A 42,796-nucleotide genomic window follows, 5' to 3' on the forward strand; every position below is an offset into this window, starting at 1 on the left:
CTATGGTGTGGTCGACGAGATTGCCAGCCGGGCGTTCGCCAGCGGTGCCAAGGTACTAGGCGTGCGGCGCGCCGACATCCCCGGCAAAAAGGAACTTGCGGCGATTTTGCGCTATCCGCTTTGATACGGCCGGCAGGAGACCTGCCTCCCGCCAATACCGGAGGCAGGCCATCGGCACGACGGGACATGGCCATCCGTTTCGCACCCAGGGGAGGACAGCTTGTCGATCAACACCATCGTCGCAGCGCTTGCGCTCGAAACAGACAACGATCCGGTCGCGGGCCGCGCCTTGCAGCTTGCCCGCCAGCACGCAGCACGCCTTGTTTTCGTCCATGCGGTCGAAGATACGTCCCCCGGCGGTGACTTGCCGGTTTCGCTCGATGTTTCCGCACTGCACGCAATAGTGGAACGGAATGCAGTCGACCGGATCAGGCAATTGACCGGCAATCCCGGGTCCGAAGCGGTGGTGGACATCGTCGTTGAGACCGGAAAGCCATATCAGGTCATCGACGAGATCGTGCAGCGCGAAGGCGCCGACCTCATTGTCATCGGCCCGGGCAAGGCCAGGAGCATGCGTGAAAAGGTGTTTGGCTCCACGGCCGACCGCGTCGTGAGAACCGCGCGACAGCCGATCCTGGTGGTCCGGACATCGGTGGCCAACCCCTATCGGCACACCACCGTTGCCGTGGATTTTTCCACAGCGTCACGGGCGGCGGTGAAAGCTGCCTTGCGGCTTGCGCCGGATGCGGTCATCGAGCTTATCCATGCCATCGAAACTCCGCTAGCGTTCGAGCAGGCGATGCTGAGAGCGGGAACCCCGCAAAAGGAAATCGACCGCTACCGCCGAGCGAGAGCCAGCGAGGCCCGCCGGCAGATCAGCGCATCACTGGAGGAGCACGATCTTCCTCTCATCCAGGCCAAGTTGCGGATCGTCCATGGAGATGCCGCCCAGGCATTGGTGCGTTTCACCCGCCGCGGCCGAACCGATCTGATGGCGCTCGGCACCCATGGCGGCAATGCGCTTTCGCAGTTGTTGCTGGGCAGCGTCGCCCGCCATGTGTTGCACGCCGCCGGCTGCGATGTGCTTGTTTCGGCCTGATCCTGACTATACCCGAGCGGTGTAGCAATCACGTCCGCAGCACCCGGTAGATCGCCGGGATGACGAGAACGGTAAGCAGCGTCGACGAGGCGAGCCCGAACAGCAGTGAGATTGCCAGCCCCTGGAAGATCGGGTCGGCGAGGATGACGGCGGCGCCGATCATCGCCGCCAGCGCGGTGAGCAGGATCGGCTTGAAGCGGATGGAGCCTGCCTCGATCAGGATTTCCGTCAGGTTGCGGCCGGCGGGATCGACATGGCGGATGAAGTCGACCAGAAGGATCGAGTTTCGCACGATGATGCCGGCAAGCGCGATGAAGCCGATCATCGAGGTGGCCGAAAAGGGGGCGCCAAACAGCCAGTGGCCGCCGAGGATGCCGATGAAGGTCAGCGGGATCGGCGTTAATATGACCAACGGCACCTTGAACGAGCCGAATTGGGCGACGACAAGGATATAGATGCCGAGCAGCGCCACCATGAAGGCCGCGCCCATGTCGCGGAAGGTCACCCAGGTTACCTCCCACTCGCCGTCCCACAGCAGTGTCGGCGCGCGCTCGTCCTGCGGCTGACCATGCAACGAGATGACAGGCTTTTCCAGGCCGGTCCAATCTTGTACATCGAACGCTTGCTGCACGGCAATCATGCCGTAGAGCGGGGCTTCGAAATCACCGGCAAGCTCCGCCGTCACCATTTCGGCGGCGCGGCCGTTGCGTCGGAAGACCGGCAGTGAGGCACGCTCTTCGGCGACCTGCACCACGTCGCCCAGTTCCACCACACCACGATCGCCCGGCAGCACATTGGCCGGGATCGGCGTGGTCAGGAAGCGCTCGTCCAGCCGGCGCTCATCCTTCGGCCGTTCGATACGGATCGGGATCGGCTGGCGGCCCTCGCCGCGATGCGAATAGCCCACCGTTGTGCCGCCGCCGAGTATCGCGAGGGTGTCAAGCACATCGCTTTCCTCAACCCGGAAGAATTCGAGGTCATCGGTGGAGATGGTGGCACGCAGCCGTCGGGGGGCCGTGCCATAGGAATTGTCGACATCGACGATGAAGGGCACGGAACGGAAGGCCGCCTCCACCTTTCCGGCGACCTTGCGCCGCGTCTCGGCGTCGGGACCATAGATCTCGGCCAGCAGCGTCGCCATCACCGGCGGACCGGGCGGCGGCTCGACCACCTTGAGCGTCGTGCCATCCGGCATCCGCACCGTCGCAATGCGCTGGCGGATGTCGAGGGCGATGTCGTGGCTGGCGCGGCTGCGTTCGCTTTTCGGCTTTAGATTGACCGCGACCTCACCCATCTGCGGTTCGGCACGGTGGAAATAGTGGCGCACCAGGCCGTTGAAGTCGAAAGGTGCGGCAGCACCCGCATGGGTCTGGACCGAAACCACCTCGTCCATCGCCAGAACGATGCGCGCTACCTCCTGCGTCACCGCATCGGTCGCCTCGACTGACGACCCCTCGGGCAAGTCGATGATAACGGAGAGTTCTGACTTGTTGTCGAAGGGCAAAAGCTTCACCGTCACCGCCTGCGTATAAAACAACATCAGCGAGCCCAGCGTGAGTGCGCCGACAGCTAGCAGGAAGATCCAGCTTCGCCCCTTCGATGCCAGCACCGGCCGCGCGGCGGCAGCATAGAGCCGTCCTAGCGGCCCACCATGGGCGTGGCCGGAGCCATGCTCATGGAGCGGCGCCTTGCCGGCTACCTTCAGCATCAGCCAGGGCGTGACCATCACCGCAACAAAAAAAGAAAAGATCATCGCCGCCGAAGCGTTGGCCGGGATCGGGCTCATATAGGGGCCCATCATGCCCGACACGAATAGCATTGGCAGCAGGGCGGCCACTACCGTTAGCGTCGCCACGATGGTGGGGTTTCCGACCTCGGCCACCGCCTCGATGGCCGCCTGCCGTCGTCCGCGCCCGTCGCCCATCGCCCAATGGCGGGCGATGTTCTCGATCACGACGATGGCATCGTCGACCAGAATGCCGATGGAGAAGATCAGCGCGAACAGCGAGACACGGTTCAGCGTGTAGCCCATCACCCAGGAGGCGAACAGGGTGAGCAGAATTGTCACCGGGATGACGACAGCGACCACCACCGCCTCGCGCCAGCCAATGGCGAACCAGACCAGCAGGATGATGGAGAGGGTGGCAAGGCCGAGATGGAACAGGAGTTCATTGGCCTTCTCATTGGCAGTCTCGCCATAGTCGCGCGTCACTTCGACGGCGATCTCGTCGGGGATCAGCGAGCCCTTCAGCGTCTCGACGCGATGAAGGATGGCATCGGCCACGGTGACGGCGTTGGCGCCCGCGCGCTTGGCCACAGCCAGCGTCACCGCGGGAACACGCAGCACGGTTGCGCCCTCGCCTCGCGTCACGGTGGAGACCAGCGCCTCGTCCGGTTTCGTGACAAAACCGACCGTGGCGACGTCGCGCACATAGACCGGGCGACCATCGCGCGACGTGAGCAAAAGATTGCCGATGGCGGCGGGGGTGGCCAGCGTCTCGCCGGCGGCCAGCACGATCTGCTCGCCCAGGTCACGAACACTACCGGCCGGAAAAGCGCGGTTGGCGCCCTGAACCTTGCCGGCAAGCTGCTGCAAGGTGACGCCATAAAGCGCCAGTCGGGCGGGATCGGGCGCGATGCGGATCGCCTCGTCGGCGCCGCCAACCAGATAGGTGAGGCCGACATCTTCGATCTTGGCGATCTCGGTCTTCAATTCGCGGGCAATGCGGGTCAGGTCGTTGGGCGTGATATGGCTGGCCGCCTCGGCAACCGGGGCCAATGTCAGCGACACGATGGCGACATCGTCCACCCCGCGTCCGACAATCTGCGGCTCCGGCACGCCGACGGGAATGCGGTCCATATTGGCGCGGATCTTGTCGTGAACACGCAACACTGCCGTATCCGCCGACGTGCCGACGAAGAAACGGGCGGTGACCAGCACGCGGTCGTCGCTTGTCTGGGAATAGACATGCTCGACACCGTCGATGCCCTTGACGATGGTCTCCAGCGGCTCGGTGATCAGCTTGACGGCATCAGGCGCCTTCAATCCGTCGGCCCGTACGGCGATGTCGACCATCGGCACGGAAATCTGCGGCTCTTCCTCGCGCGGCAGAACCATCAGCGCGATCAGGCCGAAGACCAGCGCGGCAATGAGGATCAGCGGCGTCAGCGCCGAGGTGATGAAGCTGCGCGTCAGCGCACCAGCAATGCCGAGCGACGGGCCGGTGCCATGTTCACTGGGATTAAGCATATCAGGGAACGACAATCGTTTCGCCGGCGGCAAGGCCGGTCAGGATTTCAACATAAGCGATGCCGTCGCGCCGCATGACCTCGCCGGGCACCACGGCACGCTCGACGTCCTGGCCATCTTGCCGCACGCGCACGAAGTCGAGCCCTGAGCGGGTAGCGAGCGCTGAACGGGGCACCAGAAGCGCGTCGCGCGTACCAACCGGCACTTCGACCAGGACACGGGAATCGACGAAAGTGGTGTCGAGCCGCTCGAATTCGACATCGGCGATAACACGGCCGTTCTGAATACGTGGATAGACCTTGGCGAGCCGACCCATTGCTTCCGCGCCACTGGCCGAAACGCGGATTTCAGCGCCTTCCTTCAAGGCATCGGCATGGCGTTCGGGGATCGCCAACCTCAGGAAAAAGCCGCCTCCGCCGACAGTAGCTACAGCTTCACCGGCCATGATGACCGTATCGCGCGTGATTGGCACGCCGAGCACTACGCCGGATACCGGCGCGAGTACGGCGCCCTCCTCGCCCTGCTGGACAACGACCGAGCGTTGCGCCTGCGTGGCGACGATCTGATTGCGCGTCACTTCCACATCGGTCTGCAATTGCTCCAGCCGCTGTGCGGTGCTGACCCCGCGCTCGACCAGCGAGCGCCCGCGGGACAGTTCGGCTTCGGCTCGCGAAAGCTGGGCGTCCAGCACGCGCAGTTGCGCATCGACGGCTGCGACCTGGAAGGCAAGCTTGTCGTCCTGCACCATGGCGATGCGCTGACCGGCCGCAACCGTGTCGCCTTCCGAGACGAGAAGCTCGATGACGGTGCCACCGATGCGCGCGCGCGCCGGCACGAGATCGCGTGCCTCCACCCTTCCGTAGACCGCTTTCCATTCCGGCACGGTTTGCGTGCTGAGCGTTGAGGTGTCGATGGCAAGCACCGGGGACGTCGCCACGAGCCCGGCGGCAAGCGTCAATGCAGCCGCAGCGCGTGCAGCGGTGGGGATAGCGATACGCATGGCAGCTTTCTAGCGGTTCAGATCGAGCAGGCGGGCTTGAAGCCGAGGCGCTTCAGTACGCTTGCTGCCGGGCAGAGGCCGGTGAAGGCCGATTGGAACATGTTAAAACCGACGAAGACGGTCAGCCAAACGAAATAGGGTGACACCCACACGGTCAGCGCCACGGAAACGAGCACCATGAAGCCGGCGAATGCCAGGACGGAACGTTCGAGGGTCATGCAAATTCTCCCTGATTAATGTAACATCCTATATACGAACATATGAATGTACGCAATACGCGTTTGCCTTTGCTTGTCTGCAAGGGGCCGCTCAGGCAAATCGCGCGCAGGTAGCGCCTGTTCGCCCCGGTCAGTCACGCCATGCTTTTGGCGCAGACTGCTGTGGTGCGGCGTGCGCAGCGCCATGACGCCATCGAAAAAACCATCGCCGCGATACCGCCACCCGGAATGAATGCAATGAGGATAGCAGCAAGATAGTCGACAGGCCCGTTGAGCGCGGCATGGGTGGCCATGGTCCAGCCCGGCACCAGCATGAAGAAGATTGCTGTTGCAACGCCCCCAGCGAGGGCCGCCACGATGATCGGGTGCTTCGGCGATCTTCGTGCGGATCGCAGCTTCATGGCAGCCGACACCACACCGACAACCAGAACCAGTGCGATCAGAAGAAGGCCCCACAGCCATGGTCCCAGGCTTTCCCGCAATATGGCGAACATTGTGACGGGGTTGAAATCTTCCATGATGCCTCTCCTATGCCAGACCGCGCAGCATTGCCCTGTAGGCGCCCTTCAGGCCCTTTTCCTCGATCAGCCATGAGATCCAGAGCTCTTCGAGGGGTGAAATAAACGGGAAGGACGGCGTGAGATTGCCGTCATAGTCGAACTCGATCAGCATCGCCTTTCCGTAGGCCGTGACCATCGGGCAAGACGTGTAGCCGTTGTAGGTGGCGAGAGGCTCCTTGCCAGAGGTTTCAGCAACCAGGTTGTCCACGACGACGGGGACCTGCCATTTGACGCTTGCCGCCGTCTTTCCGCGTGGCACTCCGGCAATGTCACCGACCGCAAAGACATTCGCATAGCGTGGGTGGCGCAATGTCGCCTTCTCCGCTTCCACCCAGCCATCGGTGGCAAGCGGACCGTGCTGCCAGGGCAACGGGCTGTTCATGACCGCATCCGGCGCGCGCATGGGTGGTACGACATGAATAAAGTCGTAATCAAATGTGACCACGCCCTCTGGCGTCTCATAGGTTGCTCGTTTTGCGCCCGGATCGATGGCCTTGAGGACATGGCTGAAATTGACGGCAATGTCGCGCGCGGCAAACATTTGCGTGACGCGGTCATGTACGGGCGGAACGGAAAAGACCGTTGGGTTGTGGGCGTTATAAACAAGCTTGACCGCGCTGCGCCGTCCTTTCCGGCGCGCCAGATCGTCGGTGATGAAAGTGACCTTTAAAGGGGCGCCGGCACATTTCATCTCAGTCGTGGGCCGGCCGAACAGGCCGACGCCGCCCTGATCGACAAACGCATCGATCGCACGAAACGAGGCTGCCGCTGCAGGAGGGTTGGCATAAATGGATGCAATACCGTTCGTGCCGATCAGGGAACGATCCATACCCTCGATCCGCTCATAATCGAGTGCCAGCCCTGTCGCCACGAACAGGAAGTCGTAGGGCACACGCCGGCCAAAGCTCGTGGCGACGGTGTTCGAATCAGGGTCGAATTCCGCAACCGCCTCGGTGATCCAATCGGCCCCCGATGGCATGAAGTCCGCATTTCGGAACGTAACGTCGTCAGGGGACCACAAGCCTGCGCCGACAAGGGTGAAGCCGGGCTGAAAGTGATGCGCTGTCTTCTCATCAATGACGGTGACGTCCGCCTTCGGCATCTGTCGCCGCAGCCGCGAAGCGAGCGCCAGTCCCGCAGCGCCAGCGCCCGCAATCACGATGCGCGCCTTCGCGGAAGATGTTGCGGCCCTGACACTGGAAAGCGCGATACCGTTTGCCGCGGTAAACGCCGCTCCTGCCAAAAGGAATTGTCTTCTGTTCACCACCCGCCTCCTCTTACTTGATGATGGTTCACGAGCCTGGGGGAAGCTTGCTTCGCACCCAATCGACGATCTGTTGCGTGGTCATCGCCCCGGCGGTACGGGCCAGCTCGTAGCCATGCGCAAAAAGAATGAGTGTCGGGATGCCGCGAATGCCAAGCCGGGCAGCGATTTCCTGATGCTCGTCCGAGTTCAGCTTGATGAGCCGCAGATCAGGCTCCAGCAGCCGGGCGGCTTCTTCAAACGCGGGCGTCATCATTCGGCACGGGCCGCACCACGGCGCCCATACATCCACCAGCACCGGCACGGAGCTGCGGCCGGTCTGCTTGTCGAACATGGCCGTATCGACTTCAACGGGATGGCCGTCAAACAGAGATGCCTTGCACGAACCGCACCGGGCCTTACGGGCGTCACGCTCTGCCACCACCCGGTTTACCGTGGTGCATTGCGGGCAAACGATGGTGCGAACGGTTTCCATTGCGTCTGGCGCCTCACAAGATTTTGTCCGCTGTGTTATTCACGGGGCGATGATCCGCATTGACAAATATACGAACAAGCGTAGATATGCAACTATGAAACTTGATGTTGAAGCCATGCAACTGGCCGCCGATGAGGCTTGCGAGCTTCTCAAGGCCATGTCGAATCGTCACCGGTTGCTGATCCTGTGCCAACTGGTGGACGGCGAGAAGTCAGTTGGCCAGCTTGCCGAATTCCTGGGCATTCGGGATTCGACGGTATCGCAACATCTGGCGCTTCTGAGAAAAGACCGGCTCATCGCGGGGCGTCGTGACGGCCAGACGATCTGGTACCGGATCGAAAGCGGATCGGCGCGCAACGTCGTGGAAGTGCTCTACGCAACCTTTTGTGTGCGCACCCATACGAAGCCAGCGGGAACCTAAGGACTTGAGGTGCCCGGCGCGTTGATATCGAAACAAACCCCGCAGAAGTAGCGGGGTTTGTCGATGGTCTGGCCTCAGCTTGTGGAGCTTCGGTAGGTACGGCGCATCCGACTTCAGTCTTCCTCGGCCGTCATGCCATCTCCGTTCCCGTTCACCGATGCATTGTTGCCATCGCCGAAGCGCTTGACCTTGCCATCGACGACGTCCAGCGTTGCCGGATCGATCTTCACTTTGAGAACGTTCCCGCTGCCATCCGTAACGTGAAGCTCGTAGCAGCCATCGTCGATCTTCATCTTGTCGATGGTCCACCCGAAATCGCCGGCAAGCTTCCCCAAGGCTTCGAAGGATTGCCTCTGTTCGGGCTGGACGTCGCATTTCTCCCCGGCGAAAGCAGCGGTTACCGGTAACGCGACGAGGAACGCAAGCATTGCCAATGTCTTCTTCATGATTCCAACTCCTGAGTTGTGGTTGCTCATGAAGGAAACTATGCGGTGCAGAACTGACGTACTCCTGAGGCATAATAACAATTACCGTCAGCTTTCGGTCAGGAAGGGAAGGGAAACGAGCGGAGATGGAGACCATGAACCGTGCGGTGGTGAGCGCGTTCAAAATGCGCGTGGCATCATGAGGCTTGGCTATCAGTCTTTCTGGAATGCTTTCCTGTGCGGGAACGCACCCTTGGCGATGTAAAGCTCCTCGGCCGGGGTCGATGCGCGGCCAAGCACGGCGTTGCGATGCGGATGCCGCCCAAAGGAAGCAATGACTTCGCGGACGTCCCGTGCCTGCTTGACCAGCGGTCCATAGATCGGCCGCAGCGGGACCGGCGCGTCCGCCGCGATTTTTTCGCGCAGGCTGATCAGACGGTCGAGGCGCTGCAAATGGTCAAAACCTTCGCAATGGCCCAGCGGCAAGCCGAACACCACCTGGAACCACGGCGTTTCAAGCGCGGAATAATGCCCGTTGGAAAAGCCTTCGGTCGCCAGCGCCAATGCGCGAGGATCTTGAGCAAAGGCGCGCGCATCGTCTCGCCAGACAGAGCGCGAAAACTGGTCGAGGATGATAATCAGCGCCAGCCGGCCATGCGGGTCGTGCGCCCAGTGGTCGAGCGCGCCGGCGGTGGCCTGTTCGGTGAGGTCAGAAAAGCGCGCCACGATCTCGTCATCAGCACCGCCCTGCATGCGCCAGAACCAATGCGCACGATGCGTCTGCGCATCGAGTGTCAGAGAGTGCCCTTCAGGAAACCAGAAATCGAGGATATCGTCCCACTCCTGACGATCTTTGACGGGCTTCATATCAAATTCCGCTTCCAAAATTCCGGGTACGTCTCTTAACATAAAACCCGCGCCGGGGCGGCGCGGGTTTTGCTGCGATGCCGCTCGCTCAGGTGGAGGCCCGCACCACTGTCTGCTCGGGTGCCGGTTCGATGGCCGCCCCGGCAGTGGCCTTTGCGGCAGCCGGAACGCGCAACAGGCGCATGCCGTTGAGAATGACGACCAGCACCGACAGCTGGTGAACCAGCATGCCGCCCGCCATATGGATGGAGCCGGTATAGACGCCGGCCAGCAAGCCCAGCACCGTCAGCACAGCGATGACCAGGTTCTGGCGCATATTGGTCAGCGTGGCACGCGAGATCTCCATCGCTTCGGCGATCTTGCCGAGTTCGTCGGTCATCAGCGCGATGTCCGCCGTCTCGATGGCGATGTCACTGCCGCTGGCGCCCATGGCGATGCTGATATCGGCGGCCGCCAGTGCCGGGGCGTCGTTGATGCCGTCGCCGACCATCGCCACGCGAAAGCCTTCTGTGCGCATGGCCCGGATTTGCTCGAGCTTGTGGTCGGGCATCATGGCGGCATGGACCTCGCCTACGCCGACGGCGGCGGCGATCGCCTCGGCCGCCGGGCGCTGGTCGCCGGTCAGCATCACCACCCGGCGCACGCCGAGCGCATGCAGCCGATCGATCATCGGCTTGGCGCTGGCGCGCGGCATGTCGGCCAGTCCCAGCAAGCCGACGACCGTGCCATCATGCGCCACAATAACCACGGTGTGGCCAAGCCCGTACAGGCGGGCAATGCCGGCCTTGGTCTCGGCGTCGAAGGCAATGCCGAGATGATCGAACAGGCGGTGGCTCCCGACGGCGATCTGCGCGCCATCGTGGCGGGCGATCAGGCCCATGCCGGCGATTTCCTCCAGCGCCTCAGCGGTGGGCAGATGCCCTTGCGCCCGCGCGGCCTCGATGATCGGCCGGCCAAGCGGATGGTTCGAGCCGGTTTCGGCAATCGCAGCCCACAGCAGAACGTCTTCCTTGCTCTTGCCCGCCAGCGCTACGATTTCTGCAAGGCGCGGCTGGCCTTCGGTCAGCGTGCCGGTCTTGTCGAGCGCAAGTGCCGTAATGCGCCCGGCATTTTCCAGATGCTCACCACCCTTGATCAGGATGCCGGCGCGGGCCGCCCGCCCGATCCCGGCCACCACGGAGACGGGTGTCGAGATGACGAGTGCACCAGGGCAACTGACGACGAGCAGTGTCAACGCCAGCTCAATGTCGCGCGTCACGACATAGCTGACGACCGCCATCACGAACACGCCCGGCGTATACCAGCGCCCGAAGCTTTCGATCATCCGCTGGGCCGGGGCCTTGGCTTCCTGCGCTTCCTCGACACGGCTGATGATGCGGGCCAGCGTGGTATCGGCGCCGACGCCGGTGGCGCGCAGGTGCAGCAAGCCGTTTTCGGCCAGGGTTCCCGCAAAGACGCGCGAGCCGGGTGCCTTTTCCGCCGGGATCGGCTCGCCGGTGATGGCGGCCTCGTTGACAGCGGCGGTGCCTTCGATCACCTCGCCGTCGACCGGCAGACGCTGGCCGGCCTTGACCAGAACCGTTTCGCCCAGAACCACCTCATGGGCGGCGATCTCGACCGGCTGGCCATCGCGCAGTACGGTCGCCGTGATGGGGGCGGCGTCAAGCAGCGCTTTCAGCGCACCACGGGTGCGGCTCATGGTGCGCGTTTCCAACCATGCTCCCAGCATGAACAGGAAAGTGACGGCGGCCGATTCCCAGTGATTATCGATGAACAGTGCACCGATGGCGGCGACGATGACCAGCAATTCGATGCTGAGATGGCGCAGCCGCAGCGATGCCCAGGCCCTGAGCGCAATGTCATAGCCGGCAAGGACCGCGGCAATCGTCATCAGCGGTGCCCACGGGGCCGCCAGCCCGAAGCCATAGTAGGCGACCAGCGCGACGGTGATGAACAGGCCACTGGCAATGGTCAGCCATTTGCGCCGGTCGGCTGGGTTTCGGTAAACGGCGGTCAACCGGGATAACATGGAACGTCTCCTTCACAGGTAAGCCCTGCCGCAGGAAACGACAGGGCTCGGAGCATCGGGCGAGAAGTGGAGTTCGGCTTTCGCGCCGCTGCTGGCTCAGAAAGTCTGATCAGAATGCCGACGGCTTGGCGGCATAGCCCACCTTGGCGACCGAATTGACCAGAGCGGCCACGTCGCTGAGCGCCGGATCATGCTCGATCTCGATGCGGCCGCTGGAGAATTTTACCTCGGCCTTCGTTACGCCGGGCAACGCCAGCAGCGACTTCTCGATCTTTGGCACGCAGCTTGGGCAAGACAGCTCATCGCTGCGCAGCAGGGTCCGAATGGGGGTTGCGGTCATGGTCTGATCCTTTCGATTGATCGGCGTTGTTTCTGAGGTAGAGATAGCTATGCAATCCGCGCACAAGGATTGGCAAAAGCCGAAAGGTAGCTTTGCATGAATGCACAGGTCGCGAATTGGGACGATTTGCGGGTGTTTCTAGCGGTCGCACGAACCGGAAGCCTGTCGGGTGCGGCGCGCAGTCTCGGTGTCAATCATTCGACGGTGTTTCGCCGGATTTCCGGCTTCGAGACGACATTGGGAGTGCGGCTGTTTGAACGGCTGCCGACCGGCTATGCGCTGACGCTCGCGGGCGAAGAAACACTGGCCGCCGCCGAGCGGATCGAAGCCGATATTGCCACGCTCGACCGCACTGTCACCGGGCAGGACCAGCGACCGAGCGGGATGATCCGCATCACCGCGACCGACCTGCTGGCCGTGGCGGTGCTTCCCCGCCATATTGCCGCGTTCCGGGCCGAATGGCCTGGAATCGAAATCGAGGTGGTGGTGGCGGACACGATGCTGGACCTGGCGCGGCGCGAGGCGGACGTGGCGCTGAGGATCGGCAATCCGGTGCAGGAAACGCTGGTCGGGCGACGAGTTGGCCGACTGGCCTTTGCCGTCTACGCAGCTGTGCACACTGGCGTACGGGGGCCGGGCGATCCAGCCCACGGTGACTGGATCGGCTATGGCTCAGCCCACGGCCCACTGAGCCGCAGCCTGGCGCGCTGGTGGCCGCAGATGCGGCAGGTCTATCGGACGAATTCGATCATCGCCGCCCATGCCGCGGCGCGAGCCGGGATCGGCCTTGCCGCTTTACCCTGCGTGCTTGCCGATTGCGATCCCGAACTGGTTCGCGCCACCTCGCTTCCCGAAGACTTCATGCTGGATCTGTGGCTTCTGACCCATGAAGATCTGCGCAATACCGCGCGTATCCGCATCTTTCTGGATTTCATGGCCGCGGCGCTCGCCGCCAATGCCGATCTGCTGGAAGGGCGCTGCCCCTGCAAGACGAAACCGGCGGAGGCATGACGCCCCCGCCGGACCCATCCTTCGGGCTGACACCCGACCTGTATCAGTTGAACGCCTGCCAGCCGGGATGCTCGAAATGCTCGCCATAGGCGTTGAGCGCCTGGACGATCGTCACCGCGCCTGTTTCCACCTCGCCTTCCTCCAGCGCCGAGACGCCGTTCATGACTTCACCCAGGACGACGTGGAACTGTTCGTCGACCTTGGGTTCGAGCACGCAGTTCTCGACCATGAAATCGAGCTGCTTTTGAATGTCGGCGGCAATCACCTTGCCGGCATCGGCCGGCAGCGTGCCGGCATGGATCGCCTCCAGATTGGCGGCCATCGTGCCGTGGATCGCGGTCATACCGGTGATCATGTTCTGATCGCCCTGCCATTTGGCGCCATTGTTCAGCGTGATCTCGATTGCCGCCTCGCCGGCGCCGTCATGGGCATGGGTTTGCGCGGCGGCGATCCCCGGCGCGCCCAGCGCCAGGGCAAGCGCCAGGGCGAAAGCGGTAAAAGGTCTTGCAGTCTGCATGGTCGTCTCCTGTGGTTGATGCGTTGCTTCCGGCCGCGACGGGCGGTCAAGGCAATGCCGTTGGGGTTGAGATGAAGTTAGACTGTCCGTTTTCGATTAGGTATTGGCGAAGCCTGCAAGAAGTCCTTGCATCAATGGACAGGCTTCAGATGACGACAGAACGCTCCCGGCCTGACCTCGACGCCACTCCGCCGTCGAACAGCGGGCCGACGGTGCGGGCTTGGACACCATCGGCCCTGCGCTCGAGGAAGAGCGCATCGAGGCCACGGCGCACTGCCAGGTCACTGCCTGCCTCAGCACCCAGCACCATCAGCGCGGTTGCCCAGGCATCGGCTTCGGCGCAGCTGCGGGCAACGACCGTCACCGAAGCGGGCGACGACCGGAGCGGAGCGCCGGTCATTGGGTCCATCGTGTGTGACAGGCGCCGGCCCTGAACCGTCACACCATGCCGGTAGTCGCCCGAGGTGGCGACGGCGGCGTCCTGCAAGGCCAGCAGCGACTGCGGCGCGCGGCGGTCGGGATCGGGCGCTTCGATGGCGATGGCCCAGGGCTGGCCATCGGGGCGCAGGCCCAGCGCTCGCATCTCGCCGTCGATGCCCACCAGCCCGGATGAAATGCCAAAGCCATGCAGTGTCTCGGCCAGCCGGTCCACGCCGTAACCCTTGGCGATGCCGTTGAGGTCGAGAGTGATCGGCGCAGCCTTGCGCACCGTTGTGCTTGTCGAATCCAGTTCCAGCACCGAGTGGGCAGGCCGGCGCGGCGCATCGCGGGCGTTGCGGATAAGGTGCTGGTCGGCCGTCGCCGGGCCGAAGCCCCAGGTGGCCACCGCATCGCCCATGCCGATGTCGAACGCGCCGCCCGAGGCGCGGCCGATGTCGAGCGCGAGGGCGAGCACCTCCATCAAACGCTTCGGCACCTCCACCCAAGCACCGGACGGCGCCGCGTTGAGGCGCATCAGGTCGCTGCCGGGCTTCCAGGTGGACATCTGCGCATCCACCTCGTCCACCGCCGCCTGCAGTGCGTCGCGGACCGGCCCGGGATCGAACGCTTCCGCCGCATAAAACAGCGCCGTCCAGCGCGTGCCCATGGTGGGGCCGTTCAGCGCCTGGCGCTTCGCTTCAATAGACATCTTCGACATAGCGTCCCTGAGCCTTGAGCAGGGCCGGCGTCAGGCCCGCAGGTGCGAGAATATCAGTGAGCGCGGCGGAGACGCCGGCCGCCATGTCGCGTCCGCCGCAGACCATGACCCGCGCCCCCCTGGCGACCAGGCGCGTGATCTCGGCAGCTTCCTCGCGCAACGCATCTTGCACGTAGCGGGGCATGCGCCCGCGCGAGCAGGCGGTGGCGAGATGGCGCAGACGGCCCTCTCTTTGCCAGCCCGTCAGTTCCGCATCGTAGAGGAAGTCGCTGCCGGGGTGACGCATGCCGAAGAACAGGTGGATCGGGCGCTGCCGCCTATTGGCGCGCACGAAGCCGGCCAGCGGCCCGATCCCCGTGCCGGCGCCGATCAGGATCAGCGGTGCGCGGCCACGGCCGGGATGGAAGCCGGGGTTGCGGCGCAGGAAAGCGCTGACCGTGTCCCCGGGCTCCAGCCCGAAAAGCTGGCTGGAGCACAGGCCGCCTGGATGCTTCTTCACGACGATTTCGATGAAGCCGTCGCGACGCCCGGAGGCGAGCGAATAGAACCGGGGAACGGACGCGCCTTGCGGCAGGATGCCGAGGAGGTCGCCCGCGCGGAAGCGGCCAAAGCCATGACCGGCCAGCCGCCGCCACAGCGCAATTTCAGGCAGGGCGAAGCGCAGGATGGCCGTCGGGGCCTGAACATCGGCGCCATAGTCGCGGCGCGAAAGCAGCATCAGCGGCAGGGCAGCCGGCGGAACCGGCTGGTGGGCAAGGACAAGGTCGATGCCTATCGCCACGCCAAGCGAGCGGCCCCAGCGGGCAAAATCCTGCGGCGACTGGCGGTCCACCGTGTCGAACGGGATGAGTTGGCGCCATCCCCTGGCTGCCGCCGTCTCCGTCACCGCCTGCGCGAAGGCGCAATAGGCGGCAAATCCGCGATCGCCGAAGCCGAGCACCGCCAGCGGCGCGGAAGGGGCCACGGACAAAGTTTGCAGCCGATCGAGGAAGCCCCCGGCCGAGGCCGGTGCGTCGCCGTCGCCATAGGTGGCGGCGAGGATCAGGACGCGCCGCGCCTGCCGGTAGCGCGCCGGGTCGAAGGCCGACATCGGCGCGGCATGCACCGTCTGGCCTGCACCTGACAGCGCGGCATGCAAGGTCGCGGCGAAGCCCCAGCTGCTGCCGCCTTCGCTGCCGACCAGCAGGATCGTCTCGGCATGCCCGGCGGCGACATTGCCACGAATGCGCGGCCGCCCGCGCCGGCCTGCGAGCCACAGGGCAAGGCCCGTGCCCGCCATCGCCGGTACGCCAAGCGCCATGAATCCGAGGACCAGCCCGAGAGTTGCCGCTCCCTGGCCGGTGTGCAGCATGTAGATGGTTTCCGAAACGCGTTGCCACCCGGTCAGGTCGCTCCATGCCAGAACCGCGCCGGTGCCCTGGTCGAGATAGCCCGTGCCGCGATCCGTCTTGAGGCTCAAGATGTCGGCCGCGTCGCCGGGATCGGGGAATGACAGGCTGCGCAGTTCGGCGACGGGCGTTTGCTTCAGCCTGTCCATGGCCGCGACGGACGCCCCGGTCTGGCCGCTCGCGTCGTTGAGGAAGGCTGGCGATGTCGGCCCGTCGGGCAAAAGATCGAAGGTCGAGGCCGTCATCCACAGGGCCGTGGCCGAGGACAGCAGAAGGCCGGCGACCGCGACGCGCGCAATCTCGACATGCAGCCGGCCGGCGAGCGGACCGCGCAGCGGCGCGAACCAACGCCGCCAGCCACCGGCCCGGCGCGCCACCAGCCCCGCGCCGGACAGAGCCAGCACCAGCATGGCGGCAGCGCCGGCGGCCATCACTATGCGGCCGCCGTCGTCCAGGAAAAGCGAGCGATGCAGGTTGATCAGCCACCGTTCGAACGGGTTGGGATCAGCGGCAGAGATGCCTTGTCCGGTCGCCGGATCGATGATCGCCGCCTGCGGCGCACCGTTCTCGAACCAGTAGGCGGTGATCCGGCCCGAAGGTGAGCGCCGGATCTGCTCCACTTGCGGGTGAAGGGCCTCGATGCGTGCCGCCAGATTGGCCACCGACAGCGTGGCCGTCGCCTGCGGCGAAGTCAGACGCTCGGCGGCGGGGAACAGCGACAGGGCCGCTCCGCTCAGGCTGAGCACCACCAGCAGAAGCGCGGCCAGCAGGCCGGACCAGCGGTGAAGGGCGCGCATCATGGCTGCCTCCCGCTACATGGCGTAGGAGAAATCGACAATGTAACGCCGGCCGGGCACCGCCGTGCCGGCACCGGCGGCCGTCAGCGGCACAGCCACTTCGTTGGGACTGTCGCGCATGTCCTCGACAGCGGCATCGACATGCAGCGTATAGCCGGCGTCGAACAGCGCGTCGGCCAGATCGAGCGTGATTTCCAGTGTGCGGCCCGCCCCGACGCTGGCGCCGGTGATGCCGTCGATCTCCGCGACATTGCCGCCGGTGGCGCGATACCAGCCGGACAGGTGCTCGTAATATTTGGACTTGGCGCCGGCCATCCACAGGCTGCCCACATAGGCGCCCTGCGCATCGGTGACATAGAGCGCCAGATAGGCGCCGTCTCCTCCATAGTTGCTCAGCGTCGTGGTCAGCGTGACAGGCCGGGCCATGGCGAGGCCGGGAAACGTGAGCGCCGTCGTGATGGCGAGGAGTGCAAGAAGCGATTTCATGTCAATGGTGCCTTTCCAGAGCCGCGCACCGGCGGTGTCTTCTGCCCGCCGGTGCGATCAATCTGGAGAATGTGCCTGAGCGCTTGCTGACGGCCCCGTGACTTTTGCTTCAGCTTATCGTCAGGAACGATCGGCGTGGCGCAATCCTGCACGGTCGCTGCCGGGTCGCGCTCCAAGAAGCTGGGCGACGCCCGTACGAAAAAACCCGGAACGGGTCGTGCACACATGAAAAGGCACGACCCGTCCGGGCTCGATATCTGTTTTCAGCCTGCCTGTTGAAGATCAGGAGCAGTCAATCATGCGTCTTTCCGTCCGCGTCGAATTTCTTCAGATAGGCGATCAGGTCCGAGATCTTTTGCTCGTCCTTCAAGCCTGCATAGATCATCTTGGTGCCGGGAATGGTGGCCTTCGGATTCTTGATATATTCGCGGAACGTCTCCTCGTCCCAGACGATCCCGGAATCCTTGTTTGCCGGTGAATACTTATACCCTTCGACCGAACCTGAGTGCCGGCCGATCAGGCCATTGAGCTCCGGCCCGACCCCGTTCTTGGCCTTCTCACCGATCTGGTGGCAAGCCCGGCATGCGGCAAACACCTTCTTGCCAGCCTCGGCGTCGTCTGCCGAAGCTGTCGCCGTTGCGAAAAATACCGTCGCCACGGATATCGTGGCAGCGTAGAAATAGGCCTTCATGCGATATTCCTCCTACAGTGAGCCGCTTCGGATGCGGCACGACGAATGAAATTCAATAGAGTGGATGGGTGCTTCATCTGCACAATCTACGCCGTCCTGCCTCGAGAACATCAGGGATTTGCGTCATCCATCGGCAAGCTGCTTGTAAAGCCAGCCACGGCGATCGGACCGCCGTGTTGTCCCCCTGGTTATTTTCCGTCATCCCGGTGATGATATGAAGCTGTCCGTCCGCCGCTTCTGGTCGCTTGCGGTTGGCATCGATACCGGTGCCGACGATTATCCGCTCAAGCGAAGCCACTCTCAACTGAAGCTCGATTGGAATGTCTTGAAGCTCGCCGCGCTTCCGAGCGCCATGAAGGCTTAAAGGGCAGGGATCTAGCCATTTATCGCGGCCTAGTCAGGCTGGGTTAACTGTTCTTCTTGGGGTTTTCTGTTCGGCGGACGAACTCCCAGTGCAGTTTTCGAAGGTCGCTGAGACAAGCGGCAGTTAATTCGACTTGAAACCGTGAAAGACGCGGGTAAGTCTTGGCAGACTACCGGTGCAAGTACCCCCAAGCGGGATGGGATATATGACTCGCGTTCGTACGGCCTTTGTCTGGATTGTTGCGGCCACGCTTGTGATGTGGCTCAGTGCCGAGTTGCCGCTGTGGCTGGGCGGATCCGCGACGCGCCGGTTTGGCGATGCATTCATGCAAGGCACGGGGGTTCTGGCCATCGTGCTGATGAGCCTGTCGCTGATGCTGGCAGCGCGCCCGCGGATCGTCGAGCGGTGGATGAACGGCCTCGACAAGATGTATCGCCTGCACAAATGGCTGGGCATCGCCAATCTGATCGTCGCCGCGGTGCATTGGCAAGCTTACGGGTTTGTCCGCTCGGCCGAACTCGATGCCGGGACCTCTGCCGCACCTATCGACGGATGGGCCGGGTTTGCCGAAGCGCAGCACGACACGGCCGTCTTCATCGGTGATCAGGCCTGGAAATTCGTTCTGGTCCTCAGCATCCTCGCGCTGGTAAAGCGGTTCCCCTATCGCCTGTTCTTCAAGACGCACTGGCTGTTCGTGCCGACCTATTTCGTACTGATTTACCATTCGGTGGTCCTGCTGGACATCAGCGCCTGGACCAGCCTGCTCGGCCCCGTGCTCGGGATCGTGATGGCGGCGGGCATATGGAGCGGCATCGTCTGCCTGTGGCGGAGCTTCCGCGTCACCGACGACCGCGCAATCGGCAATGTCGTCGGCATCACCTACCACGAGAGTGTGCGAACACTCGAACTCGAAGTGCAACTCGACAGCCGCTGGAAAGGGCATGAGGCGGGTCAGTTCGCCTTCCTGTCCACGGGCGAGGAAGCGCCGCATCCGTTCACCATTCTCAGCGCATGGCGCGGCGATGGTCGTGTTTCCTTTCTGATCAAGGAGCTCGGCGACTACACTTCCACCCTGTCCAGGACACTGAAGACCGGCGATGAGGTCAAGGTCGAGGGGCCGTGGGGCACGTTCGATTTCGCATCGGATGCACCGCGCCAGATCTGGATTGCAGGGGGTGTCGGGGTCACGCCCTTCATCGCCCGGATGCGGCACCTGGGGGAGCATCCCGACGGCAAGCTCGTGGACTTCTTCTTCTCGACGCCACAATCCTACCCGGAAGGCGACCGGCTTCTCGACCTGGACGCGCGGGCTGCCGGGGCGAACCTCCATCTGCACTTCAGCGACGAGGCGGGACTGATCACGGCTGAACATGTCGCGGCGATAGTGCCGGACCTGGCCAATGCGGATGTGTGGTTCTGCGGCCCGGCCGCCATGGGCGCGGCGCTGAAATCCGGGTTGGTCAAGCTCGGCCTGCCACCAGTGCGCTTTCATCAGGAGCTTTTCGAGATGCGTTGATCGGCGCAGGCCGGCCTCCAATTGCTATGTCTTGCCAAAACTGCGCGCCCGGCGCGATCCAATGGAAAAGAAGAAGCGGCAGTCACGCCACCCTCAATCCTCACGGAGCCATGGGGAAGGGCCAGCTCCGCGCAACTCCGGCTCATTCCTTCTAGATTGACGGCCCAAGGCGGCATGATCCGCTCCGCGTCAGCTTCCGTCGAACGCTCGTATGGCCCATTTCATTCGCGAACCGAATCGTCGCCAACGCTTCTTACTCCCGGTCGACATGATGGACTGGTTGCCCGAGGGTGACATTGTCCACGTCATTGTTGATGCCGTCGGGCTCATGGAGTTCAGCGAATTCGAGGCGACCTACAAGATCAGTTGAGCGGGCCAAGCCCTGAGCCACGGCGATGCTGCTGATACTGTTGATCGTCGGCATTCTCGGCATCGCCGTGTCCGGCGAGAGCATTGCGAATATCGTCAAATAGTTCCAGACGATCAGGATGATCGGGTCCAGAAAATCCACTTCGCATGGCAACTGAGCGGCTGGCTCATTCGTGAGGCATGGATCGTCTGGAACAGCTGGCACCCATCTCGATTATCGGAACTGCCGCCAACATGAATGCGGCTATCGACAACGGGCTTGCGCGGCGGCAAGGTTTCTCGGCATGACGGTTCCGGAGGTGCGCAATCGAGCCACGATAAACGGCGCGATCGAGATCGGCCGCGGTCGCGCCGCCGTCACCTCGGACATATTCGCCGGCGGCCATGGACATGGCGCCGGCAACTAGGCCGGCGACGCCGGCAACGAGCACTTCGGACGTCGAGGCAGAGGCCGCCGCGACGCCGACGATTAGACTGGCGGTCGAGACGATCCCGTCATTCGCGCCGAGAACCGCCGCTCGCAGCCAGCCGATGCGAGCGACCAGATGGGTCTCCGGATGCAGATGCGCGTGCACCAAAGCCTCCCTGCGATGTTGCCGTGCCTTGCCGGATCCATTCCCGCCGCCATGGCATCCTTCGGGCCAACTATGGTTGGCCGCGCCCGCGAACGGAAGCCCCTCTGTTCAGCGCAGGCTCATGCGCTGGAGCGTTCCGTCGCGCAGCACGAACTGGTGCCAGATGGCCATCAGCGCGTGCAGGCCGGCAAGGATCAGGATGAATGTGCCGGCATTTTCGTGCAGATCGGCGATCAGGCCGGGGCGTCCCTGGACCGCTGCGGTGAGCGCCGGAAGCTCGATGCCGAGAAAGGAAACCGGCACTCCCATGCGCGATGCAGCGTACCAGCCGGTGATCGGTAGGCCGACCATGAGTAGATAGAGCAGGCCGTGGCCAGCCTTTGCGGCGGTTGCGAGCCATCCGCGCCCGCCAATCGCCTCAGGTGCGGCACCGGCCAGCCGCAGGATCAGGCGCGGCACAATGAGGGCCAGCACCGCCAGCCCCAGCGTGAAATGCAGCAAGGGTGGATCCTGGATCACTTCGCGGCCACCCTCTGCGGTCAGCCAGGCGCCGACCACCAGAAGGGCGGTCAGCCAGTGAACAACGATCATGGTTTTCGAATAACGGAGGGGATTGCTCGACATGGTTGGCTTTTCCTGCGGTGGAAAGGGTTGGGTGTGCAGGACCGCCACCGGCCCGGCCTGTCGGTCATGTCACCTTACTTGACGACGCTTTTCGGCAGCTTCCCCGATTCGAACAGCTTGTTCGAGGGAGGTGGGGCGCCCGAAGCGCCGCCCGTGCCGGGATCGGAAGATTGCCGCCGTTCGCGCGTGTCGTCCTCATCATGCCGGTCCTTGCGCTTCATCTTGACGACTGAAAGGGTTTCGGGATCGATTTTCGCCTTGAATGCATTTCCAGCGTCGTCAAGACCCCTGACCTCATAGCAACCGTCATCGATCTTGATCCGGCTCACCTGCCAGCCGCGTGCTTTGGCCATTGCCTCAACCGCTTCGCGAGACTGCCACTGATCCATCGGCACGTGACAATCATCGTCAGCCATCGCCGAACCGGCTCCAACCATGATGAAGAAAAGCGAAGCTGCCACGATATGTTTCATCATGTCATTTGTCCTGCATCAGCGTTTACATGAAGAAATGCTGGCATTCATTCCTGACGAATAGCTGAAGCCCAACCGACTTATCTGTCAGCCAACTGACAGGTCCACCGACCAGGGATAGGCGCAGTCAGGATGGAGTGTGCATGCGAATCCTTCTGGTGGAAGACGACACGATCCTTGGCGCGGCGGTGCGTGATCACATCGCGGCCGACAGTCATTCGGTCGACTGGGTCACCCGCCTCGACGCGGCGATGGACCATCTGGATAGCACCGCCTACGATCTTGTCCTTCTCGACCTCATGCTTCCCGACGGGCGGGGCATCGCCTTCCTGCGCGATCTGCGTCGCAAGGGCAGCGTCACACCGGTCGTCATTCTGACGGCGCTGGATCAGATCTCCGACCGCATCGCCGGGCTCAATGCGGGAGCGGACGACTACATGACCAAGCCCTTCGATCTGTCCGAGCTGTCGGCGCGGTTGAGTGCGGTGGCGCGTCGTTACAGCGGCAACCCCAATCCGCTGGTCGAGATCGGCGACCTTCAGATCGATCTTGCCGCCAGGACGGTTCTGCGCAATGGCCGCTCCATCGACCTGACGGCGCGCGAGTGGGCGCTGTTCGAGGCTTTCGTCCGGCGCCCCAGTCAGGTGATTTCGAAGACGCAACTGGAAGAGCGGCTCTATGCGTTTGGGGCTGAAGTGGAAAGCAACACGATCGAGGTCCATGTCAGCCGTGTGCGCAAGAAACTGGGGCATTCGGTCATCGATACGGTGCGCGGGATCGGCTATCGGCTGGGCGACACTCGATGATTGCGCCTCGAAGCCTGCAATGGCGCCTGTCGCTCTGGCTGGGGCTTGGCTTGACCTTGCTCTGGGTGGCAGCGGCCGCGGTGACCATCCAGAAGCTTCGCCACGAGATGGATGAGGTGTTCGACAGCGCACTAGAGGAAACCGGGCAGCGCCTGCTGCCGCTGGCCGTTCGCGACATCGTCGGCCGCGACAGCGACGACGATGCTAGCCAGAGCGTCGCGACGATGCGCGAGCACAATGAGTACTTCACCTATGTGGTGAGGGACGCCGAAGATCGGGTGCTGCTGCGCTCACACAAAGCCGATCTGTCCGTCTTTCCGCCGTTTACCGCCATGGGGTTCGCGAACACCTCCACACACCGCATTTATTCCGACGCCGCACTTCAGGGCACCATCACGATCTCGATCGCCGAGCCGCTGGCCCGCCGCCAGATGGTCGCTCGCGAGATACTTGTAGGGCTGGCTCTTCCACTTGGCCTGCTTATCCCGATAAGCCTGATCGGAGTATGGGCGGTGGTGCGCCTGTCCATGGCACCGCTCCGGCGCTTCCGCTCGGACATCGAAGTCCGGGGTGCAGGCGATTTCACCCCTATCTCCGCCGAAGGCCTGCCTTCGGAGATCCAACCGAACGCGCGAGCAGTGAACCGCTTGCTGGAGCGTCTCAGGCGCACGCTGGAGGCCGAGCGCAGCTTTACCGCCAATTCCGCGCATGAGCTGCGCACACCGGTCGCGGCGGCGCTTGCGCAAACGCAAAGACTTGTCATCGAAACGTCGGACGAGGCCGCCCGCGCGCGTGGTCGCGAGATCGAGGCGGCATTGCGCCGCCTCGCCAGACTGTCGGAAAAGCTCATGCAACTGGCGAGAGCCGAAGGGGCGAGGCTTCGGGCAGCGGAGCCGACCGATCTCGCCGCCATCCTCCATATGGTGGTGAACGAAATGACCGCAAGCGCCGGCAATGCCGGACGGGTCGAACTGGTTGTGCCCGAGGCCCCGGCGCTCTCGCATATCGATCCCGATGCCTTCGCGATCCTGGCCCGCAACCTGATCGAAAACGCGCTGAAGCATGGTTCGCGGCAAGAGCCGGTGCGGGTGACGCTGTCCGCCGACGGCGTGCTGTGCGTCGCCAATGCGGGCGCGGCCATCGCACAGGACGTGCTTGCCCGCCTGTCCGAGCCGTTCGAGCGGGGGCGGGCACAGACGGACGGCGCGGGCCTCGGACTGGCCATCGCCCGGACCATCGCCGCCGGCAGCGGCGGCAGGATCGAGCTGCTGTCGCCGCGCGAGGAGCGACAGGACGGCTTCGAGGCCCGGTTCTTCATCGACGGATGACGATGTGACCTGTCTGGAAGCGCCAAATGTGAGAATATGCTGTCAGCGGCGGCCCGCCGTGCGACTGAAACGATCTTGAGGATGACGTGAAGCAATCCGTGTCTTTAGATTTTCCGATGACCTTGTCTCTGGCAACCGTTCTGGGGATGGTTCTCGCCATCGCCGGCAGATGGCTTTTCGGCGGGGAACTGGCCTTCCTCGACCCGCCGGGCCTGGCACTCGTCTATCTTGCCGGGGGGATGCCAGCCGCATGGCGGGCCCTGGCCGCACTCTGGCGCGAACGCATCCTGGACATCGACCTGCTGATGGTCGTCGCGGCGATCGCCGCCGCCGTAGTCGGCGCGCCTTTCGAAGGCGCCGTGTTGCTGACCCTGTTCAGCATTTCCACCACGCTCGAGCACCGGGCGCTGGGACGCGCGCGCCGCGCGATCGAGGCGCTGATGGCGCTGCGGCCGGAAACAGCGCTGCGCAAGCGCACGGACGGCAGGGTCGTAGAGGTTCCGGCGGCTGAACTTGCCGTCGGCGACATGGTGGTGCTGCGCCCCGGCGCAAGGGTCCCGGCCGACGGCGTGATCGTCAGCGGGCGCGGTGGCATCGACGAGGCCAACATCACCGGCGAATCCATGCCCGTCTCCAAGGAGACCGGCGCTAAAGTTTTCGAGGCCACCGTCAATCTCGACGGCGTGCTGGAAGTCTCCATCACCCGCACGGTCAGCGACAGCACCATTGCTCGTATGATCCTGCTGGTGACAGAGGCGCAGGCCGCAAAGGCTCCTTCCGAACGGTTCAGCTCCTGGTTCGGGCAGCGCTATACCGTTGCGGTTATGGCAGGCGCGATGCTCGCCTTCGCTGCCTTCTACTGGCTGGGGCGAGACTGGGAGCAGGCGCTCTACAAGGCCGCCACGCTGCTGGTTGCGGCCAGCCCCTGTGCCATCGTCATCTCGGTGCCTGCCGCTATTCTTTCGGCGCTCTCGGCTGCCGCGCGGGGCGGGGTCCTGTTCAAGGGGGGCGCCGCACTGGAAACGCTCGCCGCTGTCGACTCGTTTGCGTTCGACAAGACGGGAACCCTGACAACCGGCCGCGCCGCGGTGACGCAGGTGGTCGCGCTGGACGGCGACGAAGAGCGCTTCCTGTCGCTGCTCGGTGGCCTCGAAGCGCATTCGGAACACCATATCGCCGCCGCGATCCGCAGGGAGGTGGCGACCCGTGATCTTAACATAGCAGATGTCGTCGACGTGAACGCGCGACCAGGTGTCGGAATAGAAGGATTCGATGCGCTCGGCCCAGTGTGGGCGGGCAACTCGTATCTGGTTGAGGAAATGGGCGCGCGTATCGATCGCCCCGAGTTGCTAAAGATTGCCGGCAACGCCCAAACGGTGATTTATCTCGGGCGCGGCGCCACTGTGCTGGGCGCCGTCAGCGTGGCGGACGAGGCCAGGGCCAGCTCCGCTGCGGCGTTGGCCGCCCTGCGCGACAGTGGCGTGCACCGGATCGTCATGATGACGGGAGACCGTAAGCCTGTAGCGCTGCGCATCGGCGCCGAGCTTGGGCTGAAGCCCGAGGAGATCCATGCCGGGATGCTGCCTCACGACAAGGTGCGCGAAGTCGGAGAACTGGCGGCAACCGGCAAGGTCGCGTTCGTCGGTGATGGCGTCAATGACGCTGCCGCCCTTGCCCGCGCCGATGTCGGCATCGCCATGGGCGCGGCCGGTTCCGATGTCGCCCTCCAGGCCGCCGACGTAGCGCTGCTGTCGGAAGATATGGAAAGGCTTGCCCAAGCGCATCGGCTTGCCCGTCGCACCGCCAGCATCATCCGGCAGAACCTCGTCGTCGCCATCGGAGCGATGGTGGTTCTGGTCACCGGCGGCCTGTTCTTCAACCTGCCCCTGCCGCTGGCGGTCATCGGCCATGAGGGTGGAACCGTCCTTGTCGTGCTGAATGGCCTGCGGTTGCTGTCGGATCCGATCCGCCGTGTCACGGCCGGGTCAGCTGCCGGCCAATTGTCGACAGTCGTGCAGTCTTCGGCGCCTGCGAAACCGGCCACCGACCACGAGATCCCGGAGCATACAAGTTAACCGAATAGCTGCCGACCTCACTGGAGAACAATTTGGCAAGGGCTCCACTCATGTGAGCGAACGCGTTCCACATGGAAGCGTATCAACGATTTAATCATGCTTTGTCGGAAACGTGACGATGAAGCAAGCACCGCCGTCGGTGGGCCCCTCTTGCCGTACGTTTGCACCGTGATGCTGTGCGATCTGGCGCACCAGCGACAGGCCCAATCCCCAGCCGCTGGCGTGCTCACTACGGCCTGAGGGGCGGTAGAACGGCTCGAACACCCGCTCGCGCTCCGCCTCCGCGATGCCCTGCCCATGGTCGCGCACGGCAAGCTCGACCGCGGAGCCATGGCTGCGGACTTCTGCGGAGACCGGTGGCGCGCCGTGGCGTAGCGCGTTCTGGATCAGGTTGCGCACGAGGCGGGCGAGCAGGCGCGCATTGCCCTTGACCGTCGCGGCTTCACCGGTCACTTCGACGCGGTGGCGCGCGCCTTCCTCCGCCACCAGTGCCAGAAGGTCGACATCATCGGTAAGCTCGACCGTCCCGGCATGGTCAAGACGGCTCGCCAGCAATATCTCTTCCACCAACTCGTCCAGCTCGGACAGATTGCGCATGATCTCGCGGCGGCGCGCCTCGCTCGGTGCTGCCTCGTTGAGGTCGCTCGCCATGCGCAGGCGCGCCAGTGGCGAACGCAGTTCATGGCTGGCATTGGCGAGCAGCGAGCGGTGGGCAGCTACCAGGCCCTCGATACGCTCCGCCGCGCGGTTGAAACTCTCTGCGACCGCCGCCACCTCGTCCTTGCCCTCAACGGGCGCGCGCAACGCGAGATCGCCGCCGCCCCACACCTCGACGCCGCGACGCAGACGTTCGAGCCGACCAGTCAGATGCCGCACGATCGGCCAGGCGATCAAGCCGGTAATGCCCGCAATCAATGCCAACCAGATGAGCGGGTTGGCGCGCGGGGGGCCGAAGAAATTGCCGCCGAGACGGGCGGCGACAACACGCCCATCCGGTAGCCTCGCCGACAGGCGGCGGCGATCTTCGCCCCGCCGGAAGTGGCCCCTATTGTCGGGCATGGCGAAGGGAAGGGGAGGGCCTACGCTTGCGATCGTGCCGCCATCGGCCGTGAAGACAGTGATGTCGGCGTCGAAGGCCTCGCCGAGCCGCGCCAGCACGATCCGCGTCTCTTGCATGTCGGCATCGGCCGGCAGCATGGCTGCGAGGAAGGCATCGCGCCTTGCCGCCCAGCCGCGATCCTCCTCATCGTGGGAAAGGCGCACGAAGATGGCGCTGGCCAGAGCCACCACCACGAGGCTCGCCAGCAGCGTGAGATAGACCTTCACGAACAGGCTGTTGCGCATCGAGAGCCGCCTACCTTTCTTCATCCTGCCGACGGGCGAAGACGTAGCCCGCTCCGCGCACGGTGATGATGCGCCTCGGGTGCCTGGGATCATCCTCTATCGCCGCGCGGATACGCGAGATATGGACGTCGACGGAGCGGTCGAAGGCGTCGGAACCCTCGCCCTTCAGCCTATCCATCAACTGCTCGCGCGACACGATGCGCCCGGCATTCTCGGCCAGCGCCGCCAAGAGGTCGAACTGGTGGCCGGTCATCGCACAGTCATGGCCATCCACCCTTGCGACGCGCGAGGCCGGGTCGATCTCCAGACGGCCGAAGCGCATGACCCGGCCGGCGGCGACGCCGCCCCCGCGCCGGCGCAGGATGGCGCGCAGCCGTGCCAGCAGTTCGCGCGGGCTGAACGGCTTGGGAAGATAGTCATCGGCGCCGAGCTCCAGTCCGACGATGCGGTCCGTCTCCTCGCCCTTGGCCGTCAGCATCAGGATGGGCACGTCCGAGCCGGCGCGGATGCGCCGGCAGGTCTCGAAGCCGTCGAGGTCGGGCAGCATCACGTCGAGGATCACCGCGTCGGGCGCCTTGCGGCGGATATCGTCGAGGCCGGCATGGGCGGAAGCCGCCGCCCGCGCGGCAAAGCCGTTGGTGGAAAGGTAGTCGCACAGCATGGCAGAGAGCCGCGTGTCGTCGTCGACGATCAGGATCTCTTCCGCCATGCCTTGTGCTCCTATGGTGTCAGCGGCGCGATCTTACCACCGGCCGGGACCCCTGCGCTCCTTCATTTGCTCGGTGAGCTTGGCGCGCTGCTCCGGCGTCAGCACCTCGGCGGCGTCGAGCGCGGCGGCGACCATCTTCTTCGACGCCTCGTCGATTGCCGCGATGCGTTCCGCGCGCAGCGTCTCGGCGGCGGCGCGGTCGATGGTCGGGGCGGCCAGCAGTTCCATCACCGTCGTGCGGGTGTCGCGGAACTCGCGCATCACCGGCCGCAGCTCGGCGCGGGTGTCGTCGATGATCGCCCAGATACGGTCCTCCTGCTCGGCTGTGGCGTCGACCGCGTCGAGCGTGCGACTAAAGCCGCGTCCGGCGAAGTGGCCGCCATGCCTCATGCCCATCTCCATGAACTGCTGGCTCATGCCCTGGCCGCCGCCCATCGCTCCGGCGGCGCCGATGCCGGCCAGCGCCAGCACGGCGACGCCACCGGCGACGATCCAGCGCGTGCGGCGCTTGCTGTTGGTCGGAGTCGTGCTGGCGATGCCGGTTTCCTGCCTATCCTGTTCCATGGTGAAGCTCCTTGTCGATGCGGCCCGATTGCCGCGATTAAGCCAGACTAGGAAAGGACTGTTTCGGGTGTTTCAGGTAAGTGTGAAGAAATGTGAAGCTGACATGGCCGACAGTAGACGCGAACCAAATGCCAACGCATCGTCGGAAGAGCAGTTGGCGGAGGGCGTAGCCGCCCGCATCATGCCTCACATATCGGCAATCCGCCTGGACCAATTGTCGTAAGGTACCAAGCCGGAGTTATCGGATCACCAACACCGGCACCGTACTGCTCGACACAACTTCAGCGGCCTGGCTTCCGAGAAGAAGCCGTTTTACACCCCGCCGACCATGAGATGCCATGACAATCAAGTTGCATCCAAGCTGCTCGGCTGTCTCCAAGATGGCGGTAGCGGCTCGGGCACCCGGCACATGAACGGTGTCCGCTTGAATACCCATCTTTTCTGCTGTCGCTTTTATCGGAGCCATCATCTCTTCAGCTGCTTTCTCACGCCCGTCATTGTAGCTCGCTATATCGGCTGACGTAACGCCCCAGGCCGCCCCACCAGTTGGTACGGGAAAGGGTTCGGTGGCCGTAATGATCGTTACTCTGCTGCCCAGCGCCTTTGCGAGGGAAAGGCCATGATCAACACCATTCTGGGCAAGTTCCGAACCATCGGTTGGGATCAGGATATGTGTATACATAAAAACCTCATTAACAAGATGCGCATTTGAATGGTAAGAAAGCACAGGGTATAATCCACGACAAGCTCGCGACCGGATCAAACCGAGCGATGGTGCTATCAGACCGGTAGTGAGTGATACTCATGGTCGCCCATCCGCTGACGCCCCCCGAGGCACGGCCTCGGAATGAAACGGCAGCATTCTCGTTGATTTCGCAGGCGCGATACTCACTACTGTCAGGAAGTGTGGGCTCAATTCGGGCGCCCTTGCCGGCTACGCCTCTCGGGCGCGGATGTCCGGCTCCATCATGTCGTCGAGGCGTATTGGGGCGCAACGCCGACCGAGTGCCGTCCCTTCGCCTACCGCCAGTTCACCCTGGTGTGACCGCATCGGATACAATCGGGCGATCCGGCAGTGTCGGAGCTGGCGGCAGGCCGGTGGCTACGAGAATTTCCTGCTCATCCAGCGACTCTTCCTTTATCAGCGCTGCAACGAGCGCATCGAGTTTCCCGCGATGCTCCGTAAGCAGCCGCCTGGCGTCTTCATGACATTCGTGGATGATGCGCGCCACTTCCACGTCGATCAGCTTTGCAGTCTCGTCGCTATACGGCTTTTGCCCCATGAAGCCGCCGCCCTGGCCGGTCCACTCATTCTGGCGGGGGCCAAGCTGGATCATGCCGAGCTTGTCGCTCATGCCCCAGCGGGTGACCATTTGACGAGCGATGGATGTCGCCTGCTCGATGTCGCTCTCGGCTCCCGTCGTCTTCGTGCCGTAGACGACTTCCTCGGCGGCGCGGCCGCCCAGAATGCCGATGATCTTCGCCCGCAGGTAGGCTTCCGGATAGTTGTAGCGATCGGTCAGCGGCCGCTGATAGGTGACGCCGAGCGCCTGGCCGCGCGGCACGATGGTGACGCGATGCACCGGATCGGCGCCCGGCACCACCAGCCCCAGGATGGCATGGCCGCCCTCATGATAGGCGACGCGCTCCTTGTCGGTGTCGCTCAATATGATCGGGCGCTCGGGTCCGAGTATGATCTTTTCCAGCGCATCGAGAAAGTCCTTGTGATGGACCTCGTCCTGCCCGCGCCGGGCGGCCAGTAGCGCCGCTTCATTGACGAGATTGCGAATGTCGGCTCCGGAAACGCCGGGCGTCGTCTGGGCGATCTCGCCAAGGTCGACATCACTGGCCAGCGGCACCTTGCGCGTATGAACCTTGAAGATCGCCTCGCGGCCGGCCTTGTCCGGCAGATTGACGACGACGCGGCGGTCGAAGCGGCCGGCGCGCAAGAGCGCCTTGTCGAGCACGTCGGGCTGGTTGGTGGCGGCGAGCACGATCACGCCCTCGCGGCTGGAAAAGCCGTCCATCTCGGTCAGGATCTGGTTTAGCGTCTGTTCCTGTTCGCTTGCCCCGCCGATCACCGACTGACCGCGGGCGCGGCCGATCGAGTCGATCTCGTCGATGAAGATTATGGCCGGCGCATGTTTGCGCGCCTCCTGGAACAGGTCGCGCACCCGCGAGGCGCCGACGCCCACGATCATCTCGACGAATTCAGACCCGCTCATCGAGAAGAACGGCACCTCGGCCTCGCCGGCTACGGCGCGGGCCAGCAGCGTCTTGCCGGTCCCGGGCGAGCCGACCAGCAGCACGCCCTTCGGGGCGGTCCCTCCCAGTCGCGTATACTTCTCCGGGTTCTTGAGGAAATCGACGATCTCGACGAGTTCGTTCTCGGCCTCGTCGATGCCGGCGACGTCGGCGAAGGTGACCTTGGTTTCCGTCTCCTTGTCGAAGCGCCGCGCGGTGCTCTTGCCGAGGCCGCCAAAGCCGCCCAGCATGCCGCCGCCCTGCTTCGCGGCGCGCCGGAAGAACCAGATATAAAGGCCGATGATCAGCAGCGCCGGACCGAAAGCCGACAGAAGCGTCAGCAACGGGTTGGCCTCGGTCTGGATCGGCGTCGCCCTGATGTCGACACCGCGCCTGATCAGCTCGGTTTCAAGGCCGGGATCGACGAACAGCGGCAGGATCGTCGTGAAATTCTCGACATCGCGCGGCTCGGCTGCCGGCTGGCCCTCAGCCGCTGGCGGCGTCCAGGGAATAGCGGCCTTGAACTTACCCTCGATCGATTCGCCCTGGGTGTGGATCGCCTCGACATTGTCCTTCGCCAGTTCGCTCCTGAACGCGGTGTAGGAAATCGGTTCCGGCCCCTGCGGACCGGGGAAGAACAGGCTCACCAGAAAGTAGTTGAGCGCCAGCAGTAGTAGGAACACCAGCCAGTTGCTGCGGGGCGGCACAGCGGAACCGTCCCCGCTTTTGACGGGGGCAGCTCGTTTCGAACTCATCTTGCCGTTATTTGCTGGCATAGTAATTTCCACCCCTTCCACAGGTGACGCTGCTGCACGCTATTGCACGTTACGCTGCTGGTCCAGCCTTTGGAGACGGGTTTGCGATAGCCCATCAAAGGAGCCATTCTATAGGCAGAAAGCCAACGAACCAGAGGACAAGACGCGAGACGGCATCCGTGTCTGGCCCGCTCTCATGGTAGGATTGCGCCCCGTCTGCCGTAGCTTCGTTCCATACGATTTCGTCTTCGTCTGTGAATTCCGGCGCATAACTCAGGAGCGCAAAGTGGGTCGAAAAGGCGTCGGCAAGCGTTCCGGCCATGCGCAGGCTATCGATCAGAACCCCATCTCGGTATTGAGGAGCAGGGATCGGGGGCCGAAATTGAAGGAGCCGATGAAGATGTGGTTACCGTCGACGGCGAGTGTTTTGGTACGCAGGCTCGTGCTCGATGATCCTGCAATGCCACGCGTCTCTTAATCGTCTTGCGCCGCGTGCTCGCGCTTCAGCTCGAAAATCTCGACGCCAGACCGCAGAAGGGCCGGCCGGTGTTGATACCCAAAGCTTCTGCATAGAAGGCTGGGACCTCTATGCCGCGCTATTGCTGGTGATCGTGCACAATAGAGCGGGGATATTATTCATTGCTACAGAGAGGCTAATAGCCGGCTTCGGCGGGGTTCATCTCCGGATATCGCAGAATGATACGATGTACCCTGTCTGTAACTTCTGCCGGCGATCTGCGTTGTGTCAGAAGATAGTCGAGGCACTCGAGAATGGCTTTGAGCGTCTTCGGTTGAGCCGCCGGCACGCCGGCACTTCGTAGCCGGCCGGGTTGCTTCTGGAAGCTTCGGTTGAAAAGCCGGTCATGGTGCGCGCAGATGTTACGCAGGTCGACAAGCGCCTCCACCCAGTTTGTGAACACAAGATCAGAGCCTACACCAAACTGACCGGCGATATGGGTCTTAAGCGGCCCGGCAAGGCACTGCAAAATGCGCGATGTGGCCCCGAACGTCAGAAATTCCTTCATCGTCCAGATCGGCGGCATTATGGGCGTTCCGTAAGTGTCGCGATAGTGTCTGGCGCGCCGATCCTTGGAATTTTCGTACACCTTCGCGAAGCTCTGAAGCGCCCTTATATTAGCGCTCGCATCCTTGAACGCGGCCGTGATGTAATAGGGATGGCTTCCATAGCTCGCGCTAAGTGTTTCCGACATGCTGTTGCGCAGCAGGAGTTCGAACTGTCCGACGGCCTGGAAACACGCGTCTCGCAGCCGCGCGTCACATTCGTAGAGCCGGATGATATCGTGATATCGAGTACCCGGAATAAACGGCTTGCCAAGAAGGTGCGCCTGTCGACGACTTAGAAAATAGATGCGGAGACGTTCGTAGCCAATCGCCTCTATCTTCCGCGCAGCTACATTTGGCCGGGTGACAACCAGACCCCTCGCCCTCAGATGGGCTACCCGCTGTGCTGCGGTCGCATGCGCTTTGGCGTATGGTATCAATGCCATAAAAAACGAAGGGCCACCCTTTTGCACTTCCCGAAGGAGTCGTGTGGCGGCCCATGACCCCCCCTATATAACCCGTCTGGGCGCCATTTTCAAGAAGCTTGCTCTACCTCGCACCCTAGCGAGCAAAACAGGGCGATCCTACCGTTATTCATCATAACGAGAGAAATCGAGATCGTAAACGGTAAGCGCGAAAATCCCTGCACCTATTCATTGGCGGAGCATTGAGGGAGTCTGTGTCCACAAGGGAGACTGTGGACACAATGAGATTGGATGGCACGGGAATATCGGGGCAGCTTCGGGTCATGCGGGTTCTTCGCAACGGCAAGCGACGGTTTGATCCGGCTGAGAAGGAGCGCTTGATCGATGCGGCTCTTGAGCCGGGGGTATCAGTTGCGGGGCTTGCGCTGGAGCACGGCGTCAACACCAATCAGTTGCGCAACTGGATCACGCTACGCCGTCGGCGGCAGGAGGCAGGAGGCAGGGAATGTGTTGACGGTTGTGCCGAGCTGCGCGGCGTCAGCCTTTATTCCGGTGGTCGAAACAGCGCCGATCGCGCGACCGCCGGCGACGATGGGTCGGCCGACATCGCCTCGGGTGCGCGTGAAGACGTCGCTGCCGAACGGGGTTCAGCTTGAGCTTGAAGGTGTGGATGCCCAGGCTCTGTCGGCGATGATCGAAGCGTTGGGGCGTTGCGATGTTCCGGCTGGCTGATGATCTGGGTGTCTATCTTCATCGGGAGCCGATCGACTTCCGGGCGGGGATCAACAGCCTGGCGATCCTGGTCGAGCAGTCGATGGGCCTCAACCCGTTCGATCGCGCGGTGTTCGCCTTCTGCAATCGCCGCCGCACCCGGATGAAATTGCTATTCTTTGATCGATCGGGCTTTGTGATGGTGCTGAAGGCGCTGACGGAAGACAAGTTCCGCTGACCCCGGCGGCAGGAGACGGTGGTGATGCTCGACGCCGAGCAATTGCACTGGCTGCTCGACGGCATTGATCTCGACGCGATGGTCCGCCACCCGGTTCGGCAATATCAGTTTGTCGGGTGAATTTGGCCGTTGACGTCACGACATGCTTCAGATTCAAGATTCCGATGAATCGAGCCGGCAGCCCGACCGTTGCGGAATTGATGGCGCTTCTGGCGGCGAATGCGGCCGAAATCGCTGTGCTGAAGGCCGAGCAGGAAACGCTCGCGCAGCGCGTCATCAAGCTTGAGGAAGAACTGGCGCTTGCACGGCTGCATCGTTTTGCGCCACGCAGCGAAAAGCACATCGATCGCATCTTCAATGAAGCCGAACACGCTCTCTACTGGCCGACTGCCCTGTCCCCATCGTCATGTCGCATTAGGTCATGGTGACGAGATCGGAGCTTGTGCCAAAATCTCTACTTGCGCCGTCACCAGCGGCGTTCATTGAGGTTGTTACGGATCGCTCCCTACCGATCAGACACCATTTGCCTATTTCCGCGTCGGGATCGCGAGAACATCGCATGGAAGCGTCATAAGGAAACGTTCGGCGACGCTACCGATGGTGTCATACTCGATCTCGCTGCGACCGTGCGTGCCGGCAACAACCAGATCAGGCCAGTTCCTGGCGACATAGTCGCTCAGTACGGCCTCGGGTTCACCTTCCAAGATAGTCGACCCGATAGCAGGCGCCCCGGCTGCGGTGATGAGGTCCTCCATATGGTGCTGAGCTTCCTTTATGGCCCTTTCGCGCTCTTCGGATTCTATAATATCAAGAGTGCGCTCAGCGTTGGGGCCACTCCAGTTTGGCTTGATCTGGTAGGCATGCAGCGCGGTCAAGCGCGCGGACGGAAACAGTGCGTGCCCGCCAAGGAGAGCGCGCCTTGATGGATCCGAGAAATCGACCGCTGCAACGATGCTGCCATACGAGCCTTCAGGGCGACGCCGCACGGCGAGCACGGGTACATTCGCCCGACGCACTATGCGGGCGGCCGTACTCCCCAAATACTTCTCGCCTATAATCTTGCCATGCGCCGGTCCGGTGATCAGGAAATCGCATCCAAATTCATGTGCATGCGCAAGTGTGCGGTCCGCGGGGTCGCCGATGACTGTGTGGCGTACAATTTTACATGTTTGTTTGGCAGAGCGCACAAGTGCTTCCATCTCTGTCTCGGCATTGCGGATACGACGATCCATTCCCCATGGCCGTGCAGAATTCGATTCAGCGACATGCATGACAACGAGTTCGGCATTCCACTCCGAAGCAAGTTCGACAGCGCGGTCGAAGGCTCGGTCCCCCGCTGGAGTAAGGTCGGTTGCGAGCATGATCTTGCGCGGTACTGATATCGTCATCGTCGGCTTGCCTCTTTACTGTCGTTCACAATATGCCAAAACTCGTTGACCAGCCCCGAGCTATAGCCACTTCCCTGTCAAAGCCTGCCAGCCGGGAGACTGTCCGCCGTCGCGCTGCCATCAGGCGCCGCGGAGAGTTAGCGCGATCCGATCCTTGATTGCCAGGCGCTGCTTGCGTAGCGTCGTCTCGTGGTCCTGCGAGACCGGAGCGACATTCGTCTCGGCAAGGTGAATCTTATCGTTCACCACGTCGTACTCTCGCAACAGGTCCGCAAAGATCGGATCAGAGATCTTCAGCGCGTGAATCTGCTCCATCTGACCGGGGAATTCTTCCTCGAGGGTATGAGGGGTATTTGACAAAAACATCTCCTGTGGTCATTGCAAGGTAAGGATACAGACGCCCGGATTTCCATCCTTGATCCTGGTCAATGAGGAGCGTAACCGCTCACCTCTCGGCGAACCCTCTAACATTCTCCGCATGGCGCAAACGCTTCGCGTGTTTCATGGAATGAAGTTCGCCCCCGTCAAGCAGTCGGGCAATTTCGGCCGAGACTTGATCGGCGGCGATCACCAATGCGGCATCGAGGTGGACGTAACGTTGTGTCACGCCCCTTGGTCCATGTCCGAGTAGTCCCGAGATTGTGAGTTCGCTAAACCCGAGCGATGCCGCAATGCTGGCGAAGGTGTGGCGTAGGACGTGAGGCGTCACATTTTCCAGACCGGCGCGGGCGCACACCCGGTCGAGGACACGGACGACGCCGATGAAATGGCCGTCGCCCCAATCGGCCGGGAAAACGTAAGGGGACGCGCTGCGCTGCCCCTGGCTCATCAATTCCATGATCGCAGCATCGCCGGCCGCCCTGATCTGCGCCCCAGACTTGGTGTCGGGGAACGCCACGCAATTGTCGTCAGGCTCGACCCACTCCTTCCGCATCGCCAGCACTTCCATGCGGCGGAAGCCCGTCTGCAGCATGACGCGGATGGCCGCGAGACCCGTCGGATGCTCGCCCTCGCGCTCCATCTGCTTCATGATCTTGCCGAGATGCCGGACTTCGCCGGCGCTGAGACGCCGCTTCAGCTTATTCGAGGCGATGACCCGCACACCGTTCGCAGGGCTCTGTTCGATGATCCCGAGCCTGCGCGCATGATTGAGCAGGCTGCGAAGAGTGCTGATCGCACGGCCCGCGACTCCCGCCCCGCCGGAGGTCTGCCCGCCACGTCCGGCCCGGTGCACCCGCGCAGACCTTCCGGCGGCGATGTCGGCCTGGAGGCTCTCAATATCGGCCAGTCTCAAATGCGCAACGACGCGCGTGCCGATTAAGGGCTTGATGTGTTGCTCGATGCGGCTGCGATCGCCGGAGACCGACGACGCCTTGATCGGGCGCCGGTTCCGGCCGAGCAGGCGACCGGCTTCCGCTTCTTCCAGATACCAGTCGCAGACTTCCGCCACAGTCATCCCCTCGCGGGCCGACCGCCGCTCCTGCGAGGGATCGGCGCCGTCAATGACCGACGCCAGCTTCTTCTTGGCGAGGTCGCGCGCGACCTCGACCGTGAGAACGCCATACTGCCCGATCACGAACCGGCGCGTGCGGCGCTCCACGTTCCGATACTGGATGATGAACGTCTTCGTCCCCGACGACTTCACCCGCACGCCAAATCCGCGCACGTCGGTATCCCACATGAACACGTCACGGTCGGGATCTCGCTCCAGGGCTTCAACAATTCTCTTTGTCAACTTCGGCATCATAAAACTCCTTCAGACTTCGCCTTCCTTTTCGTTCGACCGGCCGCTAGGGCGGAGGCGCGCGACATCGACCAAATCTGCTTCCCCACGCAGGTGCAGCATGACCGGGGAAGCAGGGGGGAAGCAGCAGAACGGAAATCCACGGCGTTTCCAGCGTATGAACGCGGAAAGCAGTGTCAACGTAAGTTATTGAAGCGTAGGGATTTTTCGTAGTTTTGCGGTTTAATACTTGCTGGAGCGAAAACTGCCCGGACGGGTTGCCAAGGTTGGGGTCGAGGGTTCGAATCCCTTCGCCCGCTCCAGTTTTTCTTCAAATCAGGTTTTACGAAGGCTGCCGACAGGCGGCCTTTCGTGTTTCAGGGCATTGTTTCTAGATGTGGACCATGGCTAGAGCAGCTTGAACGGCAGGCCCGAAACGAGCGCCTTTATATAGCGCTTCTTCTGAAAATAGCCGTTGAGTGAGATACGCGGAATCGCTGCGGCTGGCATCATGCCCGTTTGCTGCAGCACACCGGGCTGGGTGGTCACGCCCACATCGAAGCCGGCTGCGGATACCGCCCCGATCTCACGTTCCCCAACTGCCGCCTTCCATCCATATGGATAGGCAAAGGATCGCGGCTTGTAACCAGCATAGCGTTGCACCGATTCGGTCGAATCAGCGATTTCCTTTACCAGCCTCTTGTCGTCGACACGGCGCAGATTAACGTGGGTGACGGTGTGCGCTCCAAGATGCACAAGCGGATCAAGCGCAAGGCTACGCAACTCCGATGGGTTCATCACCGATTCATCGACAAGGGAAATTGCGTCGATCCCGACCGTCTGTGCTGCTGCATCGATGCGGGCGACTGCCTCGTCTTCATCGAAACACTGCATGAACTGAACGAGCCGGGCAAAAGCCGCTGATTTCTGGTTCGGGCTTTCAGAGCGGACCTCCAAAATACCGCCGCCAAAGTCGAACTGGAAACTGTTGGCCTCCGTCACCAGAGCCGCAATAGTCCGCCACCACATGGACCGCTTGCGTTCCACGAAGCCGGTTGTGATGAAAATCGTGTAGGGAATGCTGTATCGGGCAAACACCGGCGCCGCGAATTCAGCATTGTTCCGATAACCGTCATCAAGCGTGAAAGCGACATATTTCCGGGTATCGGCTTGCTCGGAAAGTAACCTTGGCAAATCATGCAAATGCACGGGCAAAAGGCCCGCTTCCAATGCCGCTTCTATCGCCATTTCAAGCGTGTGCGGCGTAATTGAAAGAATGGCGTTCGGGTCCGACTGATCGGTCGCATCTTCCGGTTTGACGTGATGCATCGTGAAGACGACGCCGCGCCCACCGGCAGAAGGGAAAAGCGCCGACGCGCCGGAAAAGGCGATAGCCTCCAGCCCTGCACGGATCAGCGGATATTTCAAACTGCCCTTTATCGACCGCAGCGACATCTTCTCGAATATACTTCCCCCGAAGGCCAGACCTGGCAGTCGATAACGCGCCAGCCGTGAACCCCACTCGCCTATAGCAATTTCATCTCCCCGCGTGAATTGCTTTCGCCGCATCTTATTCCTAGAGCGCATTTCAATCTGATTGAATCAGGTCGGCGCTCTGAATATTTGTTTTAAAGCGCATCATATCCGAAAACCATTTCACACTTTTCGGGATGCGCTCTAGCAAAAGGGCCGCACGCAAAGCGTACGACCCTTTATCAATTTGTTCGTCAGATTGAATAGTTCAAAGCGAAGTCGAGCTCTTCCACCAGTCGGTTCCGCCATCATGCGCATACTGGTCAATTTCAGCCAGTTCCTCAGCGCTGAATTCCAGTCCCTTCAGAGCTCCCAAAGAGTTTTCAAGCTGTGCGACCGAACTTGCCCCGATGAGCGAAGAGGTGACGCGCGGATCACGCAGCGTCCAGGCAATCGCCATCTGGGCCAAAGTCTGTCCGCGACGCTCCGCAATGGCGTTCAATGCGCGGATACGACCCAATAGCTCTTCGTTCTCAGCACTGGCTTTCAGGGAGCCACCCTGATTCGCCCGCGCTCCCTCCGGAATGCCCTTCAGATAACGTGATGTCAGCAAACCCTGAGCCAGTGGCGAGAAGACGATGCAGCCGGTGCCCAGTTCATCCAGCGTATCGAGAAGCCCGTTCTCAATCCAGCGATTGAACATATTGTAGTTCGGCTGGTGAATGAAAAGCGGTACGCGCTCTTCCTTCAGGATCGCCGCCGCCTTCAGCGTCAGTTCCGGCGAGTAGCTGGAAATACCGACATAAAGTGCCTTGCCCTGGCGATGCAGATGCGCAAGCGCTCCCATCGTCTCTTCCAGAGGCGTCGTGGCATCGACACGGTGCGAATAGAAGATGTCGACATAATCGAGCCCCATCCGCTTCAGCGACTGATCGAGACTGGCGATCAGATATTTACGGCTGCCGCCAATTCCGCCATAAGGCCCCGGCCACATATCCCAACCGGCTTTCGACGAAATAATCATCTCATCGCGATAGGGCCGAAAATCACTGGCCATGATGCGACCGAAATTTTCTTCGGCAGACCCGGCAGGCGGCCCATAATTATTCGCCAGATCGAAGTGGGTTACGCCCAGGTCGAAGGCGCGACGGAGAATCGCGCGACCGTTTTCATAGACATCCCGGCCACCGAAATTGTGCCAAAGGCCAAGCGATATGGCTGGCAAATCGATGCCGCTCCGGCCGGTACGGCGATAGATCATATCTGACTGGTAACGATCAGCCGCTGCAGAATAATGCATGACGCATCTCCATGAGTGAAATGGTTTGACCACGCATGGAAGGCAGCGCCAATCCCATGCATAACAGGTGTGGCGCATATTTGATCCCGATGGGAAGCTGGTGCAACGCTAATCTATTGACCGCAACTCAACGAAAGAATGACAGAAACTCAACAAAACCGTCACGGCGATGCAGCTTCCTCCGCGACGACCAATTTCGTAAGCCCCTGATCTTCCCGGATAATATCGATCAACCGCCGCAAACCGGATGGCACCTGTCGTCTGCTTGGATAATACATGGTCAGAGGCGGACCTTCCGAAGCCCAATCAGGCAACACGGCTTTTAACGCCCCCGTATCCAGGTAATTTTGGACCAATGGCTCCAGACAATAGGCAAAACCGATACCGCCAAGAGCGGCCTCGACTGCCTGCTCGGTCTCATTGGCACAAATCGGGCCCTTCACATCGACCCGGCGCAAGGAAGCTCCGTTTCCGAGCTCCCACGCGTAGCGGGAATTGTCCCCGAGCCTCGTCTCTATGCACGGCAAATGGAGCAGATCATCCGGCGTTTCGGGGCGCCCTACCCTCGATATCAGAGCAGGAGAACCGACCACGATCCATTGCAAGGGACCGGTCAACGCAACACCAATCATATCTTGCGGCACCCGGTCGCCATAACGAATCCCTGCGTCGAAGCCCTCGGCGACGATATCGACCATCTGGTCATCTATGGTCATATCGAGATGCATATCGGGATAGGTTTGCGTATACCGCGGCAGGATGGGTGCAATAATCAGCCGAGCAGCATCACGTAACGCGTTGAGCCTTATGCGCCCCGACGGAAAGTCGCGCTGGCTGGTCAGCGTCTCGACGGCCTCCCCTATCGCCCTAAGACCTATTTCGAGTTGAGCTGCGAATGCAGCGCCTGCATCGGTCGGCGTGAGCGAGCGGCTAGTGCGATTGAGCAGCCGCACACCGAGCTCGGCTTCGAGTTTTCGCAGGCGATGGCTTATGGCGGATGTTGTGACACCGAGTTCGTTAGCGGCCTGTTTGATGCTCTGGCGCCGCATGATGGTGACGAATATGTTGAGATCAGCCAGTAACGAGCGGTCGAGGTTCACCATTGTCTTCCTTCGATGAGTACAGTGTCTGATAGCTCAAACGGGCTGGTTTGTCGCTATTTTGGGTGGTTGGAAGTTTTTGGGTGGTTAGAGCGCGTTTCGATCTGATTGGATCAGATCGGCGCTCTAAGTTATTATATTTCAAGCATAATCTTATCGATCCTCGTTTCACTCCGGTCGGATTATGCTCTAAACGCCAAAACCCCGCAGCATGGCTACGGGGTTTTGTTGATTTGGTTGCGGGGGCAGGATTTGAACCTGCGGCCTTCAGGTTATGAGCCTGACGAGCTACCGGGCTGCTCCACCCCGCGATAAACTTTTGAGTGCCGTGCTTAGGCCCGGTCATGTTTTGTTTTCCGTCCTCGCCGGCTGTGCCGGCTGCGGTCGGAAGAGGCTGCTCCACCCCGCGCCAGGGTGTTTATTATGAACTGGTTTGGGTATTTTTTGGCGCCTGGCGCTGATGCGAACTGTTTTGCATGTTTTGTTGAGAAGATGTTTTGATTTGTGTGCTTGGCAGACCTGGCAGCGACCTACTCTCCCGTGTCTTAAGACAAAGTACCATTGGCGCTGGAGCGTTTCACGGCCGAGTTCGGAATGGGATCGGGTGCAGCCGCTCCGCCATAACCACCAGGTCGGCGAAGAACACAAATATGAGAAGCTGGGTTAGGGCAGTAAGGCAGTAGGGGAATAGGGCAGTATGTTAGAACTGCGCATCTCTTTGCCTTCGTGCTTTGTCTTTCTGTGTAGGCGATGGTTAAGGGCTTTAGGCAACATATTGCCTTCATCATCGAACTTCGTTCGATGGATATTGTAAATGGGAGTGATCAAGTCGATCGAGCTATTAGTACCGGTAAGCTACATGCGTTGCCGCACTTCCACACCCGGCCTATCAACGTGGTAGTCTTCCACGGCTCTGATAGGGAATACTCGTTTTTAGGTGGGTTTCCCGCTTAGATGCCTTCAGCGGTTATCCCGTCCGTATATAGCTACCCTGCTATGCCGTTGGCACGACAACAGGTCCACCAGAGATACGTCCATCCCGGTCCTCTCGTACTAGGGACAGATCCTATCAATATTCCTACACCCACGGCAGATAGGGACCGAACTGTCTCACGACGTTCTGAACCCAACTCACGTACCGCTTTAAATGGCGAACAGCCATACCCTTGGGACCTGCTCCAGCCCCAGGATGCGATGAGTCGACATCGAGGTGCCAAACAACCCCGTCGATATGGACTCTTGGGGGTCATCAGCCTGTTATCCCCGGCGTACCTTTTATCCGTTGAGCGATGGCCCTTCCACGCGGGACCACCGGATCACTATGACCGACTTTCGTCTCTGCTCGACTTGTCAGTCTTGCAGTCAGGCAGGCTTATGCCATTGCACTCGACGAACGATTTCCGACCGTTCTGAGCCTACCATCGCGCGCCTCCGTTACTCTTTAGGAGGCGACCGCCCCAGTCAAACTACCCACCATACACGGTCCTGGACCCGGATAACGGGCCGCAGTTAGACATCCATAAAAACAAGGGTGGTATTTCAAGGTTGACTCCACAAAGGCTGGCGCCCCTGCTTCAAAGTCTACCACCTATCCTACACATGTCGTCACGAATGCCAGTGTAAAGCTATAGTAAAGGTGCACGGGGTCTTTCCG

General features: G+C 62.1%; 43 protein-coding genes, 1 tRNA gene, 2 rRNA genes and 2 pseudogenes (2 of these 48 running past the window's edge). 12 read left to right on the top strand and 36 right to left on the bottom strand.

Features of this window, described 5'->3' with window-relative positions; translation table 11 throughout:
• Both MKS82_RS10875 and MKS82_RS10880 read left to right on the top strand, forming a co-directional pair.
• Positions 1-124: the 3' end of a baeRF11 domain-containing protein gene (locus MKS82_RS10875; protein ID WP_240578830.1), read on the top strand. 1,016 nt of this gene lie to the left of the window's left edge; only the last 124 of its 1,140 coding nucleotides appear in the window; the start codon falls outside the window, past its left edge; the stop codon is at positions 122-124.
• A 96-nt stretch (positions 125-220) separates the two neighbouring features.
• A complete protein-coding gene (locus MKS82_RS10880) occupies positions 221-1,099 on the top strand; it encodes a universal stress protein (protein ID WP_240578831.1) in 879 nt (292 codons plus the stop codon).
• Between the two features lie 28 nt (positions 1,100-1,127).
• Here the strand turns inward: MKS82_RS10880 and MKS82_RS10885 are convergent, their stop codons facing one another.
• The 6 genes from MKS82_RS10885 to trxC form a co-directional block, all read right to left on the bottom strand.
• Complete coding sequence (locus tag MKS82_RS10885; RefSeq protein ID WP_240579024.1) at positions 1,128-4,349, bottom strand: efflux RND transporter permease subunit; 3,222 nt, start codon at positions 4,347-4,349, stop codon at positions 1,128-1,130.
• A 1-nt stretch (position 4,350) separates the two neighbouring features.
• Entirely contained in the window at positions 4,351-5,349 is a 999-nt protein-coding gene (locus MKS82_RS10890) for an efflux RND transporter periplasmic adaptor subunit (protein WP_240578832.1), read from the bottom strand.
• A gap of 17 nt (positions 5,350-5,366) precedes the next feature.
• Positions 5,367-5,567, bottom strand: coding sequence for a YgaP family membrane protein (locus tag MKS82_RS10895; RefSeq protein WP_035026717.1), 201 nt, complete (start codon positions 5,565-5,567; stop codon positions 5,367-5,369).
• 134 nt (positions 5,568-5,701) lie between these two features.
• Positions 5,702-6,085: a DUF5368 family protein gene (locus tag MKS82_RS10900; RefSeq protein WP_240578833.1), complete on the bottom strand. Its 384-nt coding sequence runs from the start codon at positions 6,083-6,085 to the stop codon at positions 5,702-5,704.
• A gap of 10 nt (positions 6,086-6,095) precedes the next feature.
• Positions 6,096-7,391 carry an NAD(P)/FAD-dependent oxidoreductase gene (locus MKS82_RS10905; RefSeq protein ID WP_240578834.1) on the bottom strand — a complete coding sequence of 432 codons (1,296 nt, stop codon included), beginning with the start codon at positions 7,389-7,391 and terminating at the stop codon, positions 6,096-6,098.
• A 28-nt stretch (positions 7,392-7,419) separates the two neighbouring features.
• A complete protein-coding gene (trxC, locus tag MKS82_RS10910; RefSeq protein ID WP_240578835.1) occupies positions 7,420-7,866 on the bottom strand; it encodes a thioredoxin TrxC in 447 nt (148 codons plus the stop codon).
• A gap of 94 nt (positions 7,867-7,960) precedes the next feature.
• Between trxC and MKS82_RS10915 the strand changes: the two genes are divergently transcribed.
• Positions 7,961-8,287 carry an ArsR/SmtB family transcription factor gene (locus tag MKS82_RS10915; RefSeq protein ID WP_240578836.1) on the top strand — a complete coding sequence of 109 codons (327 nt, stop codon included), beginning with the start codon at positions 7,961-7,963 and terminating at the stop codon, positions 8,285-8,287.
• A 113-nt stretch (positions 8,288-8,400) separates the two neighbouring features.
• On the opposite strand, the gene MKS82_RS10920 is transcribed toward MKS82_RS10915, so the two are convergent.
• The 4 genes from MKS82_RS10920 to MKS82_RS10935 form a co-directional block, all read right to left on the bottom strand.
• Positions 8,401-8,733 carry a PepSY domain-containing protein gene (locus MKS82_RS10920; protein ID WP_240578837.1) on the bottom strand — a complete coding sequence of 111 codons (333 nt, stop codon included), beginning with the start codon at positions 8,731-8,733 and terminating at the stop codon, positions 8,401-8,403.
• Between the two features lie 192 nt (positions 8,734-8,925).
• On the bottom strand, positions 8,926-9,579 hold the full coding sequence (locus MKS82_RS10925) for a DUF924 family protein (protein ID WP_240578838.1): 654 nt from the start codon (positions 9,577-9,579) through the stop codon (positions 8,926-8,928).
• An 88-nt stretch (positions 9,580-9,667) separates the two neighbouring features.
• Entirely contained in the window at positions 9,668-11,608 is a 1,941-nt protein-coding gene (locus MKS82_RS10930) for a heavy metal translocating P-type ATPase (protein WP_240578839.1), read from the bottom strand.
• Between the two features lie 109 nt (positions 11,609-11,717).
• Positions 11,718-11,948, bottom strand: coding sequence for a cation transporter (locus tag MKS82_RS10935; protein WP_240578840.1), 231 nt, complete (start codon positions 11,946-11,948; stop codon positions 11,718-11,720).
• 96 nt (positions 11,949-12,044) lie between these two features.
• Here MKS82_RS10935 and MKS82_RS10940 point away from each other — a divergent pair, with 96 nt between their 5' ends.
• Entirely contained in the window at positions 12,045-12,959 is a 915-nt protein-coding gene (locus MKS82_RS10940) for a LysR family transcriptional regulator (protein ID WP_240578841.1), read from the top strand.
• 43 nt (positions 12,960-13,002) lie between these two features.
• Here MKS82_RS10940 and MKS82_RS10945 read toward each other — a convergent pair whose 3' ends face one another.
• The 6 genes from MKS82_RS10945 to MKS82_RS10970 form a co-directional block, all read right to left on the bottom strand.
• Positions 13,003-13,476, bottom strand: a complete 474-nt coding sequence (locus tag MKS82_RS10945) for a hypothetical protein (RefSeq protein ID WP_240578842.1) — start codon at positions 13,474-13,476, stop codon at positions 13,003-13,005.
• A 145-nt stretch (positions 13,477-13,621) separates the two neighbouring features.
• Positions 13,622-14,614, bottom strand: a complete 993-nt coding sequence (locus tag MKS82_RS10950; RefSeq protein WP_240578843.1) for an FAD:protein FMN transferase — start codon at positions 14,612-14,614, stop codon at positions 13,622-13,624.
• Positions 14,595-16,802, bottom strand: a complete 2,208-nt coding sequence (locus MKS82_RS10955; RefSeq protein ID WP_240578844.1) for a PepSY domain-containing protein — start codon at positions 16,800-16,802, stop codon at positions 14,595-14,597. Before MKS82_RS10955 ends, MKS82_RS10950 begins: the two co-directional genes overlap by 20 nt.
• A gap of 12 nt (positions 16,803-16,814) precedes the next feature.
• Positions 16,815-17,285, bottom strand: a complete 471-nt coding sequence (locus MKS82_RS10960) for a DUF2271 domain-containing protein (RefSeq protein ID WP_240578845.1) — start codon at positions 17,283-17,285, stop codon at positions 16,815-16,817.
• Complete coding sequence (locus tag MKS82_RS10965) at positions 17,282-17,512, bottom strand: hypothetical protein (RefSeq protein ID WP_240578846.1); 231 nt, start codon at positions 17,510-17,512, stop codon at positions 17,282-17,284. Before MKS82_RS10965 ends, MKS82_RS10960 begins: the two co-directional genes overlap by 4 nt.
• A gap of 65 nt (positions 17,513-17,577) precedes the next feature.
• On the bottom strand, positions 17,578-17,976 hold the full coding sequence (locus MKS82_RS10970; RefSeq protein WP_240578847.1) for a c-type cytochrome: 399 nt from the start codon (positions 17,974-17,976) through the stop codon (positions 17,578-17,580).
• A 214-nt stretch (positions 17,977-18,190) separates the two neighbouring features.
• Here MKS82_RS10970 and MKS82_RS10975 point away from each other — a divergent pair, with 214 nt between their 5' ends.
• Entirely contained in the window at positions 18,191-18,340 is a 150-nt protein-coding gene (locus MKS82_RS10975; protein WP_240578848.1) for a hypothetical protein, read from the top strand.
• A 205-nt stretch (positions 18,341-18,545) separates the two neighbouring features.
• Complete coding sequence (locus tag MKS82_RS10980) at positions 18,546-19,856, top strand: ferredoxin reductase family protein (RefSeq protein ID WP_240578849.1); 1,311 nt, start codon at positions 18,546-18,548, stop codon at positions 19,854-19,856.
• Positions 19,857-20,109: 253 nt separating this feature from the next.
• On the opposite strand, the gene MKS82_RS10985 is transcribed toward MKS82_RS10980, so the two are convergent.
• The 4 genes and pseudogenes from MKS82_RS10985 to MKS82_RS11000 form a co-directional block, all read right to left on the bottom strand.
• Positions 20,110-20,367: a hypothetical protein gene (locus tag MKS82_RS10985; protein ID WP_240578850.1), complete on the bottom strand. Its 258-nt coding sequence runs from the start codon at positions 20,365-20,367 to the stop codon at positions 20,110-20,112.
• A 181-nt stretch (positions 20,368-20,548) separates the two neighbouring features.
• Positions 20,549-20,803, bottom strand: a pseudogene (locus MKS82_RS10990) (VIT1/CCC1 transporter family protein); the annotation flags it as partial.
• Between the two features lie 105 nt (positions 20,804-20,908).
• The gene (locus tag MKS82_RS10995) at positions 20,909-21,424 is read right to left on the bottom strand and encodes a cytochrome b (RefSeq protein ID WP_035026728.1); all 516 of its coding nucleotides are present in this window, start codon (positions 21,422-21,424) and stop codon (positions 20,909-20,911) included.
• Between the two features lie 74 nt (positions 21,425-21,498).
• The gene (locus tag MKS82_RS11000; protein WP_035026729.1) at positions 21,499-21,900 is read right to left on the bottom strand and encodes a PepSY domain-containing protein; all 402 of its coding nucleotides are present in this window, start codon (positions 21,898-21,900) and stop codon (positions 21,499-21,501) included.
• Between the two features lie 140 nt (positions 21,901-22,040).
• Here MKS82_RS11000 and MKS82_RS11005 point away from each other — a divergent pair, with 140 nt between their 5' ends.
• The 3 genes from MKS82_RS11005 to MKS82_RS11015 all read left to right on the top strand — a co-directional run bounded on the left by MKS82_RS11005 (position 22,041) and on the right by MKS82_RS11015 (position 26,106).
• Complete coding sequence (locus tag MKS82_RS11005; protein WP_035026730.1) at positions 22,041-22,703, top strand: response regulator transcription factor; 663 nt, start codon at positions 22,041-22,043, stop codon at positions 22,701-22,703.
• Positions 22,700-24,031, top strand: coding sequence for a sensor histidine kinase (locus tag MKS82_RS11010; protein ID WP_035026731.1), 1,332 nt, complete (start codon positions 22,700-22,702; stop codon positions 24,029-24,031). Before MKS82_RS11005 ends, MKS82_RS11010 begins: the two co-directional genes overlap by 4 nt.
• A gap of 116 nt (positions 24,032-24,147) precedes the next feature.
• The gene (locus MKS82_RS11015; RefSeq protein ID WP_240579025.1) at positions 24,148-26,106 is read left to right on the top strand and encodes a heavy metal translocating P-type ATPase; all 1,959 of its coding nucleotides are present in this window, start codon (positions 24,148-24,150) and stop codon (positions 26,104-26,106) included.
• A 90-nt stretch (positions 26,107-26,196) separates the two neighbouring features.
• Here the strand turns inward: MKS82_RS11015 and MKS82_RS11020 are convergent, their stop codons facing one another.
• The 7 genes from MKS82_RS11020 to MKS82_RS11050 form a co-directional block, all read right to left on the bottom strand.
• Positions 26,197-27,450 carry a sensor histidine kinase gene (locus MKS82_RS11020; RefSeq protein ID WP_240578851.1) on the bottom strand — a complete coding sequence of 418 codons (1,254 nt, stop codon included), beginning with the start codon at positions 27,448-27,450 and terminating at the stop codon, positions 26,197-26,199.
• A gap of 10 nt (positions 27,451-27,460) precedes the next feature.
• On the bottom strand, positions 27,461-28,159 hold the full coding sequence (locus MKS82_RS11025; RefSeq protein ID WP_240578852.1) for a response regulator: 699 nt from the start codon (positions 28,157-28,159) through the stop codon (positions 27,461-27,463).
• A gap of 33 nt (positions 28,160-28,192) precedes the next feature.
• Positions 28,193-28,723 (bottom strand): Spy/CpxP family protein refolding chaperone, encoded by a 531-nt coding sequence (locus tag MKS82_RS11030; RefSeq protein WP_240578853.1) that lies wholly within the window; start codon positions 28,721-28,723, stop codon positions 28,193-28,195.
• 238 nt (positions 28,724-28,961) lie between these two features.
• Entirely contained in the window at positions 28,962-29,405 is a 444-nt protein-coding gene (locus MKS82_RS11035) for a universal stress protein (protein WP_240578854.1), read from the bottom strand.
• Positions 29,406-29,754: 349 nt separating this feature from the next.
• Complete coding sequence (gene ftsH, locus MKS82_RS11040; protein WP_240578855.1) at positions 29,755-31,743, bottom strand: ATP-dependent zinc metalloprotease FtsH; 1,989 nt, start codon at positions 31,741-31,743, stop codon at positions 29,755-29,757.
• 94 nt (positions 31,744-31,837) lie between these two features.
• The gene (locus tag MKS82_RS11045; RefSeq protein ID WP_240578856.1) at positions 31,838-32,044 is read right to left on the bottom strand and encodes a hypothetical protein; all 207 of its coding nucleotides are present in this window, start codon (positions 32,042-32,044) and stop codon (positions 31,838-31,840) included.
• Positions 32,045-32,375: 331 nt separating this feature from the next.
• Complete coding sequence (locus MKS82_RS11050) at positions 32,376-33,230, bottom strand: Abi family protein (RefSeq protein WP_240578857.1); 855 nt, start codon at positions 33,228-33,230, stop codon at positions 32,376-32,378.
• 260 nt (positions 33,231-33,490) lie between these two features.
• Here MKS82_RS11050 and MKS82_RS11055 point away from each other — a divergent pair, with 260 nt between their 5' ends.
• From MKS82_RS11055 to MKS82_RS11070, 3 genes and pseudogenes are all read left to right on the top strand, one after another.
• The gene (locus MKS82_RS11055) at positions 33,491-33,865 is read left to right on the top strand and encodes a transposase (protein WP_240578858.1); all 375 of its coding nucleotides are present in this window, start codon (positions 33,491-33,493) and stop codon (positions 33,863-33,865) included.
• Between the two features lie 59 nt (positions 33,866-33,924).
• On the top strand, positions 33,925-34,158 hold the full coding sequence (tnpB, locus tag MKS82_RS11060; protein WP_240578859.1) for an IS66 family insertion sequence element accessory protein TnpB: 234 nt from the start codon (positions 33,925-33,927) through the stop codon (positions 34,156-34,158).
• A gap of 164 nt (positions 34,159-34,322) precedes the next feature.
• Positions 34,323-34,532, top strand: a pseudogene (locus tag MKS82_RS11070) (IS66 family transposase); the annotation flags it as partial.
• Positions 34,533-34,685: 153 nt separating this feature from the next.
• On the opposite strand, the gene MKS82_RS11075 reads toward MKS82_RS11070, so the two are convergent.
• The 9 genes from MKS82_RS11075 to MKS82_RS11115 form a co-directional block, all read right to left on the bottom strand.
• Complete coding sequence (locus MKS82_RS11075) at positions 34,686-35,546, bottom strand: universal stress protein (RefSeq protein WP_240578861.1); 861 nt, start codon at positions 35,544-35,546, stop codon at positions 34,686-34,688.
• Positions 35,547-35,666: 120 nt separating this feature from the next.
• Positions 35,667-35,906, bottom strand: coding sequence for a YdcH family protein (locus MKS82_RS11080; RefSeq protein ID WP_240578862.1), 240 nt, complete (start codon positions 35,904-35,906; stop codon positions 35,667-35,669).
• 85 nt (positions 35,907-35,991) lie between these two features.
• Positions 35,992-37,290: a tyrosine-type recombinase/integrase gene (locus MKS82_RS11085; RefSeq protein WP_240578863.1), complete on the bottom strand. Its 1,299-nt coding sequence runs from the start codon at positions 37,288-37,290 to the stop codon at positions 35,992-35,994.
• 387 nt (positions 37,291-37,677) lie between these two features.
• The gene (locus tag MKS82_RS11090) at positions 37,678-38,724 is read right to left on the bottom strand and encodes a polysaccharide deacetylase family protein (RefSeq protein ID WP_109988712.1); all 1,047 of its coding nucleotides are present in this window, start codon (positions 38,722-38,724) and stop codon (positions 37,678-37,680) included.
• Positions 38,725-39,010: 286 nt separating this feature from the next.
• A complete protein-coding gene (gene mgrA, locus MKS82_RS11095; RefSeq protein WP_109988626.1) occupies positions 39,011-40,042 on the bottom strand; it encodes an L-glyceraldehyde 3-phosphate reductase in 1,032 nt (343 codons plus the stop codon).
• 161 nt (positions 40,043-40,203) lie between these two features.
• A complete protein-coding gene (locus tag MKS82_RS11100) occupies positions 40,204-41,145 on the bottom strand; it encodes a LysR family transcriptional regulator (RefSeq protein ID WP_181394312.1) in 942 nt (313 codons plus the stop codon).
• Positions 41,146-41,376: 231 nt separating this feature from the next.
• Positions 41,377-41,453: transfer RNA gene (locus MKS82_RS11105), tRNA-Met, on the bottom strand.
• A 206-nt stretch (positions 41,454-41,659) separates the two neighbouring features.
• Positions 41,660-41,774, bottom strand: a 5S ribosomal RNA gene (rrf, locus tag MKS82_RS11110).
• Positions 41,775-41,962: 188 nt separating this feature from the next.
• Positions 41,963-42,796, bottom strand: a 23S ribosomal RNA gene (locus MKS82_RS11115); it runs 2,076 nt beyond the window's last position.

The sequence above is a fragment of the Ochrobactrum sp. A-1 genome (genome assembly GCF_022488005.1).
Taxonomy (GTDB): Bacteria; Pseudomonadota; Alphaproteobacteria; order Rhizobiales; family Rhizobiaceae; genus Brucella.

Excerpts from the sequence above, each read along its gene's own strand:
- MKS82_RS10885 (WP_240579024.1), bottom strand. The coding sequence starts at position 4,349 with ATGCTTAATCCCAGTGAACATGGCACCGGCCCGTCGCTCGGCATTGCT.
- MKS82_RS10890 (WP_240578832.1), bottom strand. The coding sequence starts at position 5,349 with ATGCGTATCGCTATCCCCACCGCTGCACGCGCTGCGGCTGCATTGACG.
- MKS82_RS10895 (WP_035026717.1), bottom strand. The coding sequence starts at position 5,567 with ATGACCCTCGAACGTTCCGTCCTGGCATTCGCCGGCTTCATGGTGCTC.
- MKS82_RS10900 (WP_240578833.1), bottom strand. The coding sequence starts at position 6,085 with ATGGAAGATTTCAACCCCGTCACAATGTTCGCCATATTGCGGGAAAGC.
- trxC (WP_240578835.1), bottom strand. The coding sequence starts at position 7,866 with ATGGAAACCGTTCGCACCATCGTTTGCCCGCAATGCACCACGGTAAAC.
- MKS82_RS10915 (WP_240578836.1), top strand. The coding sequence starts at position 7,961 with ATGAAACTTGATGTTGAAGCCATGCAACTGGCCGCCGATGAGGCTTGC.
- MKS82_RS10920 (WP_240578837.1), bottom strand. The coding sequence starts at position 8,733 with ATGAAGAAGACATTGGCAATGCTTGCGTTCCTCGTCGCGTTACCGGTA.
- MKS82_RS10925 (WP_240578838.1), bottom strand. The coding sequence starts at position 9,579 with ATGAAGCCCGTCAAAGATCGTCAGGAGTGGGACGATATCCTCGATTTC.
- MKS82_RS10930 (WP_240578839.1), bottom strand. The coding sequence starts at position 11,608 with ATGTTATCCCGGTTGACCGCCGTTTACCGAAACCCAGCCGACCGGCGC.
- MKS82_RS10935 (WP_240578840.1), bottom strand. The coding sequence starts at position 11,948 with ATGACCGCAACCCCCATTCGGACCCTGCTGCGCAGCGATGAGCTGTCT.
- MKS82_RS10940 (WP_240578841.1), top strand. The coding sequence starts at position 12,045 with ATGAATGCACAGGTCGCGAATTGGGACGATTTGCGGGTGTTTCTAGCG.
- MKS82_RS10945 (WP_240578842.1), bottom strand. The coding sequence starts at position 13,476 with ATGCAGACTGCAAGACCTTTTACCGCTTTCGCCCTGGCGCTTGCCCTG.
- MKS82_RS10950 (WP_240578843.1), bottom strand. The coding sequence starts at position 14,614 with ATGTCGAAGATGTCTATTGAAGCGAAGCGCCAGGCGCTGAACGGCCCC.
- MKS82_RS10955 (WP_240578844.1), bottom strand. The coding sequence starts at position 16,802 with ATGATGCGCGCCCTTCACCGCTGGTCCGGCCTGCTGGCCGCGCTTCTG.
- MKS82_RS10960 (WP_240578845.1), bottom strand. The coding sequence starts at position 17,285 with ATGAAATCGCTTCTTGCACTCCTCGCCATCACGACGGCGCTCACGTTT.
- MKS82_RS10965 (WP_240578846.1), bottom strand. The coding sequence starts at position 17,512 with ATGTGTGCACGACCCGTTCCGGGTTTTTTCGTACGGGCGTCGCCCAGC.
- MKS82_RS10970 (WP_240578847.1), bottom strand. The coding sequence starts at position 17,976 with ATGAAGGCCTATTTCTACGCTGCCACGATATCCGTGGCGACGGTATTT.
- MKS82_RS10975 (WP_240578848.1), top strand. The coding sequence starts at position 18,191 with ATGAAGCTGTCCGTCCGCCGCTTCTGGTCGCTTGCGGTTGGCATCGAT.
- MKS82_RS10980 (WP_240578849.1), top strand. The coding sequence starts at position 18,546 with ATGACTCGCGTTCGTACGGCCTTTGTCTGGATTGTTGCGGCCACGCTT.
- MKS82_RS10995 (WP_035026728.1), bottom strand. The coding sequence starts at position 21,424 with ATGTCGAGCAATCCCCTCCGTTATTCGAAAACCATGATCGTTGTTCAC.
- MKS82_RS11000 (WP_035026729.1), bottom strand. The coding sequence starts at position 21,900 with ATGATGAAACATATCGTGGCAGCTTCGCTTTTCTTCATCATGGTTGGA.
- MKS82_RS11005 (WP_035026730.1), top strand. The coding sequence starts at position 22,041 with ATGCGAATCCTTCTGGTGGAAGACGACACGATCCTTGGCGCGGCGGTG.
- MKS82_RS11010 (WP_035026731.1), top strand. The coding sequence starts at position 22,700 with ATGATTGCGCCTCGAAGCCTGCAATGGCGCCTGTCGCTCTGGCTGGGG.
- MKS82_RS11015 (WP_240579025.1), top strand. The coding sequence starts at position 24,148 with ATGACCTTGTCTCTGGCAACCGTTCTGGGGATGGTTCTCGCCATCGCC.
- MKS82_RS11020 (WP_240578851.1), bottom strand. The coding sequence starts at position 27,450 with ATGCGCAACAGCCTGTTCGTGAAGGTCTATCTCACGCTGCTGGCGAGC.
- MKS82_RS11025 (WP_240578852.1), bottom strand. The coding sequence starts at position 28,159 with ATGGCGGAAGAGATCCTGATCGTCGACGACGACACGCGGCTCTCTGCC.
- MKS82_RS11030 (WP_240578853.1), bottom strand. The coding sequence starts at position 28,723 with ATGGAACAGGATAGGCAGGAAACCGGCATCGCCAGCACGACTCCGACC.
- MKS82_RS11035 (WP_240578854.1), bottom strand. The coding sequence starts at position 29,405 with ATGTATACACATATCCTGATCCCAACCGATGGTTCGGAACTTGCCCAG.
- ftsH (WP_240578855.1), bottom strand. The coding sequence starts at position 31,743 with ATGCCAGCAAATAACGGCAAGATGAGTTCGAAACGAGCTGCCCCCGTC.
- MKS82_RS11045 (WP_240578856.1), bottom strand. The coding sequence starts at position 32,044 with ATGGCCGGAACGCTTGCCGACGCCTTTTCGACCCACTTTGCGCTCCTG.
- MKS82_RS11050 (WP_240578857.1), bottom strand. The coding sequence starts at position 33,230 with ATGGCATTGATACCATACGCCAAAGCGCATGCGACCGCAGCACAGCGG.
- MKS82_RS11055 (WP_240578858.1), top strand. The coding sequence starts at position 33,491 with ATGAGATTGGATGGCACGGGAATATCGGGGCAGCTTCGGGTCATGCGG.
- tnpB (WP_240578859.1), top strand. The coding sequence starts at position 33,925 with ATGTTCCGGCTGGCTGATGATCTGGGTGTCTATCTTCATCGGGAGCCG.
- MKS82_RS11075 (WP_240578861.1), bottom strand. The coding sequence starts at position 35,546 with ATGACGATATCAGTACCGCGCAAGATCATGCTCGCAACCGACCTTACT.
- MKS82_RS11085 (WP_240578863.1), bottom strand. The coding sequence starts at position 37,290 with ATGCCGAAGTTGACAAAGAGAATTGTTGAAGCCCTGGAGCGAGATCCC.
- MKS82_RS11090 (WP_109988712.1), bottom strand. The coding sequence starts at position 38,724 with ATGTCGCTGCGGTCGATAAAGGGCAGTTTGAAATATCCGCTGATCCGT.
- mgrA (WP_109988626.1), bottom strand. The coding sequence starts at position 40,042 with ATGCATTATTCTGCAGCGGCTGATCGTTACCAGTCAGATATGATCTAT.
- MKS82_RS11100 (WP_181394312.1), bottom strand. The coding sequence starts at position 41,145 with ATGGTGAACCTCGACCGCTCGTTACTGGCTGATCTCAACATATTCGTC.